Annotated in this window: 52 protein-coding genes and 1 tRNA gene (1 of these 53 running past the window's edge); 51 read left to right on the top strand and 2 right to left on the bottom strand. The window is 33.1% G+C overall.

What is annotated here, in order from left to right; genetic code table 11:
* The 14 genes from CD150_RS03610 to CD150_RS03545 form a co-directional block, all read left to right on the top strand.
* A protein-coding gene (locus CD150_RS03610; RefSeq protein WP_073342418.1) for an endonuclease MutS2 crosses the window boundary here: on the top strand, positions 1-1667 show its 3' portion. The gene continues 682 nt to the left of window position 1, outside the view; 1667 of the gene's 2349 nt are visible here — the last part of the coding sequence; its start codon lies off the left edge, out of view; it ends in the stop codon at positions 1665-1667.
* 81 nt (positions 1668-1748) lie between these two features.
* Positions 1749-2063, top strand: coding sequence for a thioredoxin (gene trxA / locus CD150_RS03605; RefSeq protein WP_019469293.1), 315 nt, complete (start codon positions 1749-1751; stop codon positions 2061-2063).
* 341 nt (positions 2064-2404) lie between these two features.
* Positions 2405-4189: an excinuclease ABC subunit UvrC gene (gene uvrC / locus CD150_RS03600; protein WP_046207835.1), complete on the top strand. Its 1785-nt coding sequence runs from the start codon at positions 2405-2407 to the stop codon at positions 4187-4189.
* A 337-nt stretch (positions 4190-4526) separates the two neighbouring features.
* Positions 4527-5138: a succinate dehydrogenase, cytochrome b556 subunit gene (sdhC, locus tag CD150_RS03595; RefSeq protein ID WP_046207834.1), complete on the top strand. Its 612-nt coding sequence runs from the start codon at positions 4527-4529 to the stop codon at positions 5136-5138.
* 40 nt (positions 5139-5178) lie between these two features.
* A complete protein-coding gene (gene sdhA, locus CD150_RS03590; protein WP_046207833.1) occupies positions 5179-6942 on the top strand; it encodes a succinate dehydrogenase flavoprotein subunit in 1764 nt (587 codons plus the stop codon).
* 1 nt (position 6943) lies between these two features.
* Entirely contained in the window at positions 6944-7768 is an 825-nt protein-coding gene (gene sdhB / locus CD150_RS03585) for a succinate dehydrogenase iron-sulfur subunit (RefSeq protein ID WP_046207832.1), read from the top strand.
* 365 nt (positions 7769-8133) lie between these two features.
* Positions 8134-8928 (top strand): glutamate racemase, encoded by a 795-nt coding sequence (gene racE / locus CD150_RS03580; protein WP_073342413.1) that lies wholly within the window; start codon positions 8134-8136, stop codon positions 8926-8928.
* A 15-nt stretch (positions 8929-8943) separates the two neighbouring features.
* Positions 8944-9525 carry an XTP/dITP diphosphatase gene (locus tag CD150_RS03575; RefSeq protein WP_046207830.1) on the top strand — a complete coding sequence of 194 codons (582 nt, stop codon included), beginning with the start codon at positions 8944-8946 and terminating at the stop codon, positions 9523-9525.
* Complete coding sequence (locus CD150_RS03570; protein ID WP_073342409.1) at positions 9525-10034, top strand: YfcE family phosphodiesterase; 510 nt, start codon at positions 9525-9527, stop codon at positions 10032-10034. The genes CD150_RS03575 and CD150_RS03570 overlap by 1 nt, the downstream gene beginning before the upstream one ends.
* 272 nt (positions 10035-10306) lie before the next feature.
* Positions 10307-10380: transfer RNA gene (locus CD150_RS03565), tRNA-Arg, on the top strand.
* 846 nt (positions 10381-11226) lie between these two features.
* Positions 11227-11361 carry a beta-class phenol-soluble modulin gene (locus CD150_RS03560; protein WP_019469301.1) on the top strand — a complete coding sequence of 45 codons (135 nt, stop codon included), beginning with the start codon at positions 11227-11229 and terminating at the stop codon, positions 11359-11361.
* A gap of 34 nt (positions 11362-11395) precedes the next feature.
* On the top strand, positions 11396-11530 hold the full coding sequence (locus tag CD150_RS03555; RefSeq protein WP_046208718.1) for a beta-class phenol-soluble modulin: 135 nt from the start codon (positions 11396-11398) through the stop codon (positions 11528-11530).
* Between the two features lie 47 nt (positions 11531-11577).
* On the top strand, positions 11578-11712 hold the full coding sequence (locus CD150_RS03550; RefSeq protein ID WP_019469303.1) for a beta-class phenol-soluble modulin: 135 nt from the start codon (positions 11578-11580) through the stop codon (positions 11710-11712).
* A gap of 166 nt (positions 11713-11878) precedes the next feature.
* Positions 11879-12565 (top strand): YjjG family noncanonical pyrimidine nucleotidase, encoded by a 687-nt coding sequence (locus tag CD150_RS03545; protein ID WP_103161348.1) that lies wholly within the window; start codon positions 11879-11881, stop codon positions 12563-12565.
* 156 nt (positions 12566-12721) lie between these two features.
* Here the strand turns inward: CD150_RS03545 and CD150_RS03540 are convergent, their stop codons facing one another.
* On the bottom strand, positions 12722-13162 hold the full coding sequence (locus CD150_RS03540; RefSeq protein WP_046208716.1) for an N-acetyltransferase: 441 nt from the start codon (positions 13160-13162) through the stop codon (positions 12722-12724).
* Between the two features lie 275 nt (positions 13163-13437).
* Between CD150_RS03540 and bshC the strand changes: the two genes are divergently transcribed.
* The 32 genes from bshC to CD150_RS03380 all read left to right on the top strand — a co-directional run bounded on the left by bshC (position 13438) and on the right by CD150_RS03380 (position 49896).
* Positions 13438-15051: a bacillithiol biosynthesis cysteine-adding enzyme BshC gene (gene bshC / locus CD150_RS03535; RefSeq protein ID WP_073342400.1), complete on the top strand. Its 1614-nt coding sequence runs from the start codon at positions 13438-13440 to the stop codon at positions 15049-15051.
* A gap of 149 nt (positions 15052-15200) precedes the next feature.
* Complete coding sequence (gene mraZ, locus CD150_RS03530) at positions 15201-15632, top strand: division/cell wall cluster transcriptional repressor MraZ (RefSeq protein ID WP_046208714.1); 432 nt, start codon at positions 15201-15203, stop codon at positions 15630-15632.
* A gap of 14 nt (positions 15633-15646) precedes the next feature.
* Positions 15647-16582 (top strand): 16S rRNA (cytosine(1402)-N(4))-methyltransferase RsmH, encoded by a 936-nt coding sequence (rsmH, locus tag CD150_RS03525; RefSeq protein ID WP_073342396.1) that lies wholly within the window; start codon positions 15647-15649, stop codon positions 16580-16582.
* A 14-nt stretch (positions 16583-16596) separates the two neighbouring features.
* Positions 16597-17001, top strand: a complete 405-nt coding sequence (ftsL, locus tag CD150_RS03520; RefSeq protein WP_103161347.1) for a cell division protein FtsL — start codon at positions 16597-16599, stop codon at positions 16999-17001.
* Positions 16982-19264, top strand: coding sequence for a penicillin-binding protein (locus CD150_RS03515; RefSeq protein WP_073342392.1), 2283 nt, complete (start codon positions 16982-16984; stop codon positions 19262-19264). The genes ftsL and CD150_RS03515 overlap by 20 nt, the downstream gene beginning before the upstream one ends.
* Before the next feature lie 201 nt (positions 19265-19465).
* Positions 19466-20431 carry a phospho-N-acetylmuramoyl-pentapeptide-transferase gene (mraY, locus tag CD150_RS03510; RefSeq protein ID WP_046208710.1) on the top strand — a complete coding sequence of 322 codons (966 nt, stop codon included), beginning with the start codon at positions 19466-19468 and terminating at the stop codon, positions 20429-20431.
* 1 nt (position 20432) lies between these two features.
* Complete coding sequence (gene murD / locus CD150_RS03505; RefSeq protein WP_064209076.1) at positions 20433-21782, top strand: UDP-N-acetylmuramoyl-L-alanine--D-glutamate ligase; 1350 nt, start codon at positions 20433-20435, stop codon at positions 21780-21782.
* A 14-nt stretch (positions 21783-21796) separates the two neighbouring features.
* Entirely contained in the window at positions 21797-22687 is an 891-nt protein-coding gene (locus CD150_RS03500) for a cell division protein FtsQ/DivIB (protein WP_073342388.1), read from the top strand.
* Between the two features lie 105 nt (positions 22688-22792).
* Positions 22793-24199, top strand: coding sequence for a cell division protein FtsA (gene ftsA, locus CD150_RS03495; RefSeq protein WP_070658378.1), 1407 nt, complete (start codon positions 22793-22795; stop codon positions 24197-24199).
* Positions 24200-24228: 29 nt separating this feature from the next.
* Complete coding sequence (gene ftsZ / locus CD150_RS03490; RefSeq protein WP_046208707.1) at positions 24229-25395, top strand: cell division protein FtsZ; 1167 nt, start codon at positions 24229-24231, stop codon at positions 25393-25395.
* Between the two features lie 238 nt (positions 25396-25633).
* Positions 25634-26422, top strand: a complete 789-nt coding sequence (gene pgeF / locus CD150_RS03485; protein ID WP_073342385.1) for a peptidoglycan editing factor PgeF — start codon at positions 25634-25636, stop codon at positions 26420-26422.
* Between the two features lie 18 nt (positions 26423-26440).
* On the top strand, positions 26441-27115 hold the full coding sequence (locus CD150_RS03480; protein ID WP_070037957.1) for a YggS family pyridoxal phosphate-dependent enzyme: 675 nt from the start codon (positions 26441-26443) through the stop codon (positions 27113-27115).
* 5 nt (positions 27116-27120) lie between these two features.
* Positions 27121-27702, top strand: coding sequence for a cell division protein SepF (locus CD150_RS03475; protein ID WP_046208704.1), 582 nt, complete (start codon positions 27121-27123; stop codon positions 27700-27702).
* Positions 27703-27714: 12 nt separating this feature from the next.
* Positions 27715-28005: a YggT family protein gene (locus CD150_RS03470; protein WP_046208703.1), complete on the top strand. Its 291-nt coding sequence runs from the start codon at positions 27715-27717 to the stop codon at positions 28003-28005.
* A 107-nt stretch (positions 28006-28112) separates the two neighbouring features.
* The gene (locus CD150_RS03465; RefSeq protein WP_103161346.1) at positions 28113-28883 is read left to right on the top strand and encodes a YlmH family RNA-binding protein; all 771 of its coding nucleotides are present in this window, start codon (positions 28113-28115) and stop codon (positions 28881-28883) included.
* A gap of 134 nt (positions 28884-29017) precedes the next feature.
* Positions 29018-29653, top strand: a complete 636-nt coding sequence (locus CD150_RS03460; RefSeq protein ID WP_073342379.1) for a DivIVA domain-containing protein — start codon at positions 29018-29020, stop codon at positions 29651-29653.
* 239 nt (positions 29654-29892) lie between these two features.
* Positions 29893-32643 carry an isoleucine--tRNA ligase gene (ileS, locus tag CD150_RS03455; RefSeq protein ID WP_073342376.1) on the top strand — a complete coding sequence of 917 codons (2751 nt, stop codon included), beginning with the start codon at positions 29893-29895 and terminating at the stop codon, positions 32641-32643.
* A gap of 311 nt (positions 32644-32954) precedes the next feature.
* Positions 32955-33749 carry a VOC family protein gene (locus CD150_RS03450; RefSeq protein WP_073342374.1) on the top strand — a complete coding sequence of 265 codons (795 nt, stop codon included), beginning with the start codon at positions 32955-32957 and terminating at the stop codon, positions 33747-33749.
* Between the two features lie 136 nt (positions 33750-33885).
* Complete coding sequence (gene lspA / locus CD150_RS03445) at positions 33886-34362, top strand: signal peptidase II (protein WP_064209066.1); 477 nt, start codon at positions 33886-33888, stop codon at positions 34360-34362.
* 12 nt (positions 34363-34374) lie between these two features.
* A complete protein-coding gene (locus tag CD150_RS03440; RefSeq protein ID WP_064209065.1) occupies positions 34375-35292 on the top strand; it encodes an RluA family pseudouridine synthase in 918 nt (305 codons plus the stop codon).
* A gap of 519 nt (positions 35293-35811) precedes the next feature.
* On the top strand, positions 35812-36339 hold the full coding sequence (gene pyrR, locus CD150_RS03435; protein ID WP_046208696.1) for a bifunctional pyr operon transcriptional regulator/uracil phosphoribosyltransferase PyrR: 528 nt from the start codon (positions 35812-35814) through the stop codon (positions 36337-36339).
* A gap of 303 nt (positions 36340-36642) precedes the next feature.
* On the top strand, positions 36643-37950 hold the full coding sequence (locus tag CD150_RS03430; RefSeq protein ID WP_073342371.1) for a uracil-xanthine permease family protein: 1308 nt from the start codon (positions 36643-36645) through the stop codon (positions 37948-37950).
* 31 nt (positions 37951-37981) lie between these two features.
* A complete protein-coding gene (locus CD150_RS03425) occupies positions 37982-38896 on the top strand; it encodes an aspartate carbamoyltransferase catalytic subunit (RefSeq protein WP_073342368.1) in 915 nt (304 codons plus the stop codon).
* Positions 38880-40154, top strand: a complete 1275-nt coding sequence (gene pyrC, locus CD150_RS03420; protein ID WP_073342365.1) for a dihydroorotase — start codon at positions 38880-38882, stop codon at positions 40152-40154. Before CD150_RS03425 ends, pyrC begins: the two co-directional genes overlap by 17 nt.
* Positions 40154-41254 carry a carbamoyl phosphate synthase small subunit gene (locus tag CD150_RS03415; RefSeq protein ID WP_046208692.1) on the top strand — a complete coding sequence of 367 codons (1101 nt, stop codon included), beginning with the start codon at positions 40154-40156 and terminating at the stop codon, positions 41252-41254. The genes pyrC and CD150_RS03415 overlap by 1 nt, the downstream gene beginning before the upstream one ends.
* Entirely contained in the window at positions 41247-44420 is a 3174-nt protein-coding gene (gene carB / locus CD150_RS03410; RefSeq protein ID WP_103161345.1) for a carbamoyl-phosphate synthase large subunit, read from the top strand. Before CD150_RS03415 ends, carB begins: the two co-directional genes overlap by 8 nt.
* A 208-nt stretch (positions 44421-44628) precedes the next feature.
* The gene (pyrF, locus tag CD150_RS03405) at positions 44629-45333 is read left to right on the top strand and encodes an orotidine-5'-phosphate decarboxylase (protein WP_046208690.1); all 705 of its coding nucleotides are present in this window, start codon (positions 44629-44631) and stop codon (positions 45331-45333) included.
* On the top strand, positions 45326-45937 hold the full coding sequence (gene pyrE / locus CD150_RS03400) for an orotate phosphoribosyltransferase (protein ID WP_046208689.1): 612 nt from the start codon (positions 45326-45328) through the stop codon (positions 45935-45937). Before pyrF ends, pyrE begins: the two co-directional genes overlap by 8 nt.
* Before the next feature lie 22 nt (positions 45938-45959).
* Positions 45960-46145, top strand: a complete 186-nt coding sequence (locus tag CD150_RS03395) for a hypothetical protein (protein WP_046208688.1) — start codon at positions 45960-45962, stop codon at positions 46143-46145.
* Positions 46146-46362: 217 nt separating this feature from the next.
* A complete protein-coding gene (locus CD150_RS03390) occupies positions 46363-47916 on the top strand; it encodes an MFS transporter (protein WP_073342357.1) in 1554 nt (517 codons plus the stop codon).
* Positions 47917-48515: 599 nt separating this feature from the next.
* Positions 48516-49370, top strand: coding sequence for a YitT family protein (locus CD150_RS03385; protein ID WP_046208686.1), 855 nt, complete (start codon positions 48516-48518; stop codon positions 49368-49370).
* A gap of 118 nt (positions 49371-49488) precedes the next feature.
* Entirely contained in the window at positions 49489-49896 is a 408-nt protein-coding gene (locus CD150_RS03380) for a VOC family protein (RefSeq protein WP_046208685.1), read from the top strand.
* 118 nt (positions 49897-50014) lie between these two features.
* On the opposite strand, the gene CD150_RS03375 is transcribed toward CD150_RS03380, so the two are convergent.
* Positions 50015-51712, bottom strand: a complete 1698-nt coding sequence (locus CD150_RS03375) for an Rqc2 family fibronectin-binding protein (protein WP_073342352.1) — start codon at positions 51710-51712, stop codon at positions 50015-50017.
* Positions 51713-51871: 159 nt separating this feature from the next.
* On the opposite strand from CD150_RS03375, the gene gmk reads away from it, so the two are divergent.
* The 5 genes from gmk to CD150_RS03350 all read left to right on the top strand — a co-directional run bounded on the left by gmk (position 51872) and on the right by CD150_RS03350 (position 57350).
* Positions 51872-52495 (top strand): guanylate kinase, encoded by a 624-nt coding sequence (gene gmk, locus CD150_RS03370; RefSeq protein WP_046208683.1) that lies wholly within the window; start codon positions 51872-51874, stop codon positions 52493-52495.
* Positions 52495-52695 (top strand): DNA-directed RNA polymerase subunit omega, encoded by a 201-nt coding sequence (rpoZ, locus tag CD150_RS03365; RefSeq protein ID WP_046208682.1) that lies wholly within the window; start codon positions 52495-52497, stop codon positions 52693-52695. The genes gmk and rpoZ overlap by 1 nt, the downstream gene beginning before the upstream one ends.
* A gap of 405 nt (positions 52696-53100) precedes the next feature.
* Entirely contained in the window at positions 53101-54303 is a 1203-nt protein-coding gene (gene coaBC, locus CD150_RS03360) for a bifunctional phosphopantothenoylcysteine decarboxylase/phosphopantothenate--cysteine ligase CoaBC (RefSeq protein ID WP_064209058.1), read from the top strand.
* 1 nt (position 54304) lies between these two features.
* Positions 54305-56713: a primosomal protein N' gene (priA, locus tag CD150_RS03355; RefSeq protein WP_073342349.1), complete on the top strand. Its 2409-nt coding sequence runs from the start codon at positions 54305-54307 to the stop codon at positions 56711-56713.
* Between the two features lie 169 nt (positions 56714-56882).
* The gene (locus tag CD150_RS03350; RefSeq protein ID WP_046208679.1) at positions 56883-57350 is read left to right on the top strand and encodes a GNAT family N-acetyltransferase; all 468 of its coding nucleotides are present in this window, start codon (positions 56883-56885) and stop codon (positions 57348-57350) included.
* Positions 57351-57671: the final 321 nt, after the last annotated feature.

Here is a 57671-nt window from a genome sequence, read left to right as displayed (position 1 = left end):
CTTCGTCTATTGTTGAAATGAATAATCAGATTAGTCGTCTGCGCAATGAGGAAGCGGCTGAAAGTGAACGAATTTTAACTGAGTTAACAGGTTATGTAGCCGCTGAAGCAGATGCCTGCTTAATTTCGGAAAATATTATGGGACAAATTGACTTTTTAACTGCTAAAGCGCGCTATGCACGTTCAATCAAAGGCACGAAACCTGAATTTACAAGTGAACGAACTGTTTATTTACCTAAAGCATTTCATCCTTTATTAGATAGAGACACGGTTGTAGCTAATACGATTGAATTTGCCGACGATATTGAAACGGTAATCATCACTGGACCTAACACAGGTGGTAAAACAGTAACGTTAAAAACACTGGGACTTATAATTTTGATGGCACAATCAGGGATGTTGATACCTACCTTAGACGGGAGTAAATTAAGCATTTTTGAAAATGTTTATTGTGATATCGGAGACGAACAATCTATTGAACAATCACTATCAACATTTTCATCACACATGAAAAATATTGTTGAAATTTTACAGCATACAAGCAGAAATAGTTTGATACTTTTTGATGAACTTGGTGCTGGAACAGATCCAAGTGAAGGTGCTGCTTTAGCGATGAGTATCCTAGATTATGTTCATGAAATAGGCTCATTAGTTATGGCAACAACACATTATCCTGAACTTAAAGCATATAGTTACAACAGATCAGGAGTAATGAATGCTAGCGTAGAGTTTGATGTAAATACATTAAGCCCAACATATAAGTTGCTCATGGGTGTGCCGGGCCGTTCTAATGCTTTCGATATTTCAAAAAAATTAGGCCTTAATATGAAAGTGATTCAAAATGCGAAAGCAATGATTGGACAAGATGAACAAGAAATAAATGAAATGATTGCTTCATTAGAGAAAAATTCTAAACGTGTAGACGAACAGAGAATTGAATTAGATAGATTACTGAGAGAAGCTCAAGAAACACATGATGAACTTGAAAAAGAATACGATAAATATCGTAATCATGAGAAACAATTAATGAGCGAGGCGAAAGACAAAGCCAATCAGCGTGTAAAAGCCGCTACTAAAGAAGCTGATGAGATTATTAAAGAATTACGTGAACTTAGAGACAAAAAAGGTGCCGATGTAAAAGAACATGAGCTCATCAATAAAAAGAAACAGTTAGATGATCAATATGAAGCCAAATCATTGAAACAAAATGTTGAAAAGAAAAAATGGGATGAAATTAAAGTTGGCGATGAAGTAAAAGTTCTAACATATGGGCAAAAAGGTGAAATATTAGAGTTACTAGATGATAATGAAGCAGTTGTTCAAATGGGCATCATTAAAATGAAATTACCTACTAGTGATTTAGAAAAAACGAAAAAGACAAAAGAAGCACCTTCTAAAATGGTTAAACGTGAAAATCGTCAAAGTATTAAAATGGAACTAGACTTACGTGGCTACCGTTATGATGAAGCAATGGTTGCTGTTGATCAGTATTTAGATCAAGCAGTGTTAAGTAATTACGAACAAGTATATATTATTCACGGTAAAGGAACTGGCGCGCTGCAAAAAGGTGTGCAAAAACATTTAAAACAACATAAAAATGTGTCATCATATAGGAACGGCATGCCAAGTGAAGGTGGATTTGGCGTGACCGTCGCAGAATTGAAATAAATGTGAGCAAGAGGTATGCAGATTTGCTTAAAGTCTGTTATAATTTCTTCATCATTTGAAATTTAAGGAGGATTGGCAGTTATGGCAATCGTAAAAGTAACAGATTCAAACTTTGATGAAAATATTCAATCAGGTGTCAATTTAGTAGATTTTTGGGCAACTTGGTGTGGCCCATGTAAGATGATTGCTCCAGTATTAGAAGAATTAGCTGGTGATTATGATGGAAAAGCTAATATTTTAAAACTTGATGTAGATGAAAATCCATCAACAGCTGCTAAATTTGAAGTAATGAGTATCCCAACTTTAATCTTATTTAAAGATGGCGAACCTGTCGATAAAGTTGTAGGTTTCCAACCTAAAGAAAACTTAGCAGAAGTTATTGAGAAACATTTATAAAAGTACAACGCAACGACCTGGGGCATTTATGAATGTCTCAGGTTTTTTCTGTGACTTTTTGTTATTCCAACTGAAGCCATAGTTGTTTGAAGTGTCTTTTTCAGAGCCACACTTCCATTTTGAGGATGAAAGCATTTTATGAATAACAATTAAAATATCTAGTTGTTACATTTTGATATGGAAATGAATACTTTGGTTTAATGCTAATGTATATTCTATAATGTAGGTAAGAATTGAAAAGTTTTATTTGCAAACAAGCGTTAATCTTTATATAACTGTTATGCAAATTTTTAATTACTATTTTAACAATGTACTTTTATTAAGAAAGGAGGGGAACTTAAATGGAAAAATACCAAGAAGATATTAAACAAAAATTAACGGTAGTACCCACTGAACCAGGTTGCTATTTAATGAAAGATCGAAATGATCAAGTTATTTATGTCGGCAAGGCTAAAAAATTAAGAAATAGATTAAGGTCTTATTTTACAGGTGCACATGATGCTAAAACGACACGACTTGTTTCAGAAATTAGAAACTTTGAATATATTGTAACTTCGAGTGAAACAGAATCTTTATTACTCGAACTTAATTTGATTAAACAATATCAACCGAGATATAACATTTTGTTGAAAGACGATAAAAGTTATCCTTTTATCAAAATTACAAAAGAAAAGTATCCTCGTTTAATCGTGACACGCACAGTTAAAAAAGGGACAGGAAAATATTTTGGACCTTATCCTAATGCTTATTCAGCTCAAGAAACAAAAAAGTTATTAGATAGAATTTATCCATTTAGAAAATGTGATAAAATGCCCGACAAATTGTGTTTATATTACCATATTGGTCAGTGTTTAGGACCTTGTGTTTACCCGGTAGATTTAAATAAATATGCGGAAATGACTAAAGAAATCACTGATTTTTTAAATGGTGAAGATAAAACAATACTGAATAACTTAGAACAGAAAATGAACGAAGCGAGTGAATCGTTAGACTTTGAAAGAGCAAAAGAGTATCGAGATTTAATTCAACATATTCACAATTTAACTAAGAAACAAAAAATCACTACTTCAGATAATACTATAAGAGACGTATTTGGCTACAGTGTGTCAAAAGGTTGGATGTGTATTCAAGTGTTTTTCATAAGACAAGGGAATATGATTAAACGAGATGCTACTATGATTCCGCTGCAGCAAACAGAAGAAGAAGAATTTTATACTTTTATAGGTCAGTTTTATGATTTAAATCAACATATTCTCCCTAAAGAAGTGCATATTCCTAAAAATTTAAACAAAGATATTATCCAATCGGTTGTAGATACAAAAATAGTTCAGCCGATTAAGGGCAAGAAAAAAGAAATGATTGATTTAGCAAATCATAATGCTGAAGTTACTTTAGAGAATAAATTTGAACTCATTGCTAAAGATGAATCACGTACCGTGAAGGCGATTGAAGAATTAGGTGACCGCATGGGAATTCAGACACCTATTCGTATAGAAGCTTTTGATAATTCAAACATCCAAGGTGTACACCCAGTTTCAGCCATGGTGTCGTTTATTGATGGTAAACCAAATAAAAAAGGATACCGCAAATATAAAATCAAAACGGTAGATGGCCCAGATGATTATAAATCTATGAGAGAAGTTGTGCGTAGACGTTATACTCGTGTTTTAAATGAAGGTACTCCATTACCAGATTTAATCATCGTTGATGGTGGTAAAGGTCATATGAGCGGGGTTATCGATGTGCTTGAAAACGAATTAGGTTTGGATATACCAGTCGCTGGGTTGCGTAAAAATGATAAACACCAAACTTCAGAGATTTTGTACGGTGAAAGCGCAGAGATTGTACCTTTGAAAAAAAATAGCCAAGCATTTTATTTACTTCAAAGAATACAAGACGAAGTTCATAGATTTGCAATTACATTTCATAGACAAACTCGCCAAAAAACTGGCTTGCAATCAGTATTAGATACCGTCGATGGTATTGGTTCTAAACGAAAAACTAAATTATTACGAACTTTTGGTTCCATAAAGAAAATGAAAGAGGCAAGCATTGAGGATTTAAAATCTTCTGGTTTACCTCAAAAAGTTGCTGAGAATCTTCATCACGCACTATATAACAAATAGATAAAAAAGAATATGGCATGAGAATCATTCTCATGCCCAAAATTTTATGAATTAGTGTTACAATAGCAAATAACAGGAATTCTTTTTTTAAAAGTATATGGAAGCGTTTACTAATTGAGAAAAGTTATCACTTAAATCTAAATAATAAAACAATTGTCAAATTCAACTAGGGGTATTACTTCATTGTTTTATACGTACATGTTGAAGTTTATATTGCTATAAATATAAAGCGATTGCATAACATGTTGTTGTTTAGTTTTAGTTGATAAGTATCATCACATTTATACTTTAAAAAAAGATACCAAAAAATTAATTGTTTCACAGGGGGGACTTCCTTTTGGCATATTCGAAAAATCAATTCTATTTAAGACGCTTACATTCTTTGTTAGGCGTAATACCGATAGGTGGATTCTTATTAGTGCATCTACTTGTTAACCATCAAGCTACAAAAGGCGTTGAAGCGTTTAACAAGGCTGCTGGATTTATGGAATCTTTACCATTCTTGATTGCATTGGAGTTTATCGTAATTTATATTCCAATTCTATATCATGCGGTATATGGTGTACATATTGCCTTCACGGCAAAAGAAAACGTAGGACATTACTCTCAATTTAGAAATTGGATGTTCTTATTACAACGTTTGACTGGTATTATAACGTTTATTTTCATCGGAATACATTTGTGGCAAACACGTATTCAGCGTGCATTAGGTGAAGAAGTTAACTTCGATATGGTACATGATATTGTATCTAATCCAATTTGGTTAATTTTCTATATCATCTGTTTACTTGCTGTAACATTCCACTTTGCAAATGGCTTATGGTCATTTTTAGTTACATGGGGTGTTTTACAATCTAAAAGATCACAACAAATCTTTACATGGGTATCACTTGTTGTATTTATCGTAGTTTCATATATCGGAATAAGTGCTATCCTTGCTTTCGTATAATTTAAAAATGTTTCAGATATATTTAGGGGAGTGACTATTTATGGCAGAGAAGAAAATTATTGTTGTCGGTGGAGGACTTGCCGGTCTGATGTCAACAATTAAAGCAGCAGAACAAGGCGCACATGTTGACTTGTTCTCATTAGTGCCTGTTAAACGTTCACACTCTGTATGTGCACAAGGTGGCATAAACGGAGCAGTGAATACAAAAGGTGAGGGTGACTCACCTGCTGTTCACTTTGATGATACAGTTTACGGTGGAGATTTCTTAGCGAATCAACCACCAGTAAAAGCAATGGCAGAGGAAGCGCCAAACATTATACATTTACTTGACCGTATGGGTGTAATGTTCAATAGAACAAATGAAGGCTTGCTAGATTTCCGTCGCTTCGGTGGTACCATGTATCATAGAACGGCATATGCTGGAGCAACAACTGGTCAACAATTAATGTATGCCTTAGATGAACAAGTACGTAGCTATGAAGTGGATGGTTTAGTTACAAAATATGAAGGATGGGAATTCTTGGGCATTGTCAAAGATGATGACAATATGGCTAGGGGTATTGTGGCTCAAGACATGACATCTTCTGAAATAAAATCATTTGGTTCAGATGCAGTTATTATGGCTACTGGTGGTCCAGGTATCATATTTGGTAAAACAACTAACTCAATGATTAATACTGGTTCTGCTGCGTCAATCGTCTATCAACAAGGTGCGATTTATGCAAATGGTGAGTTTATTCAAATTCATCCAACTGCAATTCCTGGCGATGACAAACTACGATTGATGAGTGAATCAGCTCGTGGTGAAGGTGGCCGAATTTGGACATATAAAGATGGTAAACCATGGTACTTCTTAGAAGAAAAATATCCAGATTATGGTAACTTAGTACCTCGTGATATAGCTACACGTGAAATTTTTGATGTATGTGTGAATCAAAAATTAGGCATTAATGGTGAAAACATGGTCTACCTTGACCTTTCACATAAAGATCCGCATGAGTTGGATGTAAAATTGGGCGGAATCATTGAAATTTATGAAAAATTCACTGGTGACGATCCAAGAAAAGTACCGATGAAAATCTTCCCAGCGGTGCACTATTCAATGGGTGGACTTTATGTAGATTATGATCAAATGACAAATATCAAAGGTTTATTTGCAGCTGGTGAATGTGATTTCTCACAACATGGTGGTAACCGTTTAGGTGCTAATTCATTGTTATCTGCCATATACGGTGGAACAGTTGCAGGACCAAATGCGATTGAATATGTCGCTAATATTGAAAAATCATATACTGATTTAGACGATAGTATTTATGAAAAACGTGTTAAAGAAGAACAAGATAAATTCGATAATTTATTGAAAATGAACGGTACAGAAAATGCGTATAAACTTCATAGAGAACTTGGTGAAGTCATGACAGCAAACGTTACTGTTGTACGTGATAATAAAGCATTATTGGAAACAGACAAGAAAATCGTAGAATTGATGGAACGTTACCAAAATATTGATATTGAAGATACTCAAACTTGGAGTAACCAAGCGGTATTCTTTACGCGTCAATTATGGAATATGTTAGTATTAGCACGTGTAATTACAATCGGTGCATATAACCGAAATGAGTCTCGTGGGGCACATTATAAACCTGAATTCCCTGAAAGAAACGACGAAGAATGGTTAAAAACGACTTTAGCATCATATCAAGGAAAAACAGAAGCGCCTAAATTTACATACGAACCAGTAGATGTAAGTTTAATCCCACCTCGTAAACGTGACTATTCAAGTAGTTCTAAAGGAGGTAAATAAAATGGCAGATACTAAAGAAGTAAATGAAACTCAAGCGCAAGACGAACAACAAAGCCAACAACAAAATCAAAATACAATTAAGCTCATCATTAAACGACAAGATGATGCAGAGTCTAATCCTTATGAAGAAGAATTTGAAATTCCTTACAAAGAGAATTTAAATGTTATTGCTTGTTTAATGGAAATTAGACGTAATCCAGTCAATAGTAAAGGTGAGAAAACAACACCTGTTATTTGGGATATGAACTGTTTAGAAGAGGTTTGTGGTGCTTGTTCTATGGTTATCAATGGTAAAGCAAGACAATCTTGTACAGCAATTGTTGATCAATTAGAACAACCAATAAAGTTAGAACCAATGAGTACATTCCCAGTTATTCGTGACTTACAAGTTGATCGTAGTAGAATGTTTGATAATTTGAAACGTATGAAAGCATGGGTACCGATTGACGGTACGTATGACCTTGGACCAGGTCCTCGTATGCCAGAGAAAAAACGTCAAACTGCATATGAATTATCTAAATGTATGACGTGTGGTGTATGTTTAGAAGTTTGTCCAAACGTTACAAGAAACAACGATTTTGTTGGTGCGCAAGCTATTTCACAAGTTAGATTGTTTAACTTACACCCAACAGGTTCAATGACTAAAGATGAACGTTTAAATGCATTGATGGGTGCAGGTGGGTTACAAGAGTGTGGTAACTCACAAAACTGTGTTAACGCATGTCCGAAAGGCATTCCTTTAACGACATCAATTGCTGCATTAAACCGCGAAACTTCTTTCCATATGTTCAAATCATTCTTTGGTTCAGACCACCAAGTAAACTAATATATAATGAAAATGCCAACAAAGTTTAAACTTTGTTGGCATTTTTTATGAAATATTTTATAGATATAAATTTAATACAGTGATTAAGCTTTTAAAAAAGTATATATACTATAATAAAATTTTTAATTTATTAGTGTATTAAAATATTGATATATAGATTATATAAAAAATTTCCATTAGAAATATTGTAAATTTTGTTAAATAGCGAAGAACTGATGTGACTCTATGATTCAATGATGCTAACCTATTGATAAGTATAAAATTTGAATTGTCTGCTATTTTGTATTTTAGGTCTTGGAAAATGATTTTGAAAACGCAGCTATGCTACAATAAAAGACAAGTAAATATATAAGGATGAACAAGATATGGAGAAACCAATTGGAGTTATTGACTCTGGCGTTGGAGGTTTAACAGTTGCTAAAGAAATCATGCGCCAATTACCAAATGAAACCATTTATTATTTAGGAGATATAAAACGCTGTCCATATGGACCAAGAGAAGCTTCTGAGGTAAGACAATTTACTACAGAATTAGCTGAAAAACTCATGACGTTTGATATCAAGATGTTAGTGATTGCATGTAATACTGCAACGGCAGTGGCATTAAAACATTTACAAAACTTATTAGCAATACCTGTTATTGGCGTTATTGAACCAGGTGCTAGAACAGCGATTATGACAACAAAAAATCAAAATGTTTTAATATTAGGTACAGAAGGTACGATTAAATCAGAGGCATATCGACATCACATTAAACAAATAAATCCAAAAGTAGAAGTATCTGGTGTGGCATGCCCAGGCTTTGTGCCTCTCGTAGAACAAATGAGATACAAGGATCCAACGATTACGAGTATCGTTATACATCAAACGTTAAAACAGTGGAGAAATAGCAAAGCAGATACAGTTATTTTAGGATGTACACATTATCCTTTACTTTATCAGCCGATTAATGATTATTTTCACGGAGAAAAAGTAGTTATTTCATCTGGACTAGAAACAGCCAGAGAAGTGAGTGCATTATTAACATTCAGTAATGAACACGCAGGTTATAAGAAACAGCCCGCACATAAATTTTTTGCGACAGGAGAAACAGAACATATCGAACGTATTATTGAAGAATGGTTAAATATGAAAGCAACAGTTGAAAAAATAGAAGTTTAAAGTGAGGCGTAAAAAATGGAAGATATTGTTATTGCATCAAATAATAAAGGGAAAATAAATGATTTTAGAGTTATTTTTCCTGATTATAATGTTATAGGCATTTCAGAACTCATCGAAGATTTTGACGTTGAGGAAACAGGTGACACGTTTGAAGAAAATGCAAGACTAAAATCTGAAGCAGCTGCAGAAGCATTAAATAAGCGTGTTATTGCTGATGATAGTGGATTGGAAGTTTTTGCTTTAAATGGAGAGCCAGGTATATATTCAGCGCGTTATGCTGGAGAAACAAAAGATGATAATGCAAATATTGAAAAACTCCTAACTCAGTTAGGTGATGAAACAGACCGTAGTGCACAATTTGTTTGTGTTATTAGCATGAGTGCACCGGGTGAAGATACAGTACAATTTAAAGGAACTGTACAAGGAGAAATCACACTAAATAAAATTGGTGAACATGGCTTTGGATATGATCCTATCTTTTTTGTAGAAGACAAAAATAAAACAATGGCTCAGCTAACTGCAGAAGAAAAAGGACAAATTAGTCATAGAGGTAAAGCAATAGAACAGCTACAAGAATATCTAGAAGGTGATCAATAATGTCGAAATGGATTATAGTTAGTGACAATCATACTGAACAAGGTGTGCTATTTGATATTATAAATCAGCATGAGGATATAGATGCTGCCATTCACTTAGGTGACTCTGAATTCGCTTATGATGATAGTGAACTCAGTTACTTTTATAGAGTGAAAGGGAATACTGATTTTTATCCTGAGTTTCCAAATGAGCAAACAATCGATATAAATGGTATTAAGGCATTTTTAACTCACGGTCATTTATATCAAGTGAATCGTACAAGAATGCCTTTAGCAGAACAAGCAAAAGCAGCAGACTGTAAATTTGCTTTTTATGGTCATACACATGTTGCTAAACATGAAACAATAAATGGTGTGCATGTCATAAATCCAGGTAGTATTTCACAGTCGAGAAGTAATATTGAAGAAACATATGCAGAATTGCTTATTGATGATACGAGATTAGAAGCAACTTTAAATTTCCGTAATCGAAATCATGAAATCATCAGTAGTGAAAATTTTGTAATCTAAATAGGTGGGGTGAATCTGCGTCTAGAAATGATTGAATCGTAGGTTCATCTTCGTATTACTGTAAAGCGTTGAATGTAAGAAACATTTTACATTTCAGTGTTGTAAAAATAGTGCTCACGTTAATGGATTGTACTATTTAAAGAATTTAAATAAATTAGCAATATTATGATAAAAAGTTTACAATAGTGAAAAATCATATTTATTTTTAAGGGATAGAGTATTGCTTTATCAGTGTAAATTAGATATAATTATTCTTGTGTTCAAAAGATAATGTCCTGGTAGCTCAGCTGGATAGAGCAATGGCCTTCTAAGCCATCGGTCGGGGGTTCGAATCCCTCCCAGGACGCTAATAACGTAAAATACATAATAAATTATGTGTTTACTGACTAGGTCGCTAATATATTAGCGGTCTTTTTTTGTTTTGTTTGTTTTTTACATACGCAGTGAACAACATATACTGTTAATTTATGGCTCAATAAAGTTAAACTGCTAATTGCAAAATAGGGTTACTTATGAAATTTGTTATTGAATCAAGTAAATTATACTCAAAATATAGGGAAGTTTTGTCAGAAAGTAATGCTTTAGCTAGTAAATTTAAACACGGCTTTGATTATATAGTTATGGCATAACAATCATTATTATATATTGTTGTAATCATTTAAATTTATTAGGTGCTTAAATTGTATATAGACGATTAAGACAATAAATATGTTTTAGGATAATGCTAAGTGGTATTGAATATATAACTATAAGGTAATATAATTTAATGATTATTTGCGTTTGCGCTACTTCAATTTGAAGTGGCGCTTTTTTGATGTTTGTATCGAATCAATAAATGCATGTATAAACTGTTAGATAAAAATATTGAGAAATACCACAACAAGTATAATCATCGTTAAAGCATTTATTAATTTTATTTATATATAAATTTTATAAATAAATCATTGTTCATAAATTGCATGGCATGAAATTGCGTAAAATACAGTTGGGCATTCAAAACTGTAAACCAATGTATCTTTTGCTACAGTTTTTACTACTATTTAACGAAGTATGAAATAAATCACAAATTTATATGCAAATGTCTTATAGTTATAGATAACAAACGATACTTAATTAAATAACAAATTAACAGTATCGTTTAAAACATAAAAAACAGTCATAAGCATTTATCTTATAATAAGGAGTGTTTATAATGGAAGGTTTATTTAATGCAATCAAAGATACAGTACAAGCTGGCATAGCAGGAGACGGTGCTAAATTAGGTACAAGTATCGTAAGCATCGTAGAAAACGGAGTAGGTTTAGCAAGTAAATTATTTGGATTCTAATATAAATATATAAATAATAAAGGAGAAATAAATTATGACTAAATTAGCAGAAGCAATTGCAAACACAGTAGAAGCAGCAAAATCAGGTAACGGTTCAGAATTAGGTACAAGTATTGTAGATATCGTTTCAAGTGGTGCAGGTTTACTAGGAAAACTTTTCGGATTTTAAAAATAGCAGATTATTTATTCTAAATAACATAATGAGGAGTGTTTATAATGGAAGGTTTATTTAATGCAATTAAAGATACAGTACAAGCTGGCATAGCAGGAGACGGTGCTAAATTAGGCACTAGTATTGTAGATATCGTAGAAAATGGTGTAGGTTTAGCAAGTAAATTATTCGGATTTTAATTTGAATTTCTATGACGGACTGGCCAAGGTAATAACCTTGGCCTTTTTTGTTTGCTAATATATGAAATATGGTATGATGAAATAAAATTCGACTATGTTTATACATTAACGATGACATAATTAATTGACTTTATTAAGTGAATTCATTAAGGGGTTAGAAAATACTATGAATAAAAGATGTTTGCTTATCGATTTTGACGATACAATTGTAGATTTTCATGATGCTGAAGCATATGCATTTCATCAACTTACAAAAAAATATAATTTAGAGACAGATCAAAATGATTTAAATCATTTTATAACTGTAAACCAAGCACATTGGGAAGCGTTTCAACAAAATCAATTAACAAAAACTGAAGTGTTAAGTAAAAGATTTGAAGTGTATTTTGATTTACATCAAATCAATGTGAATGGGCAAGAAGCGGATGTAATCTTTCGGGATGAACTCGCAAATGCCCCAATAAAGTATTTTATGAATACGGTGGAAACATTGAGCATGCTCAAAAACACTCACGATCTATATATTGTTACCAATGGAGTTTTGGAAACACAACAAAGACGTATAGCAAAAACAGAAATGGGAGATTGGTTTAAAGGTGTGTTTGTATCTGAGCAAACTGGATATCAAAAACCTATGCCAGAATTTTTTGATTTTGTTTTTAATAAAATCGGTCATGACAAAAGAGCTCATGCAATGATTGTTGGCGATTCAATAACATCAGATAATTTAGGTGGAAAAAATGCGGCAATAAAAACATGTTGGTTTAATCCAAGAAATAAAATAAATGATACAGAAATTAATCCAGATTATACTATCGAATCGCTTGATCAATTGTTAGATATAGCAAAATAAAAGAAGCGTGAATTATAATCAGAAAAATTGATTGTAATTCACGCTTCATATTATGTTAATGATAATTTAAGAAATGAAAAAGTTTACTTTATAAAAAAACATATACTATATATTAAAAATGCGTGTATCATTATTTAGTGGTATTGGACAGGAAAATCATGGTGTCCAAATAAGTATATCGTGACCGTCTTTATTTTGTTGTTCGATATCTTTAAATCCATGTTTAATGAAGAAATTTTTTGATTGATTACGAGCAATGACTTTAATAGGTTGGCCTTGTTCCTTAGCGAAATCTAGCAGTGCTTCGCCGTAACCACGACCTTGGAAATCACGTAAAACTTCTAATTTCCATAAAATATTATAATCATCAAAATCGGAGAAGTATACTTCTTCAACCTCTCCTTTACGGTATAAAGCCATACGAGCACCTAACCTATCACCGACATATATGCCATAAAATGGTGAGTCCGAACTAGCGTCTATCATTTCACCGCGTAATTCATCTACTAAATATAAATCTTCATTTCCGAAGTTCCTAAAATCTTCAAATAATTCATCTGTTTTGTAATTAATATCTAGTCGTTTAACATTACTCACTTTAGCTTCCCCCTTTGCTTTATTACTAACTATTATACCTTATTTTATTGGATATTTCACAAAAATGAATGCTTAAAACATTTTATGAAAAATCAATATTAATTTGTGCTTTGTTTTAATATATTTAAAGGTATTGATCGTATGTATAAGCATTGGATTACAACATTGAAAGAGAGTAAGTATAATTTCTAATAAATTTATAAGCCGTAAAATTGTCAATGTTGAATATAAACTTTATACTAAATAGGAATAGAGTAACGTAAGGAGAATTACGAATGGATTGTATGACAACGAAACTTAATGAAAAAGATCAATTTATAGCGAATATTAAAAATAGTGATTCAACTTTAGCTAAGTATTATCATCTTGATGCAATGGATGAACAAAATTATAAAAAAAGACTACTTTCAGAAAATAATGGAAGAGAAGCGTCTCTAGCCAAAATCATTGAAGCATATATGGATGATTTAACATTAGATTATCAACAAAATAAAAATTTAAAAGCGCTTAGTAAAGGTGCGAAAGTTGTAATCGGTGGTCAACAAGCTGGTTTGTTTGGTGGACCTTTATATACGTTTCATAAAATATTTTCGATTATTACATTAAGTGAAAAACTATCGAAAGATTACGATACACATGTTGTCCCTGTTTTTTGGATTGCAGGTGAAGATCATGATTTTGATGAAGTAAATCATACTTATGTTTTTAATGAACATACGGCAACGTTACAAAAAATAAAATATAGTACTATGACGCCTCCAGAATCTAGTGTTTCAAAGTATACGCCAGATAAAGAAGCGTTACATAAAGCATTAAATCAATTTTTCAAAGAATTAAAAGAAACTGAGGCTTCTCCAAAACTATTAAACATGTGTAGAAAGATTATCGATAACTATGATGGTTGGACTGACATGTTTAAAGCGTTATTACACGAAGTTTTCAAACATTACGGATTATTACTGATAGATGCAAATGATAAAGCATTGCGTCATTTAGAAAAGCCAATGTTCAAGGACATTATTAAAAATCATAATTTAGTTGACGATGCCTTTAGGCAAACACAGGCTCAAACTATCACTGACGGTTTAGATCAAATGATACAGACAGAGACGAATGTACATTTGTTTATGGATGATGGTGGTGTAAGACAACTATTAACTTTTGAAAATGGACGTTTCTATTTAAATAAATCAGAGAAATCGTTTTCGGAACAAGAACTTCTTAATATGGTAGAAACAGACCCAGAAAAATTTTCTAATAATGTCGTTACGAGACCAGTAATGGAAGAATGGCTATTTAATACAGTAGCATTCATAGGCGGCCCAAGTGAAATTAAATATTGGACAGAATTAAGTGAAGTTTTTCGAACATTACAAGTAGACATGCCTATCGTTTTACCACGATTAAGAATTACGTATTTAAATACCAAAATAGAAAAATTAGTAGCACAATATCGATTGAATTGTAATAATATCATTGAAAAAGGAATTGAAGCAGATAAAACAAAGTTTATTAGATCTAAAGCTTCGCAATCTTTTATAGAACAGATTGAAGCTTTAAAAGAACAGCAAAATGATTTGTTTCAATCTCTTCAGGCAGAAGTTAAAGACAATCATGATAATAAGGTATTGTTGAACAAAAATAACGAAATTCACCAAAAGCAATTTGATTATTTAATAAAACGGTATTTATTGAATGTTGAAAGAGAAAATGACATTAGCATGAAACATTTTGAGCTCATAAGCCAAACACTCCATCCAATGGGTGGATTACAAGAAAGAATTTGGAATCCACTTCAAATTATGAATGATTTTGGGATAGAAGTGTTTAGTCCCTCCACTTATCCACCACTTTCTTACACATTTGATCATATATTGATAAAACCTTAGAGTATCAAGGGAAGCACCCGGTTCATTTAAAAGATGAATCGGGTGTTTTTTTCTATGTTTCAAGAAATTTTGGTGAAATTTGTATAATTAGTGGAGGATAGTGGTGAGATGTGGTAAATTATATATATAAGAAGGTGAGGTGATTATAAATGTTCATGGGTGAATACGAGCATCAATTGGATACTAAGGGACGTATGATTGTTCCGTCCAAATTTCGTTATGACCTAAATGAGCGTTTTATAATTACCCGTGGCCTTGATAAATGCTTATTTGGTTACACTTTAGAAGAATGGCAAGTAATTGAAGAGAAAATGAAAACCTTACCAATGACAAAAAAAGATGCGCGTAAATTCATGCGTATGTTCTTTTCAGGTGCTGTTGAAGTGGAATTAGATAAGCAAGGGCGTATAAATATTCCTCAAAATTTGAGGAAATATGCCAATTTGAGTAAGGAATGTACGGTAATAGGTGTCTCAAACCGTATTGAAATTTGGGATAGAGAAACTTGGAATGATTTTTATGATGAATCAGAAGATAGTTTTGAAGATATTGCCGAAGACTTAATTGACTTTGATTTTTAAATGGAGGCGTTAAATTGTTTCATCATGTCAGCGTTATGCTAAAAGAAACTATAGATTATTTAGATATTAAAGAAGATGGCATATATGTCGACTGTACATTAGGTGGAGCAGGCCATGCCCTCTATTTATTAAATCAAATTGGAGACGAAGGTAGACTTATTGCAATTGATCAAGATACAACAGCCCTTGAAAATGCAAAAGAAGTATTGAAAGACCATATACATAAAGTTACCTTCGTCCATAGCAACTTTAGAAAATTAACTGAAATTTTAGATGATTTAAATATTGAAAAAGTAGATGGCATTTATTATGACTTGGGTGTGTCTAGCCCCCAATTAGACGTACCTGAAAGAGGTTTTAGTTATCATAATGATGCGAAATTAGATATGCGTATGGATCAAACCCAATCATTATCAGCGTATGAAGTAGTTAATGATTGGTCATTTGAAAAATTAGTGAGAATTTTTCATCGTTATGGCGAAGAAAAATTTTCGAAACAAATTGCTAGACGAATAGAACAAAATAGAGCACAAAAGCCAATTGAAACAACTTTAGAACTGGTGGATGTTATTAAAGAAGGAATACCTGCTAAGGCAAGACGAAAAGGCGGGCATCCTGCTAAAAGGATTTTCCAAGCAATTAGAATTGCAGTTAATGATGAATTGTCTGCTTTTGAAAATTCATTAGAACAAGCAATCGAGCTTGTGAAAGTGAACGGAAGAATATCTGTGATTACGTTCCACTCGTTAGAAGATCGCCTTTGTAAACAAATGTTCCAAGAATATGAAAAAGGCCCCGAAGTGCCAAGAGGCTTACCTGTTATTCCAGATGCTTATACACCAAAATTGAAAAGAGTTAATCGAAAACCAATTATTGCTACAGATGAAGATTTAGAAAAAAATAATCGAGCGCGTAGTGCCAAGTTACGTATAGCTGAAATACTAAAATAAGGAGTGATTTTTGAGTGGCAGTAGAGAAGATATACCAACCGTATAGTGGAGCAGAACAACAAATACCACAAACGCAACCGTCGCCTCATCCCCAGAGTCAACCCCAGACAGTTAAGCGTAAAGTAATTGTCAAGCTAACTAAGTTTGAAAAGATGTTATACATAGGACTTATAACAGTGATTGCTTTAATAAGTATTTATATGCTATCTTTAAAAATGGATGCGTATGAAACTCGAGAAAAAACTGCAGATTTAGATACAAAAATTGAAAAACAATCTAGTGAAAACAGCGCAATAAAATCTGAAATTAAAAAGAACTCCTCATATGAACGCATTTACGATAAGGCCAAAAAAGATGGAATGAGCCTTAAGAACGATAATGTAAAGGTAGTGCGTAATAATGGCGAAGCGAAGAATTAAATTAAAAAAACCGAAGTTTTCAATTAAAAAAAGTAAAATAGGGGCAGTCCTACTCATTCTTGGATTTGGACTGCTCTTTTTTACGTTGGTTTTAAGATACTCATATATTATGTTGACAGGACACTCTTCTGGTGAAGATTTAATTATGAAAGCGAACGAAAAATACTTAGTAAATAGTCAGCAGCAACCAGAACGAGGTAAAATTTATGACAGAAATGGCAAAGTGTTAGCGGAAGATGTGGAACGGTATAAAGTTGTGGCAGTTGTTGATAAAAAAGCAAGCGAAGGCAGCGATAAACCTAAGCATGTAAAAGACAAAAAAGAAACTGCCAAAAAACTTGCGACAGTGATTGATATGTCAGCAAAAGAAATTGAGAAAAAACTAGATAATAAAAAAGCCTTTCAAGTTGAATTTGGTCAAAAAGGCACAGATTTAACGTATCAAGAGAAAGAAAAAATTGAAAAAATGAAACTTCCTGGTGTGACGTTATATCCAGAAACTGAAAGATTTTATCCTAATGGAAACTTTGCATCGCACTTGATAGGTATAGCTCAAAAAGATCCAGATAGTGGAGAATTAAAAGGTGCTTTAGGTGTTGAAAAAATATTTGATAGCTATCTTTCAGGACAAAAAGGTGCTTTATCGTATATTCATGATATTTGGGGATATATTGCACCAAACACCAAAAAAGAAAAAGTGCCTAAACGTGGAGATGACGTACATTTAACACTTGATTCAAATATACAGGTTTTCGTTGAAGAAGCGTTAGATGGCATGGTTGAACATTATAAGCCAAAAGATTTGTTTGCCGTAGTGATGGATGCGAAAACAGGAGAAATCTTGGCATTTAGTCAAAGACCAACTTTTAATCCAGAAACTGGTAAAGATTTTGGGAAAAAATGGGCAAATGATTTATATCAAAACACATATGAACCAGGGTCAACTTTTAAATCTTATGGTCTAGCGGCAGCAATTCAAGAAGGTAAATTTAAACCTGATAAAAAATATACTGCTGAACCTAGAGAAGTAATGGGATCTAAAATATCTGACTGGAATAAAGTAGGTTGGGGAAAAATCTCAATGTCTACTGGTTTCACGTATTCTTCAAACACTTTAATGATGCACTTACAAGATTTAGTTGGCTCAGATAAGATGAAAGAATGGTATGAAAAATTTGGTTTTGGTAAATCTACTAAGAGTATGTTTGATGGTGAATCTACGGGCGGTATAGCTTGGGATAATGAAGCACAGCAAAAAACATCCTCATTTGGTCAATCTACAACTGTAACACCAGTTCAAATGTTAAGAGCGCAATCCGCTTTTAATAATGAAGGTAAAATGCTGCAACCATGGTTTGTAGATAGCGTGAGCAATCCTGTTACTGATGATACTTTTTATAAGGGTAAAAAAGAGTTTGCAGGAAAACCAATTACGAAAGACACTGCTAAGAAAGTGCGTACTGAATTAGACAAAGTTGTAAACAGTGAAGATAGTCATGCTAAAAACTATCAAATTGATGGTTATGACGTAGCAGGTAAAACAGGTACAGCACAAGTTGCTGACTCTGATAATGGTGGTTATGTTCAAGGGGAAAATCCATACTTTGTAAGTTTTATTGGTGATGCACCTAAAGATGATCCAGAAGTAATAGTGTATGCTGGTATGAGTTTAGCACAAAAAAATGACCAAGAAGCTTATGAAATGGGTGTAAGTAAAGCGTTTAAACCTATTATGGAAAACACGTTGAAATACTTAAACGTAGGAGATAAAAACTCTAAAGATAAATCTGATGTGAAGTATAGTAAAGTGCCAGATGTTCAAGGTCAGGAAACGCAAAAAGCACAAGATAAGGTGAATGGTAAGTCTCTCGAACCAATTGTCATAGGAAGTGGAGATAAAGTTGTTAAACAATCAGTATCACCAGATAAAGAAGTGCTACCGAATAGTAAGGTATTATTACTGACAGACGGGAATATAACTATGCCAGACATGACAGGCTGGACAAAAGAAGAAGTGATTGCTTTTGAAACCTTGACGCAAAAAAAAGTAACTACAAAAGGTAGTGGCTTCGTTTCTAATCAATCTGTTAGTAAAGGACAAAAAGTTGATAAAAAAGATAAAGTAGAAGTGACGTTATCTGCAGAAGCGGTTAATGGTGAGTCTTCGACGACATCATCCAAAGAAAAAGAATCGTCCAAAGATGATTCTAATAAAAAAGATGATAATAACTCAGATTCAAACAGTGACAAACAAAGTGAATAAAAATTTATTGTATTTCTGACGTCACTGGTAAAACATGTTAAAATGTATCATTTGAAAATTGATGCGAGGTAGTAATTTAAATGTTGAATACAAAATATAATTTTGAAATTTGAAACATACTTACTGCCTCGTTACATATAATTTATAAGTTGCACTTAGCATTAACGATATCAATCCAATTTAATATTAAAGGAGCATAATATGGTTTATTTACTAGCGATCATTGCACTACTAATAACATTTATATTAGTCCCTGTATTGATACCAACACTAAAGCGAATGAAATTTGGACAAAGTATAAGAGAAGAAGGCCCTCAAAGCCATATGAAAAAAACAGGTACACCGACGATGGGAGGATTAACTTTCCTACTTAGTATCATTGTCACATCAATATTAGCTATTATTTTTATGGATAATGCAAATCCGATTATATTGTTGTTGTTTGTGACGATTGGTTTTGGATTAATTGGTTTTATTGATGACTATATCATTGTTGTTAAAAAGAACAATCAAGGATTAACGAGTAAACAAAAATTCCTTGCTCAAATCGCTATTGCAGTTGTTTTCTTCATATTAAGCCAAGTGTTTAATCTGACAGACTTTTCAACGGGAATTCATATTCCATTTACAGGTTTAGAAGTACCATTATCAATTGCATATGTAATTTTCATTGTATTTTGGCAGGTTGGTTTTTCTAATGCGGTCAATTTAACAGATGGATTAGATGGACTTTCTACTGGACTTTCTATTATTGGATTTATTATGTATGCCCTTATGGCATATATCCAAGGCGCAAATTCTATTGGCTTGTTTTGTATTATCATGATTTTCGCATTACTTGGATTCTTACCTTTTAATTTAAATCCCGCTAAGGTATTTATGGGAGATACAGGTAGTTTAGCTCTAGGCGGTATTTTTGCTACAATTTCAATTATGCTCAATCAAGAATTGTCACTTATTTTTATCGGTTTTGTATTTGTAGCTGAAACATTATCAGTTATGATTCAAGTCACATCATATAAGCTTACAGGAAAAAGAGTTTTCAAAATGTCACCACTACATCACCACTTTGAGCTAGTAGGTTGGAATGAAAGAAAAGTTGTTACTGTATTTTGGACAGTTGGTATTATTTCAGGTCTTATTGGCTTATGGATTGGAGTGAATTAAATTGCTGAAATATACAGGTTTAGAAAATAAAAATGTATTAGTAATAGGATTAGCAAAAAGTGGATATGAAGCTGCGAAATTGTTACAAAAACTTGGTGCAAATGTCGTTGTTAACGATGGCAAAGATTTAAGCCAAGATGCACATGCAATCGATTTAGAAAATATGGGTGTCAAAGTTGTTGGTGGAGCACATCCATTTTCCTTACTTGATAATGAACCACTCATTTTTAAAAATCCAGGTATTCCATACACGGTTCCGTTAATTCAAGAAGCGGAACGTCGAGGATTACACATACTTACTGAAGTAGAACTAAGTTATTTAGTTTCCAAAGCGCCCATTATTGGCGTGACTGGAACAAATGGAAAAACAACGGTCACTTCTTTAATAGGTGATATGTTTAAAAAAAGTAGAATTACTGGTAAATTATCTGGCAATATTGGTTATGTAGCTTCAAAAGTGGCACAAGAAGTAGAAGAAGAGGATTACCTTATAACTGAACTCTCTTCATTTCAATTACTAGGTATCGATCAATATAAGCCGCATATATCGATTATTACAAATATTTATTCTGCACATTTGGATTATCATGAGAATTTAGAGAATTATCAAAATGCAAAAAAACAAATATATAAAAATCAAACTGAAGAGGATTATTTAATATGTAATTATCATCAACGTCACCTGATTGAATCAGAATCCTTAAAAGCAAAAGTGTATTACTTTTCTACACAACAAGAGGTTGATGGTATATACGTAAAAGATGGTTATATTACATTTAAAGGTTTCCGACTTATTCATAAAGATGACTTAGTATTACCTGGTGAACACAATTTAGAAAATATACTCGCAGCTGTGTTAGCGGCACTGTTAGCAGGGGTTTCAGTAAGAGCCATAATAGATAGTTTGACAACTTTTTCTGGTATAGAGCATAGACTTCAATATGTAGGTTCAAACAAAACCAATAAATATTATAATGACTCTAAGGCTACCAATACTTTAGCGACACAGTTTGCTCTAAATTCATTTGAGCAACCCATTATTTGGTTGTGTGGTGGTTTAGACAGAGGCAATGGATTTGATGAATTGATTCCATATATGAATAACGTCAGAGTGATGGTGACCTTTGGTGAGACGCAAGAAAAATTTGTGAAATTAGGCGAGAATCAAGGTAAATATGTAATAAAGGCCACAGATGTAGAAGATGCAGTCGATAAAGTACAATCAGTTATTGAGCCTAATGACGTTGTATTATTATCACCAGCTTGTGCAAGTTGGGATCAATACAATACATTTGAAGAGCGCGGAAATAAGTTTATTAAGAGCTTCCAAGCGCACTTACCTTCACTTTAAAGGTTGTGAAATAAATGTCAGATAAAGTTAGTGAATTTGATTCTGAATATTTAAAAGAGAAACGTGCAAAACGACGTAAAAAACAAAAACAAATCCAATACGCAATCTTCGGTATTTTGCTATTTATTATTTTACTGATTCTTATTTATATGTTCACGCCATTGAGTAAAATCAACTCGGTGACAATTGAAGGTAATGACAATGTATCTAAAGCTTCTATAAAAAAAGCGATAGATGTAAAAGATGACTCTAGAATGTATACCTATAGTACTTCATCAGCTGTTAATAATTTGAAAAAGAATAAATTAATAAAGCATGCAGAAGTAACTAAAATATTGCCGAATAAGGTGAAGGTTAAAGTGACAGAAAGCCAAATCGTTGGTTTAGTTAAAAAGAAAGATCATTATGTACCGATTCTTGAAGATGGAACAGAATTAGAAAATTATGAAGAAAGTAATGTGACAGATGACGGTCCCGTCCTTGAAGGATTCAAAAAAGAGAAAAAAGAAAAAATAATACAAGAATTAGCAAAAATGCCTACAAAAGTGCGTAGCATGATCGCCGAAGTGCAATATGACCCGCAAGAAAATTTACAAAACCAAATCAAGTTATATACGACAGATGAGATTCAAATTGTGGGTAATTTGAATACTATTGCAAATAAAATGAAGTATTATCCACAAATGTCACAGTCGTTAGAACGTGATGAATCAGGAAGCTTAAAAAAATCAGGCTACATTGATTTGTCAGTTGGTGCTTCTTTTATTCCTTATAGTGGTGGAAGTACTACTAAATCAACAAGTGATCAAAATGTTGACAAAGGAAACACAGAAGAAGATAAGGCGAAAGACGAGTTACAAAGTGCCTTAAATAAGATAAATAAAGAATCAGACAAAAATAATTAAAAAATTTAGACAAATACATGTGTTTATAGTTCACAAGCGTCAAAACGTATTGTAAACTGTTAATAGTGTGAACATGAATAAGTTATTGTCAGGAGGTGCCTATCTATGGAAGAGCATTATTATGTAAGTATAGATATCGGTTCGTCAAGTGTTAAAGCGATAGTGGGCGAAAAATTTCACAATGGAATAAATGTGATAGGTACAGGACAGACCTACACAAGTGGTATAAAAAATGGTCTTATTGATGATTTCGACATCGCAAAACAAGCGGTTAAAGATACAATCAAAAAAGCCTCTATTGCATCAGGCGTCGATGTTAAGGAAGTATTTTTAAAACTTCCAATTATCGGAACTGAGGTATTTGATGAGTCAAATGAAATTGAATTTTATGAAGATACTGAACTAGATGGTACACACATTGAGCGTGTACTTGAAGGTATTCGTGAAAAAAATGATGTACCCGAAACAGAAATAATAAACGCTTTCCCAATTAAATTTGTTGTGGATGGCGATAATGAAGTGTCAGATCCTAAAGAACTCATTGCAAGACATAGTTTGAAAGTTGAAGCTGGTGTTATTGCGATTCAAAAATCAATTTTAATAAACATGATTAAATGTGTAGAATCTTGTGGTGTAGATGTATTAGATGTATACTCTGATGCATATAACTATGGCTCAGTACTTTCGGCAACTGAGAAAGAACTTGGCGCATGCATTATTGACATTGGTGAGGATATAACACAATTGGCATTTTACGAAAGAGGAGAGCTTGTAGATGCTGATGCTATAGAAATGGCTGGTAGAGATATAACGGAAGATATTGCAAAAGGTTTAAATACTTCTTATGAAACGGCTGAAAAAATCAAACATCAATATGGTCACGCTTTCTTTGATTCAGCGTCGGATCATGATGTGTTTACTATTGATCAAATAAATAGCGAAGAAGAAGCACAATTTACTCAAAAAGATTTGGCAGATGTGATAGAAGCACGTGTGGAAGATATATTCTTTAATGTGTTTGATGTATTACAAGAGTTAGGTCTTACAAAAGTAAATGGTGGTTTCGTTGTAACAGGTGGTTCGGCCAATTTACTAGGCGTTAAAGAATTGCTGCAAGACATGGTAAGTGAAAAAGTAAGAATTCATACGCCATCCCAAATGGGTATAAGAAAACCAGAGTTTTCTTCAGCGATTTCAACGATTTCTAGTAGCATTACTTTCGACGAATTACTAGATTATGTTACAATAAATAATCATGACAGTGAAGAATTTGAAGAAGAAGTCATAGAATCAAATGATCGAGAAAATAGTACGAAGTCAAGCGGATTTGATTGGTTCAAAAAGAAATCAAACAAACAAGAAGAGCCACATACATCAACTTCTGATATAGAAGAACCAGAAGCGTCTGAGGCATACGAACATGAAGACAACATAGAACAAGAAGAAGAAAGTAAACCTCAAGACAAAGAAGAAAGTAAGTTCAAGAAACTTATGAAATCTCTATTCGATTGATTGGCCACTAAAACTAGGAGGAAATTTAAATGTTAGAATTTGAACAAGGATTTAATCATTTAGCGACGTTAAAAGTCATCGGTGTAGGGGGCGGCGGAAATAACGCTGTTAACAGAATGATTGATCATGGTATGAATAATGTTGAATTTATTTCAATCAATACGGATGGACAAGCTTTAAACTTATCTAAAGCTGAGTCTAAAATCCAAATTGGTGAAAAATTAACACGTGGTTTAGGCGCTGGTGCAAACCCTGAAATTGGTAAAAAAGCTGCCGAAGAATCTCGTGAGCAAATTGAAGATGCAATCCAAGGTGCTGATATGGTATTCGTAACAGCAGGAATGGGCGGCGGTACTGGTACAGGTGCTGCTCCAGTTGTAGCAAAAATTGCAAAAGAAATGGGAGCGTTAACAGTTGGTGTTGTTACACGTCCATTCGGGTTTGAAGGCCGTAAGCGTCAAACACAAGCAGCTGCTGGTGTAGAATCAATGAAAGCTGCTGTTGATACATTAATCGTCATCCCTAACGACCGTTTATTAGATATTGTTGATAAGTCAACACCAATGATGGAAGCATTTAAAGAAGCAGACAATGTATTACGTCAAGGTGTTCAAGGTATTTCAGACTTAATCGCTGTTTCAGGTGAAGTTAACCTTGACTTTGCAGACGTTAAAACAATTATGTCTAACCAAGGTTCTGCATTAATGGGTATCGGTGTATCTTCTGGTGAAAACCGTGCTGTAGAAGCTGCTAAAAAAGCTATTTCTTCTCCATTATTAGAAACTTCTATTGTAGGTGCACAAGGTGTGCTAATGAACATTACTGGTGGAGAGTCATTATCATTATTTGAAGCACAAGAAGCAGCAGACATTGTTCAAGATGCAGCTGATGAAGATGTTAATATGATTTTCGGTACTGTGATTAACCCAGAATTACAAGATGAAATCGTAGTAACAGTCATTGCTACTGGATTTGAAGATAAACCTTCATCTCAAGGTCGCAAAGCTTCAAATACTGGATTTGGCAACAGTGCATCATCTGGAAGTACAACTGCAAAAGAAGATTCATTCTCTTCTAGTGCATCACAAACGACAGACAGTGCAAATGAAGGTAGAACACATACTACAAATGAAGATGATATTCCTAGCTTTATCAGAAATCGTGAAGAAAGACGTTCTAGAAGAACTAGACGTTAATCTCGAATGGACTTCTTCTTCTGTTAGTTTTTCATAATAATTAATAATAATTTAGACAATATAAAATATATAAATGTCATCAGGTCCAAAGATCTGATGACTTTTTTGAATTTAGAAGTTGGCATATCATTTGTTGTGAACTACATTATTATGTAGAAAAATATAGTTTTCAATTATTTAGAATCTCCCGAATGTCTTTAGATAGTTTATAAATGTTGAATAGCTGGAGGTTTATAGCATGCAAGAGAAATTTATCAAAGATCGTCATATTTTAAAATATGACGATAATCAATTAAAGAATGTGAAATTGGGTATAACAACAAGAGAAGAAGGATACAGCCATTACCCGAAAGATGCATTTAATATGGCTAGATACATTAATGATGATCAAGATAATGTAACGAGACACCAAGCGTTACTTGCTTCTGTAATTCAGTTTCCGAGAAATCAATGGGTTTTCCCGATTCAAACACATGAAAATAAGGTAGTTGAAATTACAAACAAAGATAAAGGTACTAATATTGATAGTCTTTCTAATGCATTACATGGTATAGATGGTATGTATACATTTGAAAATGACATTTTATTAACTATGTGTTATGCAGATTGTGTACCAATTTATTTTTATAGCGAAAAACATCACTTTGTAGGCTTAGCTCATGCAGGTTGGCGTGGCACAGTAGGTCAAATTGTCAATCAAATGTTAAAACGTATACCATTTGATTGGAACGACTTAAGCGTTGTTATTGGACCAGCAACTGCAAATTCATATGAAATTAATGATGATATTAAAAGCAAGTTTGAGCAATTACCTATAGATGCTCATCAATATATCGAAACAAGAGGTGACAATCGTCATGGCATAGACCTAAAAAAGGCGAATGCTATGTTGTTAGAGTATGATGGTGTTCCGAAAAATAATATTTATATAACGAATTATGCGACATCGGAAAATTTAAATTTATTCTTTTCATATAGAGTAGAGAAAGGCGATACAGGTCGTATGTTAGCTTATATTGGTCAATAACTAAGAGGTGTATAAAAATTGGATGTACAACAAAGTTTAGCGCAAATAAATGAACAATTGAAAATACATTGCGAAAAAGGTAATATTACAACAGTCCCGCACGTGATAGCAGTGACAAAATATGTTACAATAGAGCGAGCTAATGATGCTTATCAAGCAGGTATTAGACATTTTGGTGAGAATCGTTTAGAAGGTTTTCAACAAAAGAAAGCAGCTTTACCAGACGATGTAGTCATGCATTTTATCGGTTCTTTACAAACAAGAAAAGTTAAAGAGGTCATTAACGATATCGACTATTTTCACGCTTTAGATCGTCTGAAATTAGCAAAAGAGATTAATAAAAGAGCTGAACATAAAGTGAAATGTTTTGTTCAAGTCAACGTTTCTGGAGAAACGTCAAAACAAGGTATCGCTTTAGATGAGGTAGATACGTTTATTAAGGATTTAGAGCAATATGAAAACATAGAAATAATTGGTCTTATGACGATGGCACCTTATACGGATGATGAACCGTATATTAAAGATTTATTCAAATCATTAAGAGCAAAGAGAGATGAAATTAAAGCGCTCAATTTAAATTATGCACCATGCACAGAATTGTCAATGGGAATGAGTAATGATTACCATTTAGCAGCCGAAGAAGGTGCATCATTTGTGAGAATTGGGACTAAACTTGTAGGAAAAGAGGAGTGAGCCCCGTGGCTTTAAAAGATTTATTTAGTGGTTTTTTCGTAGTTGAAGAGGAAGACGATGATTTACAAGCGCCACCTGAAGAAGAACAAGATAGACAACAAGCGCAGTCTCAAACAAATTATAATAATCAACAAAATGACAATACAGAAAGACAACGCATACAGTCCGTACCCAAAAAACAACCAACAAGATTACAACAATCAACCGGGGAAAGGAAGTATCAAATGAATAACAGTGCACCTAAAAATAATACTAGGAACGTTGTGAACATGAATAATCAAGATCAAAACAATTATGGTTTTACGCAAGAAAGTTCTAAAATGTGTTTATTTGAACCACGCGTCTTTTCAGATACTCAAGACATTGCGGACGAATTAAAAAATCGCAGAGCAACTTTAGTGAACTTACAACGTATTGATAAAGTATCTGCAAAAAGAATTATCGATTTTCTAAGTGGTACCGTTTATGCAATTGGTGGAGACATTCAACGTGTAGGTTCTGACATATTCTTATGTACGCCAGATAATGTTGAAGTTGCAGGAAGCATAACAGACCAAATCGAAAATATGGAATACCAAGGTGAATAGAGGTAAACATTCATGGATATAGGTTTATTAGCAAATATATTTCAATTTATTTTATTCTTGGTTCAAATTTATTACTTTGGGATGATTGTATATTTCTTTATGTCATGGCTTCCAGGCGCACGTGAAAATAAATTCGGTCAATTTTTATCAAAATTGTATGAACCGTTTTTAGAACCATTCCGTAAAATTATTCCACCTATTGGCATGATTGATATTTCATCCATTGTTGCAATAATTGTACTTGTATTATTCCGAACTGGTTTAGAAAATATTTTTAATTTAATTTTAAATTATTTAGTGTAAGTTTTGTATTGAGGATAAAATGATATTTGAATAAATTATAAAATAAATGTTAAGCACCTAACGTTAAAAACGCGAGGTGCTTTAACTTATATTTGGAGTGAAATCACATCGATATTTATCAACATTTTAGAAAAGAAGAACATGAATTAATCGATCAACTCATCGATAAGTGTTATCGTGCCAACGACCAGTTTGCACCAGTATTAACTTCCTTTTTAGATCCCAGAGGCCAATATATATTAAATGTTGTAGTTGGTAGTTTTCAAGATTTAGAAGTTACTTTTTATGGTGGGCCATATGCTGAGAGACAAAGAGCCATCATAGCACCAGATTACTTTCAACCTGAGGTGGAAGATTTTGAAATCATTTTTTTTGAAATCGATTATCCTCAAAAATTTGTCACACTTCAACACCAACATGTCTTGGGCACAATTATGTCATTGGGAATCGAAAGAGACCAATTAGGTGATATTGTTGTAGATAATCGCATACAATTTACTTTGACAAAGCAATTAGAATCATATATTATATTGGAATTAAATAAAATTAAAGGCGCGACAGTTAAACTAAATGCGCTACCAATAAAAGATATGATACAATCAGTAGAGAACTGGCACTCATCCGAAACAACCGTAACTGGTTTACGTTTAGATGTCGTTCTAAAAGAAATGATTCGTAAATCTCGTTCCATTAGCAAACAGTTAATCGAAAAGAAACGTGTTAAAGTTAATCATACGATTATTGATTCTGCAGATTTCCAACTGGATAAAGGTGACTTACTATCTATTCAAGGTTATGGCAGAGCAATGATTACTGATATTGGTGGAAAAACAAAAAAAGATAAAGTACGAATTTCCTACAAAACTTTATTTAAATAAGTTATACTTATAAAGTGTAGAACAACCGAATTTTAACGACTAAAATAAGCAATGATACCATATAAGATGAAATTTTATTTATGATATTTAATGAAATTACAAAATAGTGTATGATAGAAGGAGGATAATGACGCATGGCTTTTACACCAAGTGAAATAAAAAACAAATCCTTTACTCGTGTGAAAACGGGTTTTGAACCAAGTGAAGTTGAAAGTTATCTAGAACAACTCAGTAATGAAATTGAACGTTTAAAAGAAGATAAAGCACAACTAGAAAAAGTTGTCGAAGATAAAGAAACAAATATTCAATCTTATAAAGATGTGCATCAATCTGTGAGCGATGCATTAGTTCAAGCGAAACAAGCTGGAGAAGAGACGAAAGCAGCAGCCAATAAAGATGCAGAGGCAACAATTGCTAAAGCAAAAAGCGAAGCAGATCGTATTGTCAATGATGCAGTTGAAAAAGCTCGCCGCCTTTCTTTCCAAACAGAAGATATGAAACGCCAATCTAAAATATTTAGATCTCGTTTCCGTATGTTAGTAGAAGCACAGTTAGATTTACTTAAAAATGATGATTGGGATTATTTATTAAATTATGACCTTGATTCTGAACAAGTAACACAAGAGAATATTAATCATTTAAATGAAAATGAATTAACTGAAGAAGAAAAAGCGATGAAAGCAAAAGCTGAAGCAGATAGTACGGCAGAGGCGGATGCAGAAGCAACAGATAACAGCGGTTCAACAGATAATGAGAATAATAAACAATAAACAGCAGACGCGTAAGAAACAGTCGATATATTCAAGCGAGTTAGGGATAGTGTGAGCCTAATATATATTTGTTTCTTATATCACTGTAGTTTTAACTGAATAACATGCAATGAGAGAACTCTAAGTTGAGTTAATCAGGGTGGTAACGCGGTATATATCGTCCCTGTTAATTGAACTTAGAGTTCTTTTTATTGTTAAATACTAAACAAGTCAGAATATTGTAATAAGGAGTGTAGGAAATGGACTACAAAGATACGTTATTAATGCCGAAAACGAATTTTCCAATGCGTGGAGGATTACCGAATAAAGAGCCAAAAATCCAAGAAGAATGGGATGCTAATGATATTTATCAAAAAGCATTAGACAAAAATAAAGATAACGAACATTATATTTTACATGATGGTCCACCATATGCAAATGGTAACTTACATATGGGACATGCGTTAAATAAAATTTTGAAGGATTTTATTACGCGTTATAAAACAATGCAAGGTTTCTATACACCATATGTTCCTGGTTGGGATACACATGGGTTACCAATTGAACAAGCGCTTACTAAAAAAGGTGTTAAGCGTAAAGAATTATCAATTGCTGAATTTAGAAGAAAATGTGAAGCATTTGCGTTAGAACAAATAGAAAATCAAAAAAAAGATTTTAAACGCCTTGGTGTTAAAGGAGATTTTGCTGATCCATATATTACATTAAAACCGGAATATGAAGCTGCACAAATTCGTTTATTTGGTGAAATGGCTGATAAAGGTCTTATTTACAAAGGTAAAAAACCAGTTTATTGGTCACCATCTAGTGAATCATCACTTGCTGAAGCAGAAATTGAATATCAAGATAAGCGTTCGCCTTCTATTTATGTAGCATTTGATGTTAAAGAAAGCAAAGGTATTGTTGATGAAGATGCAAAATTCGTTATTTGGACTACTACACCTTGGACATTACCATCGAATGTTGCGATCACAGTACACCCAGATTTAATATATGGTCAATATAATGTGAACGGTGACAAATATATCATCGGTAAAGACTTGGTTGCTAATGTTGCTGAAGCATTAGGATGGAATGAAGATGCCATTGAATTAGAAAAAGAATTCAAAGGTAGTGACTTAGAGTATATCGAAACACAACATCCTTTTGTTGATCGTGTGTCACTTGTGATTAATGGGTTACATGTGACAACAGATGCTGGTACAGGGTGTGTTCATACGGCACCTGGACATGGGGAAGACGACTTTGTAGTAGGTCAAAAATATAACTTGCCTGTTATTAGCCCTGTAGATGATAAAGGTGTATTTACAGAAGAAGCCGGTCAATTTGAAGGTATGTTCTACGATAAAGCGAACAAAGAAATTACAGATTTATTAAAAGAAAATGGTTCATTATTAAAATTAGAATTTATTACTCATAGTTACCCACATGATTGGCGTACTAAAAAACCTGTTATTTTCCGTGCAACACCACAATGGTTTGCCTCTATTGATAAAGTACGTCAAGATATTTTAGATGCAATCGAAGATACACACTTCAAGGTTGATTGGGGTAGAACTCGTATTTATAACATGGTAAGAGATCGTGGCGAATGGGTTATATCACGTCAACGTGTTTGGGGTGTACCATTACCAGTATTTTATGCGGAAAATGGCGATATTATTATGACTAAGGAAACTGTTAATCATGTTGCAGATTTATTCCAAGAACATGGTTCAAATGTATGGTTTGAGCGAGAAGCTGCAGAGTTACTACCTGAAGGGTTCACACATCCAAGCAGTCCAAATGGTGTGTTTACAAAAGAAACAGATATCATGGACGTTTGGTTCGATTCTGGATCATCACACCGTGGTGTATTAGAAGAACGTCCGGAACTTTCATATCCTGCTGATTTATATCTAGAAGGTAGTGACCAGTACCGTGGTTGGTTTAACTCTTCAATTACAACTTCTGTTGCTACGAGAGGAATTTCACCATATAAAATGTTACTTTCACATGGATTTGTGATGGATGGTGAAGGTAAAAAGATGAGTAAATCATTAGGTAATGTCATTGTACCTGATCAAATCGTCAAACAAAAAGGTGCAGATATTGCGCGTCTTTGGGTAAGTAGTGTAGATTATTTATCAGATGTGCGTATTTCTGATGAAATTTTAAAACAAACTTCTGATGTATATCGTAAAATTAGAAATACCTTAAGATTTATGTTAGGTAATTTAAATGATTATAATCCTTCAACAGATGCAATTGCAGAATCTGAGCTATTAGAAGTAGATAAATATTTATTAAATAGATTACGTGAATTTACTGCTAATACGCTAGACAATTATGATAATTATGATTATTTAGATATATATCAAGAATTACAAAATTTCATTAACGTTGAATTAAGTAATTTCTACTTAGATTACGGTAAAGATATCTTGTACATTGAAGAGCAGAATGCACATAAACGTCGCAGTATGCAAACAGTGTTGTACCAAATTGTAGTAGACATGACAAAATTATTAGCGCCTATCCTAGCGCATACGTCTGAAGAAGTGTGGTCACATATCCCACATGTAGAGGAAGAAAGTGTTCATTTAACACGTATGCCTGAACGTGTAGCAGTTGATGCTGAATTCATGGAAAAATGGAATACATTTATGAAATTGCGTGACGATGTGAACCGTGCTTTAGAAGTTGCGCGTAATGAAAAAGTAATTGGTAAATCATTAGAAGCCAAAGTGGTAATCGGTAGCAATGATAACTTTGATGCGACTACATTTTTACAACAATTCTCTGACTTACAACAATTATTTATTACTTCACAAGCGGAGGTAGTTGATAAAGTTGAAAATGGCGAATCATATCAATATGGTGATATCCACATTGAACATGCTCACGGAGAAAAGTGTGAACGTTGTTGGAACTATAGTGAATCATTGGGTTCAGTAGGTGAATTAGATAACCTATGTCCACGTTGTCAAGCAGTAGTTAAAACACTTGTTTAAATATGGATAAATGTTAAAGTAAGAACATGGCAAATACGTTATTCATAAAATATTAAACGGTTTTGTTCTGATGTATTTGAATAGAATTTAAAAAAATGTACTATGTATTTTTTCATTAAAACAAGTTATGACTAATATTTTAGAAAAACCTGAGACATCAGTACGATGTCCCAGGTTTTCTTTTCGCTAATATAAAAATGAAACGAGTTATTTCACGAATCCAAAAGTAAGATTAAAATGAGCATATTAAAATTTAAAATTAAATAAATCAGATATAATGGATGCAATAAGCAATTAGAAAGGTGTTAAATATGTTCCATAACGAAAGTGCCCATTTTGTAAATGGCATTATATTAAATGTAAGAGATAAAGATGAAATGAAAAAATTTTATGGAGATATTATTGGATTAAATGTAGTAAATGAATCATATTCTACAATTCAATATGAGGTTGGTAATCTGAATCACTTCATGACACTTAATCAAATCAATATGGGAAGAGAACCTCTTGTTTCAGAAGCAGGTTTATTTCACTTAGCGATAAAATTACCGTCTAAAACAGACTTAGCAGACTTGCTTGTGCAATTCAGTGAATATAAAATACCTATCAATGGTGGCGAACACGACATTTCAACTTCATTATATTTAGAAGATACGGAAGGAAACGGCTTGGAGTTTTATGTAGATAATCCCATTGATGAATGGTCTATTGAAAATGAAAAAGCAGTTTTAGAAACAAAACCATTAAATGTACCTAAATTACTAACTTATGTCTCAGATAAGAAGTGGCAAGGTATTCCTGATGAAAGTATTATTGGATATATAAATTTAAAAACAATTCGATTAAATAGAGTTAAGCAATATTATAAAAATTACTTTGGTTTGGTACCTTCTTCTGTAGAAACTGACAGTGCGGTTTATTTAGCTTCAAATGGTTATCACCAACATCTCGTAGTGAATAATTGGTTATCAAGTGTAAAACGTATAGAAAATCATAGAACTTATGGTTTAGCGTGTGTAGATTTTCATTTTCCAGAAACAACACATAAATTATTAGCTGGACCTGATGGTATTCAATTTAGGTTTAATTATTATTCCGTACTCTAGAATAATGTCTATTTTAATAACATTTTAAAAAATCAACTTATTATTTGAACTGTAACTTTTTTTATAAGTTTGATTAGGATATAATGAGAGTTGTTGTAAAAAGCGACCGCACGAAGAACAAATAGGAGGTACAGACATGAAACGTCAGTACTATATTGGTATTTCTATATTTATAACAATTGTTATACTTATATTAGATCAAATCACAAAATTTATAATAACTAAAACAATGCAAATTGGTGACTCATTTGAAGTAATCCCTAATTTTTTGAGTATCACTTCACATAGAAATAATGGTGCAGCATGGGGGATTTTAAGTGGAAAGATGGCTTTTTTCTATATTATAACTGTCATTATTCTGATCATACTCATTGTCTTTTTTATAAAAGAAGCGAAGCATAATTTGTTAATGCAAATTGCTATAAGTTTATTGTTTGCTGGTGCTTTAGGTAACTTTATTGATCGTGTATTAAATGGTGAAGTTGTAGACTTTGTTGATACTTATATATTTAGTTATAATTTTCCAATATTTAACGTAGCTGATTCTAGTTTAACTATAGGCGTCGTTTTAGTAATAATCGCATTATTAAGGGATATGAGGACAGAAGAATAGGAGAGATAGTGTATGGAATTTCATGAGTTTAATATAGATGACCCAGCTAATGTAGGACAACGAATAGATAAATTATTGCCTGAATTTAATACTGAATGGTCACGTACTCAAATGCAAGATTGGATTAAAGAAGGCCTGGTTAAAGTCAATGGTAAAGTGATAAAATCCAATTATAAAACTAAGTCAAATGATAAAATTATAGTAACTGAGAAAGAAATTGTTGAGGCAGATATTAAACCAGAAAATCTTAATCTGAATTTTTATTATGAAGACGATGATGTCGCAATTGTATATAAACCTAAAGGGATGGTAGTACATCCATCAGCAGGTCATTATACGGGTACATTAGTAAATGGACTAATGTATCAAATGAAAGACTTATCTGGTATAAACGGAGAGATACGTCCAGGAATTGTACATCGTATTGACAAAGACACTTCCGGGTTATTAATGATTGCAAAAAATGATGTTGCACATCGTAGTTTAGTAGAACAGTTGATAGATAAATCAGTAACGCGTAAATATATTGCATTGGTACATGGTAACATTCCACATGATTATGGTACTGTTGATGCACCTATTGGTAGAAATAAGAATGACCGCCAATCTATGGCTGTAGTTGATGATGGTAAAGACGCGATTACTCACTTTAATGTATTAGAACATTTTAATAAATATACGTTAATAGAATGTCAGTTAGAAACAGGCCGTACTCACCAAATTCGTGTGCATATGAAATACATTGGTTACCCATTAGTAGGAGACCCCAAATATGGTCAGAAAAAAACATTAGATATTGGTGGTCAAGCATTGCATGCTGCAGTAATCGGTTTTGAACATCCAGTTACACAAGCGTATATTGAAAAGACAGCACCTTTACCAGAGGAATTTGAGCAACTCTTAAATGATATTCGTAAATCTGATAATTAATAATGCTTTGCTAAGTTATATCGTGAATTTTAGATAATACCATGATATATAAATGGGATTGGAACAGAAATCTAATTTTATTAATTAGATTTCGTTATCTCACCCCAACAAGGATGACTAGAAGTGAAAAAATGATTTAAAGGCAAACGATCGCTTTTATAAAACGAACGATATTCTAATATAGACTTGCAACGATATGTTATTCATGATAATATAATGACAGTTTAATAAAGAACGAACGTCTTTAATTGAAAGTCCAGAGAGGCTTCGAAGACATGTAATGAAAATAGAATATACAAACAAAGTATTTAAGTTATAACAATAGCTAAAGCCATCGTAGTTTTTCGTAAAACGCGATAAAAGTCATAATCACAAGTACAAAAATGGTTATGATGGAGAAATCATCTAAGTTTTAGATATGTCTCTACATTTTGTTTGTAATATTTTATTACACTACCTCATGTCTTCTGAAGATGTGAGGTTTTTTTAATATCATTAAAATTAAGGTAGGTGCCCAAAATGTCAGAACGCGTAATTATGGATGAAGCAGCAATACAAAGAACCGTTACACGTATTGCACACGAAATCTTAGAATACAACAAAGGTACTGATGAATTAATTTTATTAGGCATTAAAACAAGAGGGGCATTTTTAGCACGACGTATCCAACAAAAAATTGAACAAATTGAGGAAATAACTGTCCCGACAGGTACGATTGATATTACACAATTTAGAGATGATTTAGAACAGACAATAGATCAAGTTGCAGAACAGACGTATGAAATTGATGTCAATATAACAAATCAAGTCGTGATTATTGTGGATGATGTTCTATATACTGGGCGTACAGTTAGAGCATCGCTTGATGCAGTACTTCAATATGCAAGACCTAGAAAAATAGGATTAGCAACGCTTATTGATCGTGGACATAGAGAGCTTCCAATACGCGCAGACTTTGTTGGTAAAAATATACCGACCGCTAGAGAAGAAGCTGTCTCGGTTTTTCTTAGTGAAATAGATAGTAGAAATGCAGTTGTAATTGAATAAATCAACACCTTTTAATTCAGTACGAGAGACTGAGAAAGGGAAGAGAATCATGTGGAAGTCAAAGGCAAGTTTCTAGGAAGCCACACTTCAAAATATAGTTATATTATAAAAAATATATACTATAGATTCTCTCCATATCATCTGAACTTAATTTAAGCTAACTATTCAAACAGCAATGCTGATGATTTAAGTCGTAATGTTGTTTGAACAAGCTGAATTTTGATTTGAGGATAGATACTTTTTAAGTCTCTTTACATGAAAACAATGTAAAGGGACTTTTTTTATGAGAGGAAGCGGAAAGTCATGGAAAATGAAACAATGTTTGAACGGACAGCTAAACCAGTATTAGATGTACGAGATAAACCTAAATTAGGACAATGGGCATTTCTAAGCACTCAACATTTATTTGCAATGTTTGGATCGACTGTCCTCGTACCATTTTTAACTGGATTACCGATATCATCTGCTTTACTAGCATCAGGGATAGGGACATTATTATATATATTAATTACACAAGCGAAAATACCCGCATATTTAGGTTCAAGTTTCGCATTTATCACACCAATCATAACTGGATTGAATTCACATAGCTTAGGTGACATGTTAGTAGCATTGTTTATGAGCGGAGTGATGTATGTGCTTATTGGATTAGCTATTAGGTTAAGTGGAACAGGGTGGCTTATGCACTTACTTCCCCCGGTTGTTGTTGGACCAGTTATTATGGTGATTGGTTTGAGTCTGGCACCTACCGCAGTCAATATGGCGATGTTTGAAAATTCAGGAGATATGAAAGGCTATAACTTAAGTTATTTAGTAGTAGCAATGATTACGCTGCTGGTGACGATTATAGTTCAAGGATACTTTAAAGGCTTCTTGTCCCTTATACCTGTATTAATCGGCATTATAACGGGGTACATTGTGTCAATATTTATGGGGCTTGTTAATTTTAAACCTGTAGCTGAAGCAAAATGGCTGCAACTTCCAGAAGTGTACCTACCATTTAAAGATTACACACCATCATTTCATCTAGGTTTAGTACTTGTCTTAATACCAATCGTTTTTGTGACAGTTAGTGAGCACATTGGACATCAAATGGTGATTAACAAAATCGTAGGAAGAAATTTCTTTAAGGATCCAGGATTAGACAAATCAATTATTGGTGACGGAGTGTCAACGATGTTTGCAAGTATTATAGGTGGCCCACCAAGTACGACATACGGAGAAAATATAGGTGTCTTAGCTATCACGAAAATTTATAGTATATATGTTATTGGAGGTGCTGCAGTCATCGCTATAGTATTAGGTTTTGTAGGCAAATTCACAGCATTAGTTTCATCTATACCAACCCCTGTTATGGGAGGTGTATCGATATTACTTTTCGGAATTATTGCAGCAAGTGGTTTGCGAATGCTTGTAGAAAGTGAAGTTGATTTTGCAAGTAACCGAAATCTAGTCATCGCATCAGTCATATTAGTTATAGGTATTGGTAACCTAGTCTTCAATCTAAATGGTATAGGTATAAATTTAGAAATTGAAGGGATGGCATTAGCAGCATTGGCAGGTATTCTACTAAACTTAATTTTACCGCAAGAGATTGAGTCAAATAAATAAACGTCTATTTCATTACTAGGAGGCTGAAAAAATGGATAACTTACTATCAATGGAACATCTAACTACAAATGAGATTTATGAACTAATAGAAATTGCAAGTGGTATTAAAAATGGATCATTTAAACCACATAATTATGAAGACAAATTTGTAGCAAACTTATTTTTTGAAAATTCTACCCGTACGAAAAGTAGCTTTTTAGTAGCAGAGCAAAAATTAGGATTAAAACTGATTGATTTCGAAACGAGCACTTCTTCTGTTCAAAAAGGTGAGAGCTTATACGATACATGTAAAACATTAGAACAAGTAGGTGCAGATGTTCTAGTAATTAGACATTCAGATACAACATACTATAATGATTTAAATTCACTTAAGTTACCGATTATTAATGCAGGTGATGGTAGTGGACAGCATCCAACACAAAGTTTATTAGACCTAATGACAATATACGAAGAGTATGAAACATTTAAAGATTTAAATATATTAATATGTGGAGATATTAAAAACTCCCGTGTAGCGAGAAGTAACTTTCAAAGTTTAACCGCACTCGGTGCAAATGTGATGTTCTCAAGTCCAAAAGCGTGGAGAGATGACACTTTAGAAGCACCTTATGTTGATATAGATAAAGTCATAGAGGACATAGACATTGTCATGCTACTAAGAGTACAGCATGAAAGACATGGTGATGAAGAAACAATGAATTTTGAAAATCAAAATTATCATAAAAATTTTGGTTTGACAAAAGCGCGTTATAATCGATTGAAGTCATCTGCAATTGTTATGCATCCCGCGCCTGTCAATCGCGGTGTTGAAATAGATGATTGCTTAGTAGAAGCAGAAAAATCTCGCATCTTTAAACAGATGGAAAATGGTATGTATACACGTATGGCAGTAATTGAGTATATATTACAAACAAAGGAGGCAGCAATAAATGAAATTGCTAACTAATGCGAAAATCTTAGAAAATGGTGAACTTAAAACCACTTCAATTTTAATAGAAGGTAAAACCATTAAAAAAATTGCGTCAGACATAGAGGTTGATGCCGATGTTGAAATCATTGATTTAAAAGGACACTTTGTTGCTCCAGGTTTAGTTGATGTTCACGTACATTTGCGTGAACCAGGCGGTGAACATAAAGAAACAATTGCAACGGGAACACAGGCAGCTGCAAGAGGCGGTTTTACGACAGTTTGTCCAATGCCAAATACACGACCTGTACCTGACTCTGTTGAAAATTTAGAACGTTTAAACAAATTAATCGACGAAAATGCACACGTCAGAGTTTTACCATATAGTGCAATCACAGTTAGGCAAGCAGGTACTGAACATGTTGATTTTGAAGCTTTAGCCCAGTTAGGCACATTTGCTTTTACTGATGATGGCGTAGGTGTACAACAAGCAAATATGATGTATGAAGCTATGCAACAAGCAGCTAAAGTGAATAAAGCAGTCGTTGCTCATTGTGAAGATAATAGCTTGATATATGGCGGCGCTATGCATGAAGGGGAACGTAGTAAAGCATTAGGCATACCGGGGATACCTAATATTTGTGAAGCGGTACAAATTGCGAGAGATGTTTTGCTAGCTGAAGCAGCAGGTGCACATTACCATGTCTGTCACGTATCTACAAAAGAAAGTGTACGAGCTATAAGAGATGCTAAAAAGGCAGGAATTCATGTAACAGCAGAAGTGACACCGCATCATTTATTATTAACAGAAGATGATGTGCCTGGTGATGATGCAATTTATAAAATGAATCCACCTTTAAGAAGTAAAGCAGATCGAGCTGCACTAATCGAAGGATTATTAGATGGGACAATTGATTGTATTGCTACAGACCATGCGCCACATGCGAAAGAAGAAAAAGCACAACCAATGACAAAAGCGCCTTTCGGCATAGTTGGTAGTGAAACAGCATTTCCATTATTGTATACACACTTTGTAAAAAATGGTAACTGGTCATTGCAACAATTGGTTGACTATTTAACGATTAAACCATCTCAAGTATTTGATTTACCTTATGGAAGATTAGAAGAGGGCGGTTTAGCTGACCTTACTGCTATTAATTTAGAAGACGAGAAAGAGATTAGGGCAGAAGATTTTGCGTCAAAAGGGTCAAACACACCATTTATAGGTGAAAAAGTATACGGAACTCCAGTATTAACATTGGTAGAAGGTGAAGTTAAATTTAAGGAGGAAAAGTAATGTTGCAAAAACGCTATTTAGTTTTAGAAGATGGAACATATTATGAAGGTTATCCATTAGGATCGGACCATTTAACGAAAGGCGAAATAGTATTTAATACGGCTATGACTGGATATCAAGAAACGATATCAGATCCATCTTATACAGGGCAAATTATTACGTTTACTTATCCATTAATAGGAAACTACGGAATTAATCGAGATGATTTTGAATCTTTGATACCAACATTGAATGGTGTTGTTGTCAAAGAAGCAAGCACATATCCGAGTCATTTTCGCATGCAAAAAACATTCCACGAAGTGTTAAAAGATTATGATATCCCAGGTATTTCAGGTGTGGATACACGTAGTATTACTCGAAAAATTAGAAACTATGGCGTTTTAAAAGCAGCTTTTACAGATGACAAGGCAGATATTCCACAATTAATAGAAGAGTTGAAAGTAATTGAATTACCTAGAGATGAAGTGAAAACAGTGTCTACCAAAACACCATATGTTTCTACCGGTTATGATTTAAGTGTTGTACTTGTAGATTTTGGTAAAAAACAAAATATTGTGAGAGAACTTAATTTACGTGGTTGTAATGTTACAGTTGTACCTTATGATTCCACAGCAGAAGAAATTATTAGAATGTCACCAGATGGAGTCATGTTGTCTAATGGACCTGGTGATCCAGAAGAAGTCAAAGTTGCAATTAATATGATTAATGGTATTTTAGGAAAAATTCCTTTCTTTGGTATCTGTTTAGGCCATCAATTATTTGCACTTTCACAAGGCGCTACATCGTTTAAAATGAAATTTGGACATAGAGGGGCAAACCATCCTGTGAAAGATTTAAAGAGTGGGAAAATAGCATTAACTAGCCAAAATCATGGTTATGCGATCGATAAAGATTCATTAGCCAGTACACCTTTAGAAATAACACATATAGCGATTAATGACGGTACAGTTGAAGGTTTAAGACACCAATCATTACCTGCGTTTTCAGTACAATATCATCCTGAAGCAAGTCCTGGACCTACAGATTCAAATTATTTGTTTGATGAATTTATTAAAATGATGCATGACTTTAAAGAAAAGGAGATTTTGACAAATGCCTAAACGTAACGATATTAAAACGATTTTAGTTATAGGATCTGGACCCATTATTATAGGTCAAGCTGCAGAATTTGATTATGCGGGGACACAAGCATGCTTAGCATTACGAGAAGAAGGTTATCGCGTTATATTAGTAAATTCAAATCCAGCTACAATCATGACAGATAATGAAATTGCTGACAAAGTCTACATTGAACCTTTAACGCATGACTTTATTGCACGTATTATTCGTAAGGAACAACCTGATGCGTTGTTACCAACATTAGGTGGTCAAACAGGGCTTAATATGGCGATTCAATTACATGATAGCGGTGTATTAGAAGCGAACAATGTACAATTACTAGGTACTAAATTGGCTTCTATTCAACAAGCGGAAGATAGAGAATTATTTAGAGACTTAATGAATGAGCTAGATGTTCCAGTTCCAGAAAGCGATATCGTCAATACTCTAGAACAGGCGTTTGAATTTAAAGAAGCGGTAGGGTACCCATTAATTGTGAGACCGGCTTTCACGATGGGCGGTACTGGTGGTGGTATTTGCCATAATGATGAAGAGTTTAAACAAGTGGTAACGAATGGCTTACATTACAGTCCGGCAACACAATGCTTAATTGAAAAATCAATCGCAGGTTTTAAAGAGATTGAATATGAAGTGATGCGAGATAAAAATGATAATGCCATTGTTGTATGTAACATGGAAAATATAGACCCAGTCGGCATACATACTGGCGATTCAATTGTAGTAGCACCTAGTCAAACTTTATCAGATGTTGAATATCAAATGTTACGTGATGTGTCGTTAAAAGTTATTCGTGCTTTAGGCATTGAAGGTGGTTGTAATGTACAACTGGCATTAGACCCACACTCAATGAAATATTATATAATTGAAGTGAACCCACGTGTGTCACGTTCATCAGCTTTAGCTTCTAAGGCTACAGGCTATCCGATTGCAAAATTAGCTGCAAAAATAGCGATAGGTTTATCATTAGATGAAATGTTGAATCCAATTACTAAAACTTCTTATGCTGCATTTGAACCGACGTTGGACTATGTTATTTCAAAAATCCCACGTTTTCCTTTCGATAAATTTGAAAAGGGTGAACGTGTGCTCGGTACACAAATGAAAGCAACTGGTGAGGTAATGGCGATTGGCCGAACATATGAAGAGTCTTTATTAAAAGCAATTCGCTCACTCGAATATGGCGTGCATCATTTGGGATTACCAAATGGCGAAACATACGATTTAGATTATATAAAAGCGCGTATACAAGACCAAGATGATGAGCGCTTATTCTTTATAGGAGAAGCGATAAGAAGAGGTACATCTTTAGAAGAAATACACGAAATGACTAAGATTGATTACTTCTTCTTAAATAAATTCTTGCACATCATTGATATAGAACATGACTTAAAAGTACACAAAGGAGATCTAGATTATTTAAAATTTGCTAAGAGTTATGGGTTTAGTGATCGCGTTATTGCACATCGTTTTGATATGTCAGAATCAGAAGTTTATAACTTAAGAAAACAACATAATATTTCACCAGTATATAAAATGGTAGATACATGCGCAGCAGAATTTGAATCAGCTACACCATATTACTATGGCACGTATGAACAAGAAAATGAATCCATTATCACTGAAAAAGAAAAAATATTAGTCTTGGGATCAGGGCCAATAAGAATCGGTCAAGGTGTCGAATTTGATTATGCAACTGTGCATGCTGTGTGGGCTATTCAACAAGCTGGTTATGAAGCTATTATCGTCAATAATAACCCTGAAACAGTATCTACAGACTTTTCAATTTCAGACAAATTATATTTTGAGCCATTAACAGAAGAAGATGTCATGAATATTATAAATATTGAACAGCCAAAAGGTGTAGTAGTACAGTTTGGTGGTCAAACTGCGATTAATTTAGCAGATAAAATTGAAAAGTATGGTGTGAAAATTTTAGGAACGTCACTCGAAGATTTGAATCGTGCGGAAGATCGTAAAGAATTTGAGGCACTGTTACATAAAATTGATGTGCCTCAACCTAAAGGTAAGACAGCAACGTCAACTGATGAAGCGCTCAATAATGCACGTACAATCGGTTATCCTGTAGTAGTTAGACCTTCGTATGTATTAGGTGGACGTGCAATGGAAATCGTGTATAACGATGAAGAGTTAACCAATTATATGAATCAAGCAGTGAAAGCGAGTCCGGATCATCCTGTATTAGTTGATAGATATCTCACAGGTAAAGAAATTGAAGTCGATGCTATTTCTGATGGTGAAACGGTAATTATTCCAGGGATTATGGAACATATTGAACGCGCTGGTGTCCATTCAGGTGATTCGATTGCGGTATATCCTCCACAATCTTTGACACCAAATGAACTTAAAACATTAGAAGATTATACAATTCGCTTAGCGAAAGGGCTAAATATCATAGGTCTAATCAATATACAATTTGTCATTGCACATGATGGTGTTTATGTTTTAGAAGTGAATCCTCGTGCGAGTCGTACGGTTCCTTTCTTAAGTAAAATTACGCATATTCAAATGGCACAGTTGGCCATGCGCGCTATTGTAGGTGAGAAACTTAAGGATTTAGGTTATAACGAGGGCGTTCAACCATATAGTGAAGGTGTCTTTGTTAAAGCTCCGGTATTTAGCTTTAACAAATTGAAAAATGTAGATATTACCTTAGGACCTGAAATGAAATCAACTGGGGAAGTCATGGGGAAAGATTTAACCATGGAAAAAGCATTATATAAAGGTTTGACAGCAAGTGGTATGGAAGTAAAAGATTATGGTACGGTATTGATGACCGTAAGTGATAAAGACAAAGATGAAATTGTGAATATCGCGGCTCGCTTAAATGAAGTCGGCTATAAAATATTAGCTACGGAAGGTACTGCTAAAAAATTAGAAAATAACCATATCACTGCAGAAACTGTAGGTAAAATTGGTGGAGAAAACGATTTATTATCACGTATACAAACGAATGATGTTCAAATTGTGATCAATACGATGACAAAAGGGAAAGAAGTTGAACGTGATGGTTTTCAAATTAGACGTGCCTCTGTTGAAAATGGCGTACCGTGTCTAACTTCATTAGATACTGCAGAAGCATTAACATCCGTTATAGAAAGCATGACTTTCACGATGAAAAATATGTAAAATATAATTAAAAAACTGAAATAATTTTTATGCTTTAATGCAAAGAAATGTTATTGGCAATAGACGGCTGGGATAAAAATATTTTTATGAAATTTTTCTCTTAGTCGTCCTTGTCAGTATGAAAAAAATTCCAAAATATTATTGCTGTCATATGTCCATACACGCTTGGCAAATATAATAAAATAGCTATAGATGAGAGGCGATATATATGCAAAATAATCTACCTATCATTGCTTTAGATTTTGAATCAGCAGAAGCGGTTACACAATTTTTAAATCAATTTGATGAACCTTTATTTGTCAAAGTCGGAATGGAACTTTTTTATCAAACTGGGCCTTCATTAATCACTGATATTAAGAAACGTGGTCATAGCATATTCTTAGATTTAAAATTGCACGATATTCCTAACACTGTTGGTAAAGCAATGGAAGGCTTAAGCAAATTAGATGTCGATTTAGTAAATGTACACGCAGCTGGTGGTTCAGAAATGATGAAACGTGCTGTAGAAGGTATTAGAAAATATAACAGTAATATTAAAATTATTGCGGTTACACAATTAACGTCGACTACAGAAACAATGTTGCGTGATGAACAAAATATCCAAAGTACAATGGATGAAGCAGTGTTGAATTATGCTCGTCTAGCTCAATTATCAGGATTAGATGGCGTTGTATGTTCACCACTTGAAGCAAATTTAGTAAAACAGGAATTAGGTGAATCTTTCTTGAAAGTGACACCAGGCATCAGACCAGAAAACACTTCTTCAGATGATCAACAACGTATTACGACACCAGAAAAAGCAAGTGTTTTAGGCGCTACACACATTGTTGTAGGACGACCGATTACACAAAGTGAAAATCCGGTAACGAGTTATCAAAAAATTAAAGAAAGTTGGTTGAAATCACATGACTAAATCAATTGCACAAGCATTGTTAGATATAAAAGCTGTATCATTATCTCCCAATGATCCGTTTACTTGGAGTTCAGGTATTAAATCGCCAATATACTGTGATAATCGCATCACACTAGGTTTTCCTGATGTACGTACTCATATTAGAGATGGCCTGCAAGCATTGATTGAAACACATTTTAAAGATATTGAAGTTATATCAGGTACTGCAACAGCCGGGATTCCACATGCAGCATATGTCTCAGAAGTGATGAACTTACCGATGAATTATGTTAGATCAAAAAGCAAAAGTCATGGTAAACAGAATCAAATTGAAGGTGCATCAAGTGAAGGTAAAAATGTAGTAGTTATAGAAGATTTAATATCTACAGGTGGCTCTTCAATAACTGCAGTAGATGCACTAAAAGCTGCAGGTGCAAATGTATTAGGAGTAGTAGCAATCTTTACTTATGGTTTGAAAAAAGCAGATGACCAATTTGCACGAGCTGATATACCCTTCTATACATTAAGCAATTATAATGAACTAATTGAGGTTGCTAGAGAAAATGGAGAAATTTCTGAAAATGATATTACTACATTAGTTGATTGGAGAGATAACTTGTCATAAAATGTTAGATGGAGGGGATGTTATGACAAAAGACTCAAATGTAGCTTATAATCATTTTGCTCATTTAAATAAATTCCTCAAAAAATCAGAAGACTATAGAGCACAAACAACTTCAGAAGATGAAAATAAATGGTTGTTTAACGCTACAGAATCAAATATTTATAAAAAATCAAAATTAAATCTAAAGCAAAAAGGACATATTAAATAAACGATATATGTAAATATATTATGTGAATTTGAGACAACATTAAAAATTTATTTAATTAAATTGGTTAAAAAATGCTTAAAAGACTTTTATATATTGATAAAAGGTCTTTTAGGCATTTTTTAATATATAAATATATTTTGTTCATATTTAGTTCACAAAATAGGTTTTAAATAATGAGTATCATATGAAATTCCAAGATAGAAAGGAATGAATGAACTTGAATCAAAAAAAATTTGATATTGTTGCACTATTTTTACTCATTGGTGTGTTTATGGCAGCTTTAGACAACGGCATTATTAGTGCAGCGTTAACCACAATAAATCAATCTTTTGAAATTTCAGCACAAATGGGGTCATGGGGCATAACGATTTACACATTAGGTATGGCTGTAACTACACCTATAGCGGGTAAACTTGCTGATATGTATGGTCGTAAAAAAATATTTGTTATTGAAGTCATTTTATTTGGTTTAGGATCATTGTTAGTTGCTTTAAGTCCAAATTATACAATATTTATTATTGCACGATTAATTCAATCATTTGGTGGAGGCGGTTTATTTGTAATCGCTAGTTCACATATTATAGCTACTTACACCAAGGAAAAACAAGGTAGCATGCTTGGTGGGTTAGGTGCAATGAATGGTATTGCTTCCGTATTAGGACCAAATATAGGAAGTTTATTAATTAACGTAAGTGGAACATGGCATTGGCTATTCCTGATCAATGTGCCAGTGGCAGTAATGATTGTTATTTTTATGATTCTTAAAATGCCAGAAACACAAGAAAAAGTTAAAACTAAAATTGATAAGTACGCCATCATTATATTTTCATTTTCAACGTTGCTAATGATGTTTGCGATTAATAATATACAAACGAAAAATATTGCTAATAGTATACTTAGCTTTTCAGTAATTGGTTTATTTATATTGGCAATCATTGGATATGGTATTTTGATTTTAGTAGAATATAAAAGCGAAGCAACTGATATAGATGCATTCTTACCTTTCTATTTATTAAAAAAACCAGCTTTTTCAGTAGTATTGATTATGGGCGTTTTATCAGGGATGTTAATTGGTTCCATTATTTTCATTCCTTCCTTTGTCGAAAACGTATTGCATGTTAAAGCTGAGAACAGTGGCTATTGGATGACACCCTTAGCTTTAGCTTCAGGTGTTGGCGCGTCAATGGGTGGGAAGATTGTTGATAAAAAAGGGCCAATATTTGCATTAGTGATTGCGAGTATCATTAGCATCATTGGGTATGGAGGCTTAGCCTTTTTAACTTATTCAATTACGCCATTTTTAATATTTTCAATTATCGCAGGTTTAGGTTTTGGTTTTACTATTGGTGCACCAATGACTGTATTAGCAACTAGATCAGCACATTCAGATAAAAATAATAGTACTGTAATTGGAACATTATCCGTTTCTAGACAAGTCGGCATAACAATTGCACCGACTATGTTTACGACATTCATTCAATTCGGATATAGCCAAATGGGTAGTAAAATTAAAGAAAGTATAAATTCAGCCCATTTTGGTTTCAAAGATATACCCGTTTCGTTAATGAAAACGATGGAACATAATTCAGGCAATCTTACTAAAATATTAGAACAAGTAAATCAAATTTCTAATGATACATTAAGACATGCAATTACAAATGGCATTGAGGATGCTACACACCTTGCGTATATGCCTATATTTTTAACTGCAGTTATTGCAGCTTTTATTATTTTGCTACTTGTAACGCTCTTTAGTAAAGAATTTAAATAAAAATTTGATAAACTGGTGAAATCGTAAAGAAAGATTAAAAAGAATAATTGTAGGAAGTAACGTAAAAAAACAGCAACGCAGTATGGTAGACAAGGTTTTAATGTCTACTTTACTGCGTGTTTTGTTTAATATAATACTAAAATGATTAAAAAGTATCGTGATAAAGTTATGATATAAAATGGATTAACGAATCATAATTTTAATGATGATAAAGCCAATGAGTATCACTAAAGCAGCAATCAGTAATGGAATAATGTAATAAAACATGAAATACCTCCAATTATATTTGTATTTATTTTAACTATAAATATTTAAAAGTAAAGTGATTTTATGGTTTTAAGCCGTCAAAGCTTTCAATATTACACACTTTACAAATTAATGTTGCAAACTACATGAAGTGGTATATTGAAATGGGTTGTGTTACATTTGCAATTATACTATGTAACTGTAACAAATGTTATGTTTTCATTTATTTTGGTTTTAAATAGATTTGTGATTATAAAAAACAAATTTGTAAAATTAAAATGAGGCATGATTTGAATACACTTTTTTAGCTTACCTTATTTAATTTTATATTATCAAATGTAAGGGGATATGATATGAAACGTATGAAGCAACTTTTAAAAAACCATACTAAAAATATTATTGTATGCTTAATTGGCGCATTTGTAAGTGCGATTGCAGTAAATTCATTTATATTAGAGTCTAATTTAGGTGATGGGGGTACTGTAGGTATGTCATTAGCATTAAAATATGCCTTTGGTTTTTCACCAGCGATATCCTCGTTAATTATTAACACATTGGTCATTATTGTAGGCTGGCGTTTTTTAAGTACCAGAACAGCAGTATATACGTTTATTGCTAATACAGCGATTTCAATCTTTTTAGATTTAACTGAAAATTTTAAGACAGGTATTGATAATTTTGTAATAAATGCTTCGTTTGGTGGCGTTTTAGTAGGTGTAGGTATTGGATTAGTAATTGCTTCTGGTGGTGTGATAGGTGGGACATCAGTCATTGCTAAGATGCTAAATAAATATTTTGACATCAAAACATCGCAAGGTATTTTTGTTTTAGATGGATTAGTTGTCTTGTCTTTTTTATTTGTCTTACCTTTAGAAAACGTCTTATTTACTGTAATTATGATATTTATAACTGAACGTGCTACTGCATTCATTATAGAAGGATTCCATCCTAAAAAAGCAGTGACTGTGATATCAAGTAGAAATGAGATTATAAGTGATGAAATCAATAGCTTTACAGGTAGAGGTTCAACACTCTTAAAGGGTAAAGGCGGTTATGGTAAACATGAAACAAGCATGTTGTATGTTGTAGTTCCACAATCACAAGTAACTAGAGTTAAAAAACTTGTAAATGAGGTAGATGAAAATGCCTTTTTAGTCATTCATGATGTGAGAGATGTATTAGGTAATGGATTTATAAATTTATCTTAATGATAGATTGGCAAAGGAGCACTTCATATGACGTGTTGCTAATTGTAAATTTTATTCGTTCGATTTTTTTAAGCATTTGTTTTATTCTAGAACTAAGATGTTTTAAGGAGGCAGTTAAATGGCAATTCCCAAAATAACGACATTTCTAATGTTCAATGGACAAGCAGAAGAAGCAATCAATTTATATGTAGATGCATTTGAAGATGCAGAAATATTAGCGATGGTCAAATATGAAGAAGATGATAAAGAACCCACTGGTGCCGTACAACATGCTATCTTTCGCTTAAAAGATCAAGTTTTTATGGCGATTGATAATATGAATGGTGTCGATGTAGACATGAATCCAGCAATGTCCTTATATGTCACTGTAGATAGTCCGTTAGAAATGGAAAGATTATTCAGTAAATTGAAAAGTGGTGGGGCAATTTTAATGCCTAAAACGGAAATGCCACCATTCAGAGAATTTACATGGATTGTAGATAGATTTGGTGTTAATTTTCAGCTTGCATTACCAGATAAAAAATAAATATTAAAAAGGCTAAGATAAAGTATCATGCACGTGTTACATGTGCTGCTTACTCATAATCTTAGCCTTGTTTTTTAGATTGAAGCATGTTACTAACGCTTTAAAGTATTTAGTGCTATCATGTCACCTTCATTTTTTGAATGTGATCGTAATCAGGTGTAGCATAGAGTGTTTTTTGGTGATCATATGTTACAAATCCTGGTTTTGCGCCAGAAGGTTTGTGAACGTGTCTAATTTCAGTGTAATCAACTGGTATTTGACCAGAATTACCAGCTTTTGAAAAATAACCGGCTAGCATAGCCGCTTCTTTAATAGTATTTTCACTTGGCGCATCATTTAAGATAACCACATGAGACCCTGGGATCTCTTTCGTATGAAACCAAAGATGCTGTTTGCTGGCTTTTTTATTCGTTAAATAATCATTTTGTTTATTATTTTTTCCTACAAGTATGGTATCTCCATCAGTTGAAACATACGTTTGCAATTGAATGGTCGGTTTCTTTTTCTTATTTTTTTGCTTCCGCTGTTTCATATAACCTTGTTCAGCAAGCTCTTCTCTAATATCATCAATGTCATCCACAGATATATGTGCGAGTTGTTGTTCTATATTTTCAAAATATGTGATGTTTTCTTTTGTTAAATCGATTTGTCGTGTTAATTCATGTGCACGTGTTTTCAATTTATTATATTTTTTATAATACATTTGAGCGTTTGTAGCTGGTGATTTTGTTGTATCTAAGGGAATGGTTACTTCCTGACCATCATAATAATTGGTAGTCGTCAGATACTTATCACCTTGTTTAATTCTATAAATATTTGCAGTGATTAATTCACCGTATAATTGCTGTATTTCTTTATCCTTAGTGCCTTCTTGTTCGTCGATTAATTTACTGAGTTTATTTTGATATTTATGCAGTTGTTGCTGTACAAATTTGACTAAATCATTTGCACGTTGTTTAACGCGTTCTCTTTCTCCTCTAGCATCGTAATATCTATCTAATAAATCATGTAGAGAATCATATTCAACCATATCATCGTAAAATTGATTTAAGTGCATAAAATAGAAATCTTCTTTTCCTGTTTCATGATTCTTATGAAATACAGGAGTAGGTAATTCCATTGTCTCATTCATAACTGAATTAAATGCCTCTGGTAACGTGTCGGTCGTCATAAATTGTTTACGATTGACAATTTCATTCGTAATTAAAGGACTAAAGCCTTCAAATTGATTTAGCAGTTGCCTAGCGATTTTTCCACTATTGAAATCGATGAATTTTAAAACTTCTGTACCCGTAATACTATATGGATTAGTTTTATTTTGGGTAGGGGGCGCTTCATATTGAAACCCAGGCATAACTGTACGATATTGATTTGTATTTGGAGTTAAATGTTTAAAACCTTCAATAATCTTGCGTTGATCATCTACTAACATTAAATTACTGTGTTTACCCATTATTTCTAAAATAACTGTGCGGTATGTGGTATCACCGATTTCATCTTTACTGTGAATATCTATTTCTACACGTCTATCGTTTCCGATTTGTCTTATAGCTTTAATGAAACCACCCTCTAAATGTTTACGGAATACTCTTGCAAACATTGGTGGTTCAAATGGATTATCATATTTTTTATTCGTTAAATGCATTCTAGCAAAACTAGGATGGATCGAGAGTAGAAGTTGATGGTTTTTACGATTTTGACGTATTACCATGATGATTGTATCGTTTTCAGGTTGATTGATTTTATGAATCCTACCATCAACGAGAAATTGTAAAGATTCTACCATTTTTCGTGTAAATAAACCATCGTATGCCATTACTATCAGCCACCTTATTTTTAGTCATTCATCATATTGTAACATGGTGAAAAGATTTGGTCATGAGCAAAGTTTGTTTGAACGTATGCTATACAACCAAACGCTCATTATGGTATCATAGTTTAATAATAGAAGAATAGCTTAGAGAGGTAGTAAGGCATGGATAATGAGAAAGGTTTGTTGATTGTACTTTCTGGACCATCTGGTGTAGGAAAAGGTACAGTTAGAAAAAAAATATTTGATGACCCAACCACATCTTATAAATATTCTATCTCGATGACGACACGTAATATGCGTGAAGGTGAAGTCGATGGTGTAGATTATTTCTTCAAAACAAAGGCAGAGTTTGAAGCGTTAATTAAACAAGATCAATTTATAGAATATGCAGAATATGTGGGGAATTATTACGGTACACCAGTGCAATACGTAAAAGATACTATGGACCAAGGACATGATGTATTTTTAGAAATTGAAGTTGAAGGTGCCAAACAGGTTCGAAAGAAATTCCCTGATGCATTATTTATTTTTCTAGCTCCACCAAGTTTAGATCATTTACGTGAGCGCTTAGTAGGGCGTGGTACTGAGTCAGACGAAAAAATTCAAAGCAGAGTACTTGAAGCTCGTAAAGAAGTTGAAATGATGAATTTATACGATTATGTTGTCGTTAACGATGAAGTAGAATTAGCTAAGCAACGTATTCAATCCATTGTTGAAGCTGAGCATTTGAAAAGGGAAAGAATTGAAGCAAAATATAGAAAAATGATATTGGAGGCAAAAAAATAATGTTATATCCACCATTAAATGATTTAACATCTAAAATCACATCAAAATATTTAATCGCTACAACTGCAGCTAAACGTGCACGTGAGTTGGACGAGCATCCAAATAGTACACTATTAAACAAATATAATTCAGAAAAAGCAGTGGGAAAAGCTTTGGAAGAAATAGCTGGCGGCGAAGTTTATCCTGAAACTACAAAATAACACTTTCTAAGCGAATATTAAATCATATAATTTTATATTTTTGAAAAGTACACCAGGTTAATGATGTGCACTTCAAAAGTCAGACGCATGTGATGACTTTGAGGTTTCATAGCCAAGGTGTGCTTTTTTAATTTGGGCAATAATTTGTGTATAATAAGCAGTAATCATATTTATATTTAAAGCAATGAAGCTAAAATAAGATATTGCATAAAATAATTCATTGGCTGAGTAACATAAAATAATTCATTGGCTGAGTAACATAAAATACATTGTGTAGTTATTTGTACGACCTTGATACAGAATTAAAACATTTATTTATATTTAGGTATATTTAAAATTTCAAAATATAAACTACAAAATTAAACAATTAATAGAAAGATATTAACGATTTGGAGGAAAACTACGATGAAAAATATTTTACTTGCTGTCACTGGTGGTATCGCTGCGTATAAAGCAATAGATTTAACGAGTAAACTCACACAGGCTGATTATAACGTGAGAGTGATGTTAACAGATCATGCACAAGAGTTTGTAACTCCTTTAGCTTTTCAGGCTATTGGTAGAAATCCTGTTTATACGAGTACTTTTAGAGAACACAATCCAGAAGAAATTCAGCATGTTGCTTTAGGAGATTGGGCAGATGCGATTGTTGTAGCACCGGCAACTGCAAATACCATCGCTAAACTAGCAAATGGTATTGCTGATGACATGGTTACATCAACATTATTAGCTACAGAAACACCCAAATTTATCGCTCCTGCAATGAATGTACATATGTATGAGAACAAAAGAACGCAACATAACTTAGCAACATTAAGTTCAGACGGTTATTATTTCTTAGAACCTGGTGAAGGATTCCTAGCTTGTGGTTATGTAGCAAAAGGAAGAATGGAAGAGCCTTTACAAATTGTAGAAAGATTAAATCAGTATTTTAAAAACAACACGTCAGCGACAAAAAACAGTAGATTTAACGGTATGCAAGCATTGGTGACAGCAGGTCCAACCATAGAAGAGTTAGACCCTGTTCGTTATTTATCCAACCGCTCATCAGGTAAAATGGGATATGCACTCGCAGAATCTTTAGCTCAAAGAGGGGCGACCGTGACACTTATATCTGGTCCAACTCATCTTACACCACCTAAGAATGTAGAAGTTATACAAGTAGAAAGTGCACAACAGATGTTTGAAGCGGTTAAAACGCGATTCGATAAGATGGATATTGTCTTTAAATCTGCTGCGGTATCAGATTATGCTCCAACAGAATTATTAGAACATAAACTTAAAAAACGACAAGGTGATTTGACTGTTACTTTTAAACGCACACCCGATATTTTAAAATACTTGGGTGAGCATAAAGATAAACAATTTTTAGTTGGTTTTGCAGCAGAAACACAAAATATTGAATCATATGCTCAAAAAAAACTAAAAAGTAAAAACGCAGATGTCATCATAGCGAATAATGTTGGCGATCGTACCATTGGGTTTAGCTCTGATGATAATGCATATACTATGTACTATAAAAACGGTGAAACAATATCATTAGGGAAACATAAAAAAGTCATATTAGCGGAGCATATATTAGACAGTTTAGAAACAAGGTGGAAATAAAATGATAGCAAAAGTAATCGTAGATATACCATCTAAAAGTGTTGACTTTACGTTTGATTATTTAATTCCACAAAAATTTCAAGCGATGGTTGAAGTTGGTATGCGCGTGATTGTACCTTTTGGACCGAGAACGATTCAAGGTTATGTTATGGACATCACTCAGCAAACCGACACTAGTATGGACATATCAAAATTAAAAGCAATAAAAGAAATACAAGATATTAAACCTGAATTAACGAAAGAATTAATACAACTTGCAGATTGGTATCATACGTATTTTGTTACAAAACGAATTTCTATGTTAGAGGTTATGCTTCCAAGCGCAATCAAAGCCAAGTATACTAAAGTATTTGTAGTTAAAGATACTGAAGCCATACCAGAAAAATTGTTGAAACGATTTGATTCGGAAGGACATTATGCATATAAAGAAGCACAAAAAAATGAAGACTTAACGCTCATCGCACCATTTTTAAAGCAAGGTGCAATTCTTGAAGATACGATTTTGTCTCAAAGTTTAAAGAAAAAGAAACAACGCGCAGTGCGCATTGTCGAAGGCTTTAATGATGATACAGTATTAGAATCTTTGGAAAAATCAAAAAAGCAATATGAATTATATGCTTATTTAATTGATGAAAATCATCACGTAGTTTTTTTAAAACAATTGGAAGAAATGGGTTTTTCAAAATCTAGCATTGAGACGTTAGTCCGTAAAGGCTTTATTGAGAAATATGATACAACTGTAGAGCGAGATCCTTTTGCAACACGGGTATTTGAACAAGATCAAAAGCAGCAACTTACGCAAGAACAACAAGATGCATATGATGCGATACTCGAGACGATTAATAAAGGTGAACAACGTATATTTTTATTACATGGCGTAACGGGTTCTGGTAAGACGGAAGTTTACTTGCAAACTATAGAAAATGTACTCAATCAAGGTAAACAAGCGATGATGTTAGTGCCAGAAATTGCACTCACTCCTCAAATGGTATTAAGATTTAAACGAAGATTTGGAGACGAAGTAGCAGTTTTACACTCAGGATTATCTAAAGGGGAACGTTATGATGAATGGCAAAAAATTAGAGATGGAAAAGCGAGTGTGAGTGTAGGAGCTCGCTCAAGTGTATTTGCCCCTTTCAAAGATTTAGGTATGATCATTATTGATGAAGAACATGAGTCTTCCTATAAACAAGAGGATTATCCTAGATACCATGCTAGAGATATTGCACAATGGCGCAGTCAATATCATCATTGCCCTTTAGTATTAGGCAGTGCTACACCAAGTTTAGAGACATATGCACGTGCAACTAAAGGTGTTTATGAACTATTATCATTACCTCATAGAGTGAATCAGCAAGCTTTGCCAGACGTGAATATCGTAGATATGCGTGCTGAACTTGCTTCTGGCAATCGTTCTATGTTTTCAGAAGATTTGCGTAGTGCGATTCAAGAGCGTTTAGATAAAAAAGAACAAGTTGTTTTATTTTTAAATAGACGTGGATATGCGTCATTTATGTTGTGTCGAGATTGTGGCCATGTCCCTCAATGTCCTAACTGTGATATTTCTCTCACATATCATAAGTCTACGGATCAATTGAAATGCCATTATTGTGGTCATCAAGAAGTACCACCTAATAAGTGTCCCAACTGTGAAAGTGAACATATCAGACAGGTAGGCACAGGTACACAAAGAGTTGAAGAACTATTACAAGAAAATTTTCAGGAAGCGAAGATTATTCGTATGGATGTTGATACCACTTCTCGAAAAGGTGCACACGAACAATTATTAGATGACTTTGGTTCAGGTAAAGGGGATATTTTACTAGGGACACAAATGATAGCGAAAGGTTTGGACTTTCCAAATATTACTTTGGTTGGCGTATTAAATGCTGATACGATGTTAAACTTGCCTGACTTTAGAGCTAGTGAGCGTACATATCAATTGTTGACGCAAGTTTCAGGACGTGCAGGCCGTCATGAAAAAGAGGGACAGGTGATTATACAAACATATAATCCTGATCATTATGCTATTAAAGATGTTCAAGATAATGACTATTATTCCTTTTTCGAAAAAGAAATGAATTATAGAAAGTTAGGTAAATATCCACCATATTTCTTTTTAATTAATTTTACGATTGCGCATAATAATATGAAAAAAGTAATGGAAGCTTCTAAACATATACACAAAATATTGTTACAGCATTTATCAGATAAGGCATTAGTTCTAGGCCCTTCTCCAGCAGCTTTATCACGGATTAATAATGAATATCGCTTCCAAATATTAATAAAATATAAAAGCGAACCTTCATTGCACGAAGCATTAAAGTATTTAGATGATTTTTATCATGATCAGTATTTAAAAGACAAATTATCACTGAAGATAGACATCAATCCACAAATGATGATGTAGGTTGTTGTTGTAAATGGATTAATTGCAGTGTATAAAAGGGGAGTCTTAAAATCAGTATTTTATTGGTTTTAAGGCTCTCTTTTTATTGAATATTAAATATTAATGGTTGAATATGAATGATAGATATAGTAAATTTATTTGCTCACATTTTTTTAAAGGAGTACTAGATATGGAGATGAGAATTGCAAATAAAAATGATATTGAAACAATTATAAAATTAAGAAAAGAACAATTACTTGATCAAGGCATGCATGGTACTGAAGATATTGACGATAATATGAGAGCATATTTTAAAGATGTTTTCGATAAAGGAAACATCTACCAAGTATTTATGATAGATAATCATCAAGTTGTAGCAACAGGAGCTGTTGTCTTCCAACAGATACCACCTGCATATGATAATCATTATGGTGTAGAAGGTTATATTACTAATGTTTATACAACTAAATTATATAGAGGATTAGGTTTGAGTAAACAAATTCTAGAAGAGCTTTTATTAAAGTGTAAAACAGAACAGGTGAATATCGTTAATTTAAAAGCTTCTACTCAAGCAGAGCCATTATATTCTAAAATTGGTTTTATAAAAAATGTATCATCCATGACCATTGAGTTAGCAAATAGTGAAGCGAAACAGTAATAGATATAAAGCTAATTATTATTATATCGTTTATTTAGTTTAGCGTTTTGGATGTTTCTAAATAAACTAAATTTTAATATAAGGTATAAATTTAAGGTTTATTTTATTGAAGAAATAATAAAGTAATGTCTTGCTATAGTTAAAATAAATCTAAATATAAAATGAAAAAGTAGGAGTAAGAAGAATGTCATTCAGCTAGTATTTATTTCTTTTTACTTCTACTTTTTAATTAATTCATATTATAAAATATTAAAAAGAATATAAACTGATTAATAGAAATGCTTTCGCATTATAATTTACAATGATAACATAATATTAATT

Origin of the sequence: Staphylococcus ureilyticus (assembly GCF_002902235.1) — a bacterium.
In the GTDB taxonomy this organism is placed as follows: domain Bacteria; phylum Bacillota; class Bacilli; order Staphylococcales; family Staphylococcaceae; genus Staphylococcus; species Staphylococcus ureilyticus.
Note: the sequence above shows the minus strand (reverse complement) of the source record. Positions and strands in the feature narration are given on the sequence as shown.

What these genes read in the sequence shown, in the direction of transcription:
- pyrR (WP_046208696.1), top strand. Translation starts at nt 35,812, where the DNA reads ATGTCAGAACGCGTAATTATGGATGAAGCAGCAATACAAAGAACCGTT.
- CD150_RS03425 (WP_073342368.1), top strand. Translation starts at nt 37,982, where the DNA reads ATGGATAACTTACTATCAATGGAACATCTAACTACAAATGAGATTTAT.
- carB (WP_103161345.1), top strand. Translation starts at nt 41,247, where the DNA reads ATGCCTAAACGTAACGATATTAAAACGATTTTAGTTATAGGATCTGGA.
- pyrC (WP_073342365.1), top strand. Translation starts at nt 38,880, where the DNA reads ATGAAATTGCTAACTAATGCGAAAATCTTAGAAAATGGTGAACTTAAA.
- CD150_RS03350 (WP_046208679.1), top strand. Translation starts at nt 56,883, where the DNA reads ATGGAGATGAGAATTGCAAATAAAAATGATATTGAAACAATTATAAAA.
- CD150_RS03460 (WP_073342379.1), top strand. Translation starts at nt 29,018, where the DNA reads ATGGCTTTTACACCAAGTGAAATAAAAAACAAATCCTTTACTCGTGTG.
- CD150_RS03415 (WP_046208692.1), top strand. Translation starts at nt 40,154, where the DNA reads ATGTTGCAAAAACGCTATTTAGTTTTAGAAGATGGAACATATTATGAA.
- lspA (WP_064209066.1), top strand. Translation starts at nt 33,886, where the DNA reads ATGAAACGTCAGTACTATATTGGTATTTCTATATTTATAACAATTGTT.
- trxA (WP_019469293.1), top strand. Translation starts at nt 1,749, where the DNA reads ATGGCAATCGTAAAAGTAACAGATTCAAACTTTGATGAAAATATTCAA.
- pgeF (WP_073342385.1), top strand. Translation starts at nt 25,634, where the DNA reads ATGCAAGAGAAATTTATCAAAGATCGTCATATTTTAAAATATGACGAT.
- CD150_RS03515 (WP_073342392.1), top strand. Translation starts at nt 16,982, where the DNA reads ATGGCGAAGCGAAGAATTAAATTAAAAAAACCGAAGTTTTCAATTAAA.
- sdhA (WP_046207833.1), top strand. Translation starts at nt 5,179, where the DNA reads ATGGCAGAGAAGAAAATTATTGTTGTCGGTGGAGGACTTGCCGGTCTG.
- CD150_RS03430 (WP_073342371.1), top strand. Translation starts at nt 36,643, where the DNA reads ATGGAAAATGAAACAATGTTTGAACGGACAGCTAAACCAGTATTAGAT.
- CD150_RS03550 (WP_019469303.1), top strand. Translation starts at nt 11,578, where the DNA reads ATGGAAGGTTTATTTAATGCAATTAAAGATACAGTACAAGCTGGCATA.
- mraZ (WP_046208714.1), top strand. Translation starts at nt 15,201, where the DNA reads ATGTTCATGGGTGAATACGAGCATCAATTGGATACTAAGGGACGTATG.
- rpoZ (WP_046208682.1), top strand. Translation starts at nt 52,495, where the DNA reads ATGTTATATCCACCATTAAATGATTTAACATCTAAAATCACATCAAAA.
- ftsA (WP_070658378.1), top strand. Translation starts at nt 22,793, where the DNA reads ATGGAAGAGCATTATTATGTAAGTATAGATATCGGTTCGTCAAGTGTT.
- ileS (WP_073342376.1), top strand. Translation starts at nt 29,893, where the DNA reads ATGGACTACAAAGATACGTTATTAATGCCGAAAACGAATTTTCCAATG.
- ftsZ (WP_046208707.1), top strand. Translation starts at nt 24,229, where the DNA reads ATGTTAGAATTTGAACAAGGATTTAATCATTTAGCGACGTTAAAAGTC.
- coaBC (WP_064209058.1), top strand. Translation starts at nt 53,101, where the DNA reads ATGAAAAATATTTTACTTGCTGTCACTGGTGGTATCGCTGCGTATAAA.
- CD150_RS03380 (WP_046208685.1), top strand. Translation starts at nt 49,489, where the DNA reads ATGGCAATTCCCAAAATAACGACATTTCTAATGTTCAATGGACAAGCA.
- CD150_RS03545 (WP_103161348.1), top strand. Translation starts at nt 11,879, where the DNA reads ATGAATAAAAGATGTTTGCTTATCGATTTTGACGATACAATTGTAGAT.
- mraY (WP_046208710.1), top strand. Translation starts at nt 19,466, where the DNA reads ATGGTTTATTTACTAGCGATCATTGCACTACTAATAACATTTATATTA.
- CD150_RS03575 (WP_046207830.1), top strand. Translation starts at nt 8,944, where the DNA reads ATGGAAGATATTGTTATTGCATCAAATAATAAAGGGAAAATAAATGAT.
- pyrF (WP_046208690.1), top strand. Translation starts at nt 44,629, where the DNA reads ATGCAAAATAATCTACCTATCATTGCTTTAGATTTTGAATCAGCAGAA.
- CD150_RS03385 (WP_046208686.1), top strand. Translation starts at nt 48,516, where the DNA reads ATGAAACGTATGAAGCAACTTTTAAAAAACCATACTAAAAATATTATT.
- CD150_RS03470 (WP_046208703.1), top strand. Translation starts at nt 27,715, where the DNA reads ATGGATATAGGTTTATTAGCAAATATATTTCAATTTATTTTATTCTTG.
- priA (WP_073342349.1), top strand. Translation starts at nt 54,305, where the DNA reads ATGATAGCAAAAGTAATCGTAGATATACCATCTAAAAGTGTTGACTTT.
- CD150_RS03450 (WP_073342374.1), top strand. Translation starts at nt 32,955, where the DNA reads ATGTTCCATAACGAAAGTGCCCATTTTGTAAATGGCATTATATTAAAT.
- gmk (WP_046208683.1), top strand. Translation starts at nt 51,872, where the DNA reads ATGGATAATGAGAAAGGTTTGTTGATTGTACTTTCTGGACCATCTGGT.
- CD150_RS03555 (WP_046208718.1), top strand. Translation starts at nt 11,396, where the DNA reads ATGACTAAATTAGCAGAAGCAATTGCAAACACAGTAGAAGCAGCAAAA.
- CD150_RS03570 (WP_073342409.1), top strand. Translation starts at nt 9,525, where the DNA reads ATGTCGAAATGGATTATAGTTAGTGACAATCATACTGAACAAGGTGTG.
- CD150_RS03560 (WP_019469301.1), top strand. Translation starts at nt 11,227, where the DNA reads ATGGAAGGTTTATTTAATGCAATCAAAGATACAGTACAAGCTGGCATA.
- pyrE (WP_046208689.1), top strand. Translation starts at nt 45,326, where the DNA reads ATGACTAAATCAATTGCACAAGCATTGTTAGATATAAAAGCTGTATCA.
- CD150_RS03440 (WP_064209065.1), top strand. Translation starts at nt 34,375, where the DNA reads ATGGAATTTCATGAGTTTAATATAGATGACCCAGCTAATGTAGGACAA.
- bshC (WP_073342400.1), top strand. Translation starts at nt 13,438, where the DNA reads ATGGATTGTATGACAACGAAACTTAATGAAAAAGATCAATTTATAGCG.
- CD150_RS03375 (WP_073342352.1), bottom strand. Translation starts at nt 51,712, where the DNA reads ATGGCATACGATGGTTTATTTACACGAAAAATGGTAGAATCTTTACAA.
- racE (WP_073342413.1), top strand. Translation starts at nt 8,134, where the DNA reads ATGGAGAAACCAATTGGAGTTATTGACTCTGGCGTTGGAGGTTTAACA.
- CD150_RS03395 (WP_046208688.1), top strand. Translation starts at nt 45,960, where the DNA reads ATGACAAAAGACTCAAATGTAGCTTATAATCATTTTGCTCATTTAAAT.
- CD150_RS03500 (WP_073342388.1), top strand. Translation starts at nt 21,797, where the DNA reads ATGTCAGATAAAGTTAGTGAATTTGATTCTGAATATTTAAAAGAGAAA.
- sdhB (WP_046207832.1), top strand. Translation starts at nt 6,944, where the DNA reads ATGGCAGATACTAAAGAAGTAAATGAAACTCAAGCGCAAGACGAACAA.
- uvrC (WP_046207835.1), top strand. Translation starts at nt 2,405, where the DNA reads ATGGAAAAATACCAAGAAGATATTAAACAAAAATTAACGGTAGTACCC.